The organism is Pseudoalteromonas arabiensis (assembly GCF_001550155.1).
GTDB lineage: Bacteria > Pseudomonadota > Gammaproteobacteria > Enterobacterales > Alteromonadaceae > Pseudoalteromonas > Pseudoalteromonas arabiensis.
The window spans coordinates 287,695-345,365 of the sequence record NZ_LRUF01000019.1; the positions used below are offsets into that span (position 1 = coordinate 287,695).

The window sequence follows — 57,671 nt, forward strand, 5'->3', positions numbered from 1 at the left end:
GGTTCAGTAAAACGCACAGCACAGCGCCCATTGGCTGCGGGGTTAGTTTCAAGTGGTGAGGCTCTGAGTTTATTTGTGCTGCTTATCACAGTGGCATTTGGCTTAGTGTTAATGCTCGGATGGTCAACGATATTGCTGTCGTTTGGCGCACTAGCCTTGGCATTTTGCTATCCGTTTATGAAGCGTTATACCCAGTTACCCCAAGTCGTGCTTGGGGCGGCATTTAGTTGGGCTATCCCAATGGCTTATATGGCCTCGATTGGTTCAGTTCCTGTAGAAGCATGGCTTTTATTTATTGCTAACCTTGTTTGGACTGTGGCTTATGACACCATGTATGCCATGGTTGATAGAGATGATGATTTGAAAATAGGTGTTAAATCAACGGCTATTTTGTTTGCGAGTTATGATAGGCACATTATCTTTTTACTTAATGCCTTGTTTATAGCGATTCTTGCTTATATAGGCCTTAGTAACCAACTCGGTCTGTATTATTGGCTTGGATTAGCTGCTGGAGTTGGTTTTTTACTTTATCAACAAAAACTGATTCATAATCGAGAGCGAGATCCTTGTTTTAAAGCTTTTTTAAATAATCACTATGTGGGTTTAGTGATATTTATAGGCTTAATAGCTTCCTTGCCATTGCCATTTTAACGGGGCATTATCTCGGCGGATCTATAATTCCGCTGATCGAGGCATTTTTTCTAAACCAGCCTGCAATCGAGTAGCGAACATCTTCTGCTGGTAATACTTCGTGCATGAAGCGTTCGCTTTCAAACATCACAAGTGTGCCTGCTTGTGGTTTTACAATGACCTCAATATCTTTGCTTTTAGGCTTATATATGATCAGTTCACCACCTGAATCGGGTGTATTTAAATAACAGACGGTTGTAAAAATACGGTTTGAACGACCCTTAAAGGCATCATAATGTTTTTTATAAAAGTCACCTTGTTGATATTTTGCATAATGACATTCATAGTCAAACAGCCCTAAGAAAAAACTGCGGTTTAACTGTGTCTTTATCGCTTCCATGGTCGCAAGATAAGTAATTTGTGCTTGGCTTGAACTATCAAACCAAAAGGTCTTATCTTTACGGATGGTTTTATCAACTTGTTGATCGTTCAAACGGCCAATCCCCGCAGTATGAAAATGCGGATTTATACGATAACAATCTGCAATTAAATCAGTTAGTAAGTTTTCATCAATTGCGTTTTCAACAATAGCATAACCGGTTTGTTCTATTGCGTCTAAATAAGTGTTTGAAATAAGTTGCGCGGTCATTCATGTGCACAATCAAAAAAAGGTGCGTAAGTGTATCTGAAAAAAAGAATCATGCACGCTTTTTATGCAGTATGTTGATGATTAAGTGAAGAAGGGAGCTAGCCTTTGTTTGCAAGACTAGCTTAAATGTATGCGTTAGTTGTGACTAGATAACGCTGTCTTTTCAATTAAATCTAATAAATGACTAATGTGCGAGTTTTCATTAACCTGCTCATTCGTTTGAATAACTAATTGTTCATGAGCGATCCCTTTATTCGTTTTCAATAAAAGTAGCTCAGGGTCAGAAGAAACACTGTTAGCATGCTCAATGCTTGCAATGGCAATATGATCTGACTTTTTAAGGCCATCCATCACTTGTTCAATACTACCAACTTTAATGCTTGATGATTTATTGAATGAGTCAACTGCTTCGGTAAGCATCGTCTGAACTTGCTTCGACTGTGCAAAACAACTGTACATTGGGTAGTCAGCCAAATCACGTTTACTAATATCGCTCTTATTAGCAAGCGGGTGATCTTTTGAAACAAATAAGATAAGTTGGTCTGGTAAGTGGATGTCGCTGCCAATACTATTCATTGCCTGCGAGCACACGCTTATGTCTATTTCACCCAGTTGCAATTTACGAATGAGTTCGCCTTGCTCTTGTAGTTGCATTTCAATTTTGACATGTGGGTACTGAGCTAAAAATTGCCCACAAGAAACAGGTACAACAGTACTCGCTTTAGTCGTGTAACCAATGACAAGCTTTTCGTTTACGCAGCCATTTAATGATTCAAATAAACGTTTCTTCGTTTCTTCTAAATTATTAAGCGTTTGTTGCGCGTATTCTAGGAAAAGCTCACCCTCTTTGGTTAGTTTAACCGAACGTGTAGAGCGGGTGACAAGCTCATAGCCGATTTCATCTTCGAGTGTTTGAATACTGCGAGTTAATGCTGAAGTACTAATTTGGGTTTTTTCTGCAGCTTGGCGGAAATGCCTGAGCACGCCTAGTGCAACGAATTGTTCAAGTTGTTCAAATCTCACTTTAAATAGTCCCTTGTTATAAGTAAGCCCTTACATCCAGGCAAAATAATTATACTTTACGATGGCATAGTAAATTATAGTACCTATTTTGGAAAGTGTTGTTTTACCGAAAAGTTACACTAATCAGGGTATCGGTCTTTAATCTCTAGGAAAAGTGTTAAATTTTCAAGTAATATATCGACTAAAGTTGGATCAAAATGTTTCCCGCGTTGTTCTTTTATTAATGTTAATGCGTCTTCTAATGACCACGCTTTTTTATAGCAGCGATCGCTGCATAGCGCATCGAATACATCGGCAATAGCGGTAATACGGCCGACAATATGAATATTACTCCCTGCTAAACCTTGAGGATAACCTGTACCATCCCACTTTTCATGATGTTGATGAGAGATTGTTGCACCACAATTTAAAATCTCATTACTTGAATTTTTTAGTATTTCATAGCCGATTTGAGCGTGACTTTTCATTATCTCCCATTCTTGCTCATCTAATTTGCCAGGTTTATTTAGGATATTGTCAGGAATGCTTATTTTTCCTATGTCGTGCAATGGGGAGGCAAGTTTAATAATTTCACACTGAAATGGATCTAACTGAGAGAGTTTTGCTAAGAGTTCACTGTAAAGTGCGACACGCTTTACGTGTGAGCCTGTTTCTTTTGAGCGTTTTTCAACTGCTTCACCCAAGATATACGATAACTCTTTTTGTGAATCTTTTACCATCTCGCGTAGTTTTAGGTTGTCATAAGCCAGTGCTATATTGTTTGCATAAAACTCAAGAAGCTGATGATCTGTTGGCTGAAGCTTTGTGCCTTTGTGCACGTATAGCATGGTTTCAAGGCCAGCTTTAGTTGGAAAATACCCTATATAGTCAGTACTTGTTTTTAATGAAGACTTACGATCATGGGCATCTATAAATAAGCTTTTTACTTCATCAGGAATTGTGCTTTGTTTTGGCGTTGGACCCACGCCAGATGCGGCGAGCAATTGGAAGTCAGTGGCGGGGGATGATTGCAAGTTGACGGCGGCAGCGCAGTATATTTGGGCATCATTTATACCCATCACGTTGGTGACATGACTTAAAATTGTTGATGCAAACTCACGAACACTCTCGCATTTTAAAAAGTTTGCCGAAGCATTAATTATTTGCTCAAGACCATGTTTATGACGGTCAATGATCTGAATGTCGCGATGCGCTCTCAGGGCAGAATAAAGTAATGTTTTGATTTTTATTGCAGTGAGCTCTGTTTTGTTCTTATAGTCGTTTATGTCGTAATCACGAATAATAGATTCCTCAGGTGCTTCACCAGGTTGTCCTGTTCTTAATATTAGGCGAATATCGTGATTATCGATGTCATCACGTATATATTGAATTAAATCAAGCCCTGCATGATTGGTTTCCATAACAACATCAACCAAAGCCACTGAGAAGGGGATGTCCTTTTTTAAAAACTCTTTGGCTTCGGCTGCCGAATAGGCATCGTAAAAGCGCAATCCTTTCCCTTCAAAGGTGAAACCTGCAAGCACAAGCTTAGTGACCTGATGGATATCTTCTTCGTCGTCAACAACAAGAATGTGCCAATATTCAGGCTCTTCAGTTTGTATATTACTTTCTTCTAATGGTTCATCAGAAAACAAAAAGTCATCCACGCACGTACCACTTATTGTTGTTTCTCGTAACAATAAGTATAGAAGCAGAAATTTACTCTGCCTTATCTGAAAGTGGTTTTTTTTCGATATTCTGAAGTTCGATTTCGATTGCATCGCACGAAATGTGGATTTCATACAAGGACGTTAATAACGATAAAGCGAGACTAGCAAGGCTTATCCCAAATAGCACAATGCCTGTGGTATTAAACTCAATAAATAAAGCAAACATAGAAAGTGTACACATAAAAAATGAAGCTACACCATATACTTGCATCACTCTAATTAATTTAATTCGCTTTCTAAGGTTTTCGATTTGTGCAACAACTAAAGGACGAATGCTGTCACCTTCACGTGCGTTAAGCTCACGAATTAACTGAGCAAGTACTAAAAAGCGATTCGTATATGCTAGCAACAAAAGAGAAATTGCAGGGAAGAGTAGTCCAGGGGTTGTAAGTGTCATTAAGCCGCCTTTAAATATGGGTTGCACAAAGGTCAATAGCTAGAGTAGCTTAGGTTTAAAGTCGTGCAAAGTAAAAGAGAATCAATTTGCAAAAAAATAATTTAAATCAAGATAATACTGGTGATTCATTTACTTGGGTGGGGATTTTTAGGGCTGAGAACGCCTTGCAAGCTAACATAATTAAAGGACTGTTAGAAAGCGCAGGAATTCAATGTGAGCTGCAAGGCGAAATGTTACAAGGCGCTCTCGGCGAGATCCCATTTGAGCAAACGGGAGTCGAAGTACGAGTTTATGCGATAAAAGAGCGCCAGGCGCGCGAAATATTGATAAACTACCAGCAAGTGAAACAATCTGCTCCTGACTGGGTTTGCCCAACATGTAGCGAGCTTAATGGGTCAACGTTTGAAATATGTTGGTCTTGTGGGACTGTAAAGAATGACGAAAGCGAATAATTTTCAACGTATTAGAGAATTAAACTATTTACAAAAGGCGGTTTTAGGTGGCGCATTGCTTGAGCGTATGTTGCCTAACTATGCCCTATTTAGCGAAGCCACGGGGTTTGGTGACGGATCCGTGTTTCGTAGTGCGTTAAGTGTGTGTTGGGAGAAAATTTTACTACCCAAAAGTAAAATTAGTCTTGAGAAGCAAATTGAGAAAATTGAGCCTAATGTACCTGAATTAAATGATTTTGATATGTTTGGCGTATACCCAGCGATTGATACGGCAACTGCATTGCTTGGAATGCTGCATGGTTTAATGGCAAAAGATGAACAAGAATTTCTAAACATCAGTAAAATTTCTCAGGCCTCAGTCGCACGTTATATTGAGTATCAACTGACCGTCGATGGTGAGTTGGCTGATAACAAGGCCGTACGTGAGCACCCTTTAATGCAATATGAAATTGATGTTCTTGCTGAACTTATTGATTTTGTAGAGCAAATGGGCCGAATTACCTCAGAAAACGTTAAAGAGCTTAAGCAGCTTGCAGTATCTGACGGCCAAACCAATATTGGTATTGCAATTTAATGTTCAGTAATGCGTATTTTCGCTGTAAAATGCGCGTTTGTTTTTTATTGGCGGAGTAATTGATGCGAATTTTAGGTATTGAATCATCATGTGATGAAACAGGTATTGCCATTTACGATGATGAACAAGGCTTATTAGCACATCAACTATACAGCCAAGTCAAAGTGCATGCAGACTATGGCGGTGTAGTGCCAGAACTTGCATCACGAGACCATGTACGCAAAACCTTACCGTTAATTGATGCGGCGTTTGCACAAGCGGGTTGCGGCCCAGAAGATTTAGATGGCATTGCTTATACGGCAGGCCCAGGCCTTGTGGGGGCTTTACTTGTGGGCACCTCGATTGGCCGTTCACTAGCCTATGGCTGGAACATCCCCGCTGTGGCTGTTCACCATATGGAGGGTCATTTACTTGCCCCTATGCTTGAAGAAGAGCAGCCTGAATTTCCGTTTATTGCGCTGCTTGTCTCGGGCGGTCATACTATGATGGTTAAAGTGTCAGGTATTGGTGAGTACGAAGTATTAGGTGAGTCGGTGGATGATGCGGCGGGTGAAGCGTTTGACAAAACCGCTAAATTATTAGGTCTTGATTACCCTGGCGGCCCTCGTCTAGCAAAACTTGCGGAGCAAGGTACACCAGAGCGATTTGTATTCCCACGCCCGATGACAGATAAACCAGGTTTAGACTTTAGCTTTAGTGGTTTGAAAACCGCAGCATCAATAGCGATTCGTGATAACGATGATGATGAGCAAACTAAAGCTGACATCGCACATGCATTCCAAACAGCCGTTATTGATACACTTATTATTAAATGTAAACGTGCATTAAAGCAAACAGGCATTAAGCGTTTAGTGATTGCAGGTGGTGTAAGTGCCAATGTTCAACTACGTTCGCAGCTAGAACGTGTAATGCAAGGTATGAAAGGGCGCGTGTATTACCCGCGCACAGAGTTTTGTACAGATAATGGCGCAATGATCGCTTATGCCGGTATGCAGCGCTTAAAAGCAGGGCAATTTGCAAGCCTTGATATGAAAACTAAGCCGCGCTGGCCAATCGATTCACTTGAGCCGTTATAAGGCTTATTCATTTTCTGGGGCTTTTTTCTTAGCCCCAACTTTTGGCTCATCACCACACATCAAACGTGTCATGTTCGCTCTGTGGCGAAAAATAATTAATACCGTTAAAAATGTGACTGGTAATGTATAAAGTGGCTTTATCCACCATGTGTAAAGAGGCGCAAGAGAGACGGTCACTAATGCCGCGAGTGATGAATAACGTGTAATTGCAATAATTAGTAGCCAAGTTGTGATTAGCATCCCACCTAAAGATAAGCCTATAGGAAGCAAGGTACCAAAAGCAGTGGCAACGGCTTTTCCGCCTTTAAAGCCAAAAAATAATGGATACATGTGACCTAGGCATGCTGCAACACCGATGAGACCGAGCATCAGAGGCTCTATGTTTAAAAAGTAAGCGCCCCAAACTGGGATCGTTCCTTTCAATATGTCAAACACAAGCACTAATGCAGCGGGTAACTTTCCACCGAGGCGGTAAACGTTGGTCGCTCCAGGGTTATTCGATCCATGACTGCGTGGGTCTGGTAGCCTAAATAGCCGAGAAACAAGGATAGCGGACGAAACCGATCCTAGTAAATAGGCTAAAACTAACATTAAAACTGCTAACACGCGCTTCCTTATTTTTTAATCGGCACTTTTGGGCTATCATTGGCGGCAAAACCGTCTGCCGCTATTTTTCGATTAGATTGTTACAAAAAAATACTAACAATCTATCCGTCATTGTAGGGGTAATTTCAATATATTAAAACATTATGACAGCTTATAAAGCGTATTATTAAGATCAATAGGCGCATAAGGTTGTTTTACCTTACATATTTATGTCATTTGGAGTCTTAATGGACAAGGTATATATATCACAACTGCACGTAGACACCATCATCGGTGTATATGATTTTGAAAAAGAAAGTAAACAAAGCTTATATTTTGACATTGAAATGCTTTGTGATATCTCAGCCGCTGCAGCAACCGATGATATAAACCTTGCGCTTGATTATGCAAAAGTGAGTGAGCGTGTCATTGAACATACAACGGCGAAGCCTGTTGAGTTGCTTGAAACCTTAGTTGAGCAATTAGCTGCACTTATTCTTACTGAATTTGCCACCAACCAAGTGACTATTCGTGTCAGTAAACCAGCCGCTGTGCCACAAGCGCAAACGGTGGGCGTTGAGATCACCCGCCGTAAGGTGAGCTAATAATGGCGCAAATATTTATTAGTCTAGGTTCTAATGTCAATAAAGAGCATTATCTTCGCCAAGCGCTCATAGCCTTGAAACCTTACTTCCCCGATTTTGTACACTCATCAGTTTATGAGAGTGAAGCGGTTGGTTTTGCAGGGAGTAATTTTTATAATTCAGTGGTTGCGGCCAAAACGGATATGCCTCTTGAGAAGTTGTGCAAATTATTGAAACAAATTGAGCTTGATAATGGTCGTACCCGTGCAGATAAAAAGTTTAGCCCGCGTACACTCGATTTAGACTTACTTTTTTATGATGATGTTATATGCGATTATCCTGCACAATTACCGCGAGATGAAATTACAAAAAATGCTTTTGTGCTTCAGCCTTTAGCAGAAATAGCTCCCGATTTTTTTCACCCCGTAGCGAAGCTAACCCTGTCTCAGCTATGGGATAATTATGATAACCCGCAACAAAAACTATGGAAGGTGGAGTTTACTAACCCATGAGTATTATTGAGATAATTGTTTTAGCTTTAATTCAAGGACTGACTGAGTTTTTACCTATTTCTAGCTCAGCGCATTTAATTCTTCCGTCGCAGATTCTCGGGTGGCAAGACCAAGGTTTAGCATTTGATGTGGCTGTTCACGTTGGAACCTTAGGTGCAGTTGTTTTGTACTTTAGAAAAGAAGTGGTCGATATTCTTGGTGCTTGGTTTAAATCGTTTGGCTCACAAGGTGCAACCGATGATAGTAAGCTAGGCTGGTGGATCATAGTAGGCACGATACCTGCCGCTATTCTTGGGCTTATTTTTAAAGATTTAATAGAGCTTTACCTACGTAGTGCATGGGTGATCGCGGTAACGACTATTTTATTTGGCTTATTACTTTGGTATGCCGATGCAAAAGGTAAGCAAACCAAAACGATTTACCAACTGAACTGGAAATCTGCACTGATGATCGGCATGGCACAGGCGATGGCTATGATCCCAGGCACATCACGGTCAGGTATTACTATGACCGCAGGTTTAATGCTGGGTATGAATAAGCAAAGTGCCGCGCGCTTCTCATTTTTATTGGCCATTCCTGTTATTTTAATGATGGGACTATATTACACAATAGAGTTGGCTTTAGGCGATCATATCGTTGAGTGGAATACCTTGATGCTTGGTGCTGGCTTATCTTTTATATCTGCGTATGCCTGTATTTTCTTTTTCTTAAAAGTGATTGAGCGTATGGGGATGATGCCATTTGTTATCTATCGTTTACTACTTGGTGTCGGTTTGTTTGCATTTTTAATGCTGTAAGTAGAGATTCAGCTTGATTAGAAAAGCACCTCAAATTGAGGTGTTTTTTTATGTTGGTTATTTGGCAAAAGTCTATTGCCGTGTAGTAATGGTAAGTAAAGCTTATATTTGGCATTATAACGGCTTATTTTATCTATCATTCATTTTGCTCAGGACAGTAGATGCATATTCATATTCTTGGAATTTGTGGCACCTTTATGGGTGGTATCGCCGCAATCGCTAAATCGTTAGGTCATACAGTGACAGGCTCTGATCAAAATGTGTACCCGCCGATGAGCACACAATTAGAAGAGCTGGGTATCACTCTAACTCAAGGTTATGACGTTGCACAACTTGAGCCAACCCCTGATATGGTGGTGATTGGTAATGCCATGAGCCGTGGCAATCCCTGTGTTGAATATGTGCTTGATAAAGGCTTGCCTTATACCTCAGGCCCAGAATGGTTAAAACATAATTTATTGCAGAATTCGTGGGTTTTAGCTGTTGCGGGTACGCATGGCAAAACAACTACAGCGAGTATGCTGGCATGGTTATTAGAGTATGCCAGTATGAAACCTGGGTTTTTAATTGGTGGCATAGTGCAAAATTTTGGCGTGTCTGCACGTGTTGGCGAAACCCCATTTTTTGTAATTGAAGCCGACGAATACGATACCGCTTTTTTTGATAAACGCAGTAAGTTTGTACATTACTTACCACGCACTTTGATTCTAAATAATCTTGAATTTGATCATGCGGATATTTTTGAAGATTTAAATGCAATAAAGAAACAATTTCACCACCTGATGCGTACACTACCTTGTAGTGGCAAAGTCATTTGGCCAAGCCAAGATGAAGCACTACAAGAGGTGATTGAAAGAGGTCTTTGGAGCGAGAGCGAAACACTGTCGGGTGACTGGGATTACCGTTTACTTAAAGCTGATGGCAGTGAATTTGAAGTGTTATTAGCTGGGGAAGTGCAGGGCGTTGTGTCATGGCAAGCGATGGGCGAGCACAATGTTAAAAATGCTATTATGGCCATTGCAGCCGCTCGTCATGTAGGGATTGCTGTGTCAGTGAGCATTGCTGGTTTAGCAGAGTTTATTTCTCCTAAGCGCCGCATGGAGCTAAAAGCCGATGTGAATGGTATTAAAGTGTATGACGATTTTGCACATCACCCAACGGCAATTAAAACAACTCTTGCAGGTTTACGTGCAAAAGTGGGCGATGAGAAGATTATTGCCATTTTAGAGCCGCGTTCAAACACCATGAAAATGGGTGTGCATCAACAAACCTTGATTGATTCTCTAAGAGCTGCCGATGACGTGTATTTATTTGAACCTGAAAACTTAAGCTGGTCATTAAAAGAATACGCAGATAAAGCAGGTATGCATTGTATGCCAAGCACTGAGGAAATCATTGCCGCAGTTGCTGAAGGAAGTGCGCCGTCACAACATATTTTAATAATGAGTAATGGTGGCTTTGAAGGTATTCATCAGCGTTTAATCAGCACACTTGAACAAAACTAACCAGTATACGGAGCATAACTGTATGCAATTTAAAGATAAAATAACCTTAGCTTTTAGCGGTGCCTCAGGTGCCCCTTATGGCTTACGGTTACTAGAGGTATTACTTGAGCAGCAGTTTCAGGTGTATGTACTGATCTCAAGTGCGGCAAGAGTGGTGCTTGATACTGAATCGAATATAAAACTGTCGGGCAACGAAGATAAAGCAACTGAACAGCTCAGTACACTCTTTAATGCCGCGCCAGAACAACTAAAAGTATTTGGTAAAGATAACTGGTTTAGTCCTGTTGCCTCTGGCTCAGCTGCGCCGAAGAAAATGGTGGTTTGCCCATGTAGTGCAGGCTCAGTGTCTGCCATTGCAGTTGGGGCATCAGATAACTTACTTGAGCGCGCCGCTGACGTGGTTATAAAAGAACGTGGGCAGCTGATTTTAGTCCCGCGTGAAACGCCATTTAGCGAGATTCATCTTGAAAACATGCTGAAACTAGCAAAGCTTGGCGTAACCATTATGCCTGCGGCACCTGGGTTTTATCACCAGCCTGAGCAGATTTCAGATCTGGTTGATTTTATGGTGGCGCGAATTTTAGATCATTTAAACATTGAACATACTTTGACGAAACGTTGGGGTTATGGAGAGGGCAAACAGTGAGCGAAAAAACGATCGCATTAAATATTGAAGGCCTGAAAAAGGTTTATAAAAATGGTGTTGAAGCTGTAAAAGGCATTGATTTACAAGTTCAGCAAGGCGACTTCTTTGCTTTGCTTGGCCCAAATGGGGCTGGTAAATCAACCACCATTGGTGTTATCTCATCGTTAGTGAACAAAAGCGCTGGTCGCGTAGAGGTATTTGGTCACGACATTGATACTCACCTTGAAGCCGCTAAATCTGAACTTGGTTTAGTGCCGCAAGAATTTAATTTCAGTCAGTTTGAAACGCTTAGCCAAATTTTGGTTAACCAAGCGGGTTATTATGGTGTACCCAGAAAGCTGGCGCATGAACGTGCTGAAAAGTATTTAAAGCAGCTCGGTTTATTTGAGAAAAAAGATAAGCAAGCGCGCACCCTTTCAGGTGGTATGAAACGCCGTTTAATGATTGCTCGTGCGCTGATGCATGAACCTAAATTACTTATTTTAGATGAGCCAACTGCAGGTGTGGATATTGAGCTACGCCGCTCTATGTGGGATTTTCTTCGTGAGATAAATAAACAAGGTGTCACCATTATCTTGACCACGCACTACCTCGAAGAAGCAGAGCTGCTATGTAAAAACATCGCGATTATCGACAGCGGCGTGATTGTTGAAAACACCACTATTAAAGCGTTACTTGCCAAGCTTGATAAAGAAACCTTTGTACTTGATTTAAAGCAGCCTGTGCAGCCAATTAGCATTGAAGGCTACAACTACACACAGACTGATGACCATACTTTAGAAGTTGAAGTGGCAAAGTCTCAGGGCTTAAATCACGTATTTAGTGCGCTAACCGAGCAAGGTAACACAGTGCTTAGTATGCGAAATAAAGCAAACCGTTTAGAAGAGCTGTTTGTTGGATTATTAGAACAGGGGCGAGGCGAATAATGTTTAAATATGGTGTAGCGCTAAAAAGTATTTGGATCAAAGAGTGTATTCGCTTTTTACGTATTTGGGTGCAAACCTTAGTACCGCCTGCAATCACGATGAGCCTGTATTTTGTGATTTTTGGTAACCTGATTGGTTCTCGTATCGGTGATATGGGCGGCTTTAGTTATATGGAGTTTATTGTACCAGGCCTGATTATGATGTCGGTGATCACCAACTCTTACTCGAATGTGGCCTCAAGCTTCTATTCAACTAAATTCCAAAAAAGCATAGAAGAGCTATTAGTTGCGCCAGTGCCAAATTACATTATTGTACTTGGCTACATGGGCGGTGGTATGACGCGTGGTATGTTAGTTGGTTTGATTGTTACCTGTGTATCTTTGTTGTTTGTTGATATTCAAATTCACAATATTTTTGTGATTATGGCAACGGTTATACTAACCTCGGCTGTGTTTGCGTTAGGCGGACTTATTAACGCAATTTATGCTAATAGCTTTGATGATATTAGTATTATCCCAACCTTCATTTTAACGCCGCTGACTTATCTTGGTGGGGTGTTTTACTCTATCACTTTATTGCCAGAATTTTGGCAAGGCGTATCGCAAGTAAACCCAATTATTTATATGGTAAATGCATTTCGGTATGGTTTCTTAGGTGTGTCTGATGTCGACTTATCGGTGGCATTTGGTGTACTTGGTTTATTTATTGTGGGTTTATTTACGTTAGCATTAACCCTAATCAAACGTGGTGTGGGGCTTAGACACTAATGACGGATGCAAATTCGAGAAGTATTGTATCGAATCAACCTAGCTTACATGAAAAGCTGGATGAAATTGTTTTAAAACACCTAAGTGCCGAATTTAAGAAGCCGATTGCAGAGCATACGCAAGCGGCTTTTGATCAGGTAAACGAAAAGGTGCAGACGTTTGCTGGGCCACTCATTCTTGATTCATGCTGTGGTGTAGGGGAAAGTACCGCTAACTTAGCAAAGCGTCACCCAGATGCGTTAGTGATTGGTATAGATAAATCATCTCATCGCTTGGATAAGCATGACATTGAGTACAAGCAAACCGATGCAGGACAGTACATTTTAGTGCAAGCTGATTTAAACGATTTTTGGCGTTTAGCGGTGGCTGCTAACTGGCAGCCCACGCACCATTACTTGTTGTATCCAAACCCTTGGCCAAAAGCCAAACACCTACAAAGGCGCTGGCACGGTGCTGCTATATTCCCATTTATTATTAAATTAGGTGGGCGTTTAGAGCTTAGAAGCAACTGGGACATTTACGTGAAGGAATTTGCTCGCTCGCTTGAGCTTGCAGGGCATAAGTGCGATGTTGAGTTGTATGAAAGCGATACCGCTATTACACCATTTGAGCGTAAATATTGGGCCAGTGGCCAACAGAGTCATCGCTTAGTAATAAACCTATAACACGCACTGTGTCTTTGCCATTATGACTGAGGCACATAAGGCGTGGGTGGCGCGAAGTGGTTTCCTTGCATTAATGTGATACCTGCTTTGGAAAGTGCTTCAGCCACTTGCTCGCTCTCGACTTGTTCGGCAACGACATCAAGGTTAAGTTGTTTGGCGTACTTCACTAAATGTTCAATAAACATATAGCTGTCATCATTGGTATGTGCTTGGCTAACTAAGCCACGGTCTAGCTTTAGACCATCAACTTCAAGCTTTAAGATATTTGAGAGGTTTGAATATCCTGCACCAAATTCGTTAATCATAACCTGCGCACCTTTATTTTTAAGTAAGCTAATAAATGCTTTTACTTCACTAAAGTAGGCAATTGCTTCTGTTTCATGAAACTCAAAAATAATATTGTTGGGTTGTGGGTAGCGTCTTAACTGCTGTTCTAAAAACTCACTTAAGCTGGGGTCCAGAATATCTTGCGCTGTAATATTAATGCTCCAGCTAATTGAGGTTTTTCGAAATTGCTCAATACAGCGAGTAAACATGGTACGTGTTAGTAATCCGTCCATTCGAGAGCGTTTCAAAACAGTTAGAAAGTAATCTGGTGTATAGATGCGCCCTTGTGCTGATGCCATTCTTGCTAAGCTTTCGTAATGAGTTACCTGCTTTGTTTGCGTATCATAAATGGGTTGGAAATAGGGAACGATACGATTGTTATCAAACGCTTCTTTTACTTTTTTAGCCAGCTTTACATTGTATCTAAACTGTTCTTCTACTTGTTTAAAGACATTCTCGTAACGAATAATACGTTGATTGTTTAACTTTGCTTGTTGAAGAGCAATATGTGCGTTTTCAATCAGCATTAGCTTATTACCAGAGGCAATGCCTGCATGCAAACTAACATAAATAAACGGCTCGTTAAGTACAGGGATTGATTGATTAAAGGCGTGAATAGTGTCATCAAAGTCTTGCTCTGCACCGCGTGTATGTAACAGTGCTATTTTATTGGTAGCAAGACGAAATACCAGCGCATCGTTGGGTAGGCGAGACTGAAAATAGTTCAATAAACTGGCCATTACCTTGTCGCTTACTTCTGTGCCATAAAAGCTACTAATATCCTCAACTTCATTAATTGTAATGACTGCAAGCTCCATGCGGTGCTTGGTGCTTTTTTTAAGGTAATATTCCAGCGCTACGTGGTTAGCAAAGCCTGTACGCGAATCCGTAGAAAGAGAGCGTTTAAGTTGTAAAAAGTAAAGCCCTGCAATTAAGGAGGCAATAAAAAAGAAGAAGCACCCTGTAATAGTCGCGCGTGTTACGCTTAGTTGTAACTGTTGGTTGAGGTCAGTAATTGTTATATCGGCACCAGTAAGATAGGTATGGCCATTCTCATCGATGAAAGTAACAAAAATGCTTTTAAAGTGTCCCCATTGATCTTTTGACACTTCGAAAACAGGCTCTGTAGAAAAAAAAGCGTCTTTATTTATTTTGGTTGCTTCGGTGTAGGGATCCATAAACTGCGTGATACGGCCGCCGTTTTGATCCTTTTGGGTATAACTCGATGCGCTAAAAAAAACGGTATCGTCCCGAAGTACCATAGAATACACATACGCTAAGTCCATTTGCTTGGCGTATTCTGAGAGGGCTCTCATTTTTTGCTTATAAACAGCCGAAGAGATTGGTATGCCAGCGTTGACTTGATTGTGGTAATCCTTACCTAAAATATGGTTAACACTCACAGCCGCATTGAGAAGCTTGGAATCAATGCCAGCCATTATCTCACTACGAGCGGTCTCATAGGTGTAGTAGATATAACCAAATAAGCTGATAAAAAAAGTGGCAAATCCATAAAGCAGCCAACCGGTCTTTTGCATTCCTTTGGACATAATTATTCCTTTATCAGTGGTGTGATGATTATACTTAAAAAATAACTGGCTGATAGTAGAAAATTAGCGCAAATTTCATTGATACATCATTTTTTTGTCACCGAATTCGTGGCTTTTTAGCTTTAAACGAGACATTTTTGTGATATTCCAGTAAAGTTAGCCAATTTCGTAGCAACAGTGCCGCTAAATTTAAACCTTATTGTTTCAGTATTAGGTGCATTTTAGCTGCTTATAATGGGTATTAAGATGGATCAAAAGCGTTGTGCCGTCGCCTCTAAAGAAAGTTTGATTCGTATTTTTACGGTGCCTGAAGCACCGGACTCAACCTTGAGTAGAATAGAATCAGAGATTTCAAGCAATCTTGCAGGATTCTTAAATGAGAATATTGCGGCAATTGAAAAGCCATTGCATGAGATAGAAAAAGATTTTCAGTCGGCAAATATCCCAGAAGAGCCCACTTTTGTCTCTGACTACGCGCAAGACATTATGGAGCAGTTAGTTGCACACTCAGTTCACACAGCTGCGCCAAGCTTTATTGGCCACATGACATCCGCTTTGCCACATTTTGTGTTACCGCTATCAAAATTGATGGTGGGTCTAAACCAAAACCTAGTAAAGATAGAAACGTCAAAAGCATTTACGCCACTAGAACGACAAGTTTTAGGGATGATGCACCATTTAGCCTATGGTGAAGAGGATGCGTTTTATAACAAGTGGATGCATAGTGCAAAAACCTCGTTAGGCGCATTTTGTTCTGGGGGAACCGTTGCCAACATTACCGCCTTATGGATTGCTCGCAACCGTTTATTAAAAGCGGATGGTGACTATAAAGGTATTGCTGCACAGGGTTTAATCGCTGGAATGCTGCACTATGGTTACAAAGGCTTAGCTGTACTTGTATCTGAGCGAGGCCATTACTCATTAGGTAAAACCGTTGATTTACTGGGTATCGGTCGCGATAACATCATTGCAATCGCAACTGGCGAAAATAATAAAGTTGATGTCGATGCGATGCGTAAAAAGGCTCATGAGCTTGAAGCGTCTGGTATTAAGGTAATGGCACTTGTGGGGGTTGCTGGGACAACTGAAACGGGTAGTATCGATCCACTAAACGAGATGGCTGATTTGAGCGAAGAGCTTGGCTGTCATTTTCATGTCGACGCTGCATGGGGCGGTGCTACCTTACTATCTTCAAATTACCGCCACCTTTTAAGCGGTATTGAGCGCGCTGATTCAATTACCATTGATGCACACAAACAAATGTATGTGCCAATGGGCGCAGGTCTTGTGTTATTTAAAGACCCTGCTGCCACAGATGCAATAGAGCATCATGCGGAATATATTCTTCGTAAAGGCTCTAAAGATTTAGGCAGTCATACTTTAGAGGGCAGTCGCCCAGGTATGGCAATGTTAGTGCATGCTTGCTTACGTGTTATTGGCCGTAAAGGCTACGAAATGTTGATTGACCGTAGTATCGTGAAAGCTCGTACTTTCGCCGACATGATTAAGCAGGATGAAGATTTTGAATTAATCTCAGAGCCTGAGCTTTGCCTATTAACCTATCGCTACGTACCAAAAGAAATCCAAGCTAAGCTTAAAGATGCTGACGAAGAAACGAAGTTAGATATTTACGCTTCGTTGAATCGTTTTACCGCAAGTATGCAAAAGCGTCAGCGTGAAGCAGGACGCTCTTTTGTATCGCGTACACGTTTAACACCTGCAAAATATGACCATCAACCAACGGTTGTGTTTAGGGTTGTATTGGCTAATCCATTAACCTCTAAAACAATTCTCAAAGATATTTTAGCAGAGCAAAAAGTCCTAGCGAAAACCGACCCTGTCTTTAAAAAGTACTTAAGTAAATATATGGATTAGTGAGTGAATTAGAAAAGGGAGCATCAAGCTCCCTTTTTACTCATTACGAAAGCAACTTGCTTTAATCATTTTGCTGATGATTTCTTGTGAAGGTTTGACTTTTTCCATCGCTAAAAACTCATCGGGCTGGTGGGCTTGATTTATTGAACCAGGCCCCATGACAATTGTTTCACAGCCAAGCTGTTGAATAAACGGTGCTTCAGTGCAGTAATTTACAGCAACGGCAGGCTGGCCTGATACTTGTTCGGCAAGTTTAACAAGCGCAGTATCTGTACTGCCACTAAATGCTGGAATAGGCTCGTGTAAGTCAATAACACTCACCGCATTAGGGTAGTGTGCATTAATCTCTTCAGCAGCAGTTAGCAAAATTGCTTGCAGTTCTTGCACACTTAAACCTGGTAAAGGTCGCATATCAATGTGCATTTCACAGCAGCCGCAAATACGGTTTGCGTTATCGCCACCATGAATATGGCCAAGGTTTAAAGTTGGGTACGGGATTTGAAAATGTTCAATTGAATATTTATTCTTTAATTCTTCTTTAATGATTAACAATTTTGCAATCATTTTATGCATCACTTCAATGGCGTTTAAACCACGTTCTGGATCTGAACTATGGCCTGAGCGACCAATCACACGAATCGCAGTGCTCATGTGGCCTTTGTGAGTGAACACTGGGGTCATATCTGTTGGTTCACCTATAATACAGCGTGCTGGTTTTAAATTAGGATGACGACAAATTTGTTGCGCCCCTGCCATTGTGGTTTCTTCATCAGCGGTGGCAAGAATTAGTAATGGCTCTGTTTGTTTGGATTCATCGAGTTCACTGATTGCTTGCAACACAAAGGCAAAAAAACCTTTCATATCAATACTGCCTAAGCCATAAAGTTTGTTGTCATGCTCACTGAGTTGAAAAGGGTTATAGTTCCAGCGGCTATCATCAAAAGGTACCGTGTCGGTATGACCTGCAAGCATTAAACCGCCATCACCCTCACCACGTTTCGCTAATAAGTTATAACGGCCTTTACCGTTTTCGAGCTCTGTTATTTCACATGTGAAACCAAGGCTTTCGCACCAAGTAGCGAGCAAGGTGATCACCTCTTTATTGCTCATGCACAGAGAGTCTTCAATCGAACTGATTGAGGGGGCAGCAATTAGCTGCTGATACATAGATAAAAAAGAGGGGAATGACATAAAAAATCCAAAAATAATTATTCAATCTAATTGCATAACAATATAAAAGTATTTATGATGAATATCAATTCACTTTTTAAGCATAAATATATTTTAAAACGGCACTATGAACACAAAACGACGATAACCTGATTTCATTACTTTAGACAGTGTTTTTATTCGCAATTAGGCGAGTAATTTTAGGCGTATCGATAAATAGATTTAATAGGTAAAAGTAAGCAATGAAAGTAGTGATTATTGGCGCAAGTGGTTATAGCGGCGCAGAGCTAGCAAGTTTAGTTGCAAAGCATCCAAAACTGACTCTACAAGCGTGTTATGTGTCTGAAGGGAGCTTAGATAAAGATAAATTATTAAGCGATTTATACCCCGAGCACTTAGGCTTGTTAGCGTACCCGCTGCAACCGCTAACAGCTGAGGCTTTTCAGGAAATAAATAACACTGCTGATTATGTGTGTCTATGTACTGATCACAAAGTGAGTGTTGATCTTGCGCCACAATTTTTAGCCATGGGCAAAAAAGTTTTTGATTTATCGGGCGGCTTCCGTTTAGCTGGGAATGAGGATTACCTAACTTATTATGGTTTCGCGCATGAACATCCTGAGCTTTTAGAGCAAGCGGCTTATGGTTTGGCTGAATGGAATAGCGATGCGATTAGTAAAGCAAACCTTGTTGCTGTAGCAGGGTGTTACCCAACAGCGGCACTTAATTCTTTAAAGCCACTTAAAGAAGCGGGTTTATTAGCTGAGCAAACCATCATTGTTAATGCTGTCTCTGGCGTAACCGGTGCGGGTAGGAAGGCCAGTGTGAATACGCACTTTTGCGAAGTGTCACTTGCTCCTTATGGCTTGTTTAACCACAGACACACACCTGAGATTGAGCAGTACCTTGGTCACCCTGTGTTATTTACCCCACATTTAGGTAATTTTCCTCGCGGAATTTTAGAAACTATTTATGTGCAATTAAAACCAGGTGTGACAGCAGAGCAAGTGAGCGCGGCATATCAAGTGCTAGCGAATGAGCCGTTAATTCGTTTACTCGGCAATAAAATTCCAAGCATCAAAGGCGTGGCTAAACAACCATTTGTTGATATTGCATGGCAACAAAAAGGTGAGCAACTGATTGTTATGTCGGCCATTGATAACTTATTAAAAGGGGCCGCAGGGCAAGCATTGCAATGTATTAATTTAGCGATGGGACTTCCTCATCATACCGGGTTAGTAGGAGCGTTATGATGAAAACATGGGTAATTAAAATAGGCGGTGCAGTATTAAATACAGCTGATGCCGCAAAAGCTTTATTTGACGTCCTTGTAGCACAGCAACAGGCCAACTTTGTGATTGTTCATGGTGGTGGTGCATTAGTTGATGCGTGGCTTAAAGACGCAGGGTTTGCCAGTGCGAAGCACCAAGGTTTACGTATCAGTCCAAAAGAACAAATGCCTTATATTGTTGGGGCACTGGCTGGCTGTGCGAATAAACAGCTAATGAGTCAAGCAATTGTTTCAGGGCATAAGCCTGTGGGGATGAGCCTCTATGAAGCGGGCGTTGTGGTTAAGCAAAAATTAAAAGCACTTGGGCAAGTTGGACAATGCGCTGATAGCACCGACAGTGTTTTACCAAGTTTAATTGCGCAAGGCCGCTTACCCTTAGTGAGCTCTATTGGCTTTGGCGAAGATGGGCTTTGGTACAACGTTAATGCCGATGAAGCAGCAGCAGCGATTGCAAAAGAGCTTGATGCAGAACTTATTTTTATGACTGATGTAGAAGCGGTGCTTGATGCAAACAAACAACCGCTACATCAACTTAATACGCAGCAAATAGATGCATTAATTCTTGAAGGAGTTATTCAGGGCGGGATGGAGGTCAAAGTTAAGACCAGCCTTCTTGCTGCCCAACATTTACGACGTGGTGTGTATATCTCAAGCTGGCTAAAGCCAGAAAACTTAGTCGCCTTATTACAAGGCGAGCACGTAGGAACGAAAATTACACCATAGGTATTACATGTTTACTCACTTTTTATCTGGTCTTGAGTTAGACCAAAAAGGCGCGCTTAAACTACTCGATTTAGCGCAAAAAATTAAAGCAAACCCAGTCGATTTTAGCCAAGCTTTAGCGGGCAAGTCAGTGGTTACCTTATTCGAAAAACCAAGCTTACGTACCCGTTTATCATTTGATATTGGTATTAATAAATTGGGTGGTCATGCTGTTTATTTAGATTCACAAAATGGCGCAATGGGTGCGCGTGAGTCAGTAAAAGATTTTGCTTTAAATATTTCAACTTGGGCTGATGGCATTGTTGCTCGCGTATTTGCACATAAAACATTAACCACCCTTGCTGAGTTTTCGTCAGTCCCTGTGGTAAATAGTCTGTGCGATTTATACCACCCATGCCAAGCACTCGCTGACTTTTTAACGCTACAAGAAGTGCATGGTGATGTCAGTAAACTAAAGCTTGCATACTTAGGTGAAGGTAACAACGTCACACACTCTCTAATGCTATTAGCTGCTACTTTAGGGACTGATTTTGTCGCTGTGTGCCCGAAAGGAAGCTCGCCAGATTCGCAAATTCTTAAGCAAGCAGAGCAAATTGCAGCGATGAATGGAGCGTCTGTCATGGTTAGCGACAGAATTGAAGCGGCAGTGGGTGCAAATGCAGTCTATGCTGATACGTGGGTATCGATGGGCGATAAAACACCGCTTGAGCAGGTGAAAGCTAAATATATGCCGTACCAGTTAAATCAAGCACTACTTGAGCAAACTGGTGCGCAAACTGTGTTGCATTGCCAGCCGGCTCATCGTGAGTTTGAAATTACCTCTGAGGTAATGGATGGCCCAGCATCAAAAATTATTCAACAAGCAGAGAACCGTATGCACGCGCAAAACGCACTGCTTGTCACATTATTAAATCCAAATTTTGTTTAAGGAACACCAATGAGTTCAATCAAAAAAGTCGTATTAGCCTATTCTGGTGGTCTAGATACATCGGCAATCGTGCCGTGGTTAAAAGAAAACTACGGCTGTGAAGTTATCGCATTCGTTGCTGATGTAGGTCAAGGCGCTGAAGAGCTTGAAGGCGTAGAAGAAAAAGCAATCGCTTCAGGCGCATCTGAATGTTATGTAGTTGACTTAAAAGACGAAATGGTCAGTGACTATATTTACCCAACCTTAAAAACGGGTTCTATTTACGAAGGCACTTATTTACTCGGTACGTCTATGGCGCGCCCAATCATTGCAAAAGCCCAAGTAGAGATTGCCCGTAAAGTAGGTGCTGATGCACTTTCGCATGGTTGTACTGGTAAAGGTAACGATCAGGTGCGTTTTGAGTCATGTTTCGCAGCCCTTGCACCAGATCTAAAAGTAATCGCACCGTGGCGTGAGTGGGATTTATCAAGCCGTGAATCACTACTTGATTACTTGGCTGAGCGTAATATTCCGTGTTCAGCGTCTGCTACAAAAATTTATAGCCGTGATGCTAATGCGTGGCATATTTCACACGAAGGTGGTGAGCTTGAAGATCCATGGTGCCAACCAAGTGAGCAAGTATGGACTTGGACTAACTCGCCAGAGCAAGCACCAAACGAACCTGAATATGTGACATTAAATGTTGTCGAAGGTGAAGTGGTTGCGGTAAATGGTGAGACGCTTAAACCTTATGACTGTTTAGTTAAATTAAATGACATTGCTGCGCCACACGGTGTGGGTCGTGTTGATATCGTCGAAAACCGTTTAGTCGGTATGAAGTCGCGTGGCTGTTATGAAACACCAGGGGGCACAGTGATCATGGCCGCATTACAAGCGGTTGATGAACTCGTGCTCGATAAATCAAGCCGTAAATGGAAAGAAGTACTGGGTGGTGAGTTTTCACACCTTGTCTACGACGGTCGTTGGTTTACACCATTGAAAGATTCGATTCTAGCTGGGGCTGAATCTCTGTCTAAACTCGCAACCGGTGAAGTGGTGCTTAAGCTTTATAAAGGTCAAGTCACTGCGGTACAGAAAAAATCACCGAATAGCTTATACAGTGAAGATTTCGCAACCTTCGGCGAAGATGATGTATATGACCAATCACATGCAGAAGGCTTCATTCGTTTATTCTCGCTATCTAGCAGAATCTCAGCACTAACGAAAAAGTAATTTAATTATTGCCTTGCAAAGCGGGGCAATCGCCGAGTTTGGAGGCAGTTCAATGGCATTATGGGGCGGACGTTTTTCTACGGGGCCAGATGAAGCGTTTAAGCTATTTAACGATTCACTTCCTTTTGATTATCAACTTGCAGAGCAAGACATTATTGGTTCGGTTGCTTGGGCGGGAGCGCTTAAGCAAGTTAATGTGTTAAATCAGCAAGAATATGATGACCTCGTTGCAGCACTGAATAAGCTGTTAGATGAAGTTAAAGCAAACCCACAAGCAGTGGCTGGAGCAGGGCATGAAGACATTCATTCTTATGTTGAGTCAGCACTGATTGATAAAGTGGGCGATCTTGCTAAAAAGCTTCATACGGGTCGTAGTCGTAATGACCAAGTAGCGACAGATTTCCGTTTATGGTGTCGTGATACTGCCGAGCATATTCTTGAAGCCATTGCAGAGCTTAAAGGTGAGTTTATTGCCTTAGCTGAGCGTGAGTTAGGCACTATTCTACCGGGTTATACACACTTACAGCGTGCACAACCTGTATTATTTAGCCATTGGTGTATGGCCTATGTTGAAATGCTTGAGCGTGATGAAAGCCGTTTAACCGATGCCAAAAATCGTATGAATTATTGTCCACTCGGTAGCGGTGCTTTAGCGGGTACGGCGTACCCAATAGATAGGCAAACTCTTGCCGAAGGGCTAGGTTTTACCGCAGCAACACGTAACAGTTTAGATGCTGTATCTGACCGTGACTTTGTGGTTGAGCTATTAAGCTGCGCGTCAATTTCAATGATTCATTTATCGCGTATGGCCGAAGACCTGATTTTTTATAACTCAGGCGAAGCGGGCTTTATAGAGCTGTCTGATGGGGTAACATCAGGCTCATCATTAATGCCGCAAAAGAAAAACCCAGATGCACTTGAGTTAATCCGTGGTAAAACGGGCCGTGTATTTGGTGCATTTAGCGCCATGATGATGACACTTAAAGCACTGCCGCTTGCTTATAATAAAGATATGCAAGAGGACAAAGAAGGCTTATTTGATGCGATGCCAACGTGGCTTGCGTGTATTCATATGGCGCAAGCGTGCATCAAAGGTATTAAAGTTAATGCAGATAAAACCCTTGCTGCTGCAAAAGGCGGTCACTCAAATGCGACTGAGCTTGCTGACTATTTAGTGGCTAAAGGCATCCCCTTTAGAGAAGGGCACCACATTGTTGGTACCTTAGTGCAAATGGCTATTTCTAAAGGGAATAACTTAGAAGATTTAAGTTTAGAACAATTTAAATCTGTACATAGCATTTTCGAGTCAGATGTCTATCCTGTATTAGAAATAGACGCATGTATAAAAGCACGTCAGGCATTAGGTGGTACCTCTGTTGAGCAAGTCTCTAATGCAATTGAATATGCAAAAAAAAACGGCAAATAAAAGTACGCGATGCAAATTTAAATGACGTTGAGAGCATTGCTCAGCTAATTCAATACTGGGCAATGAATGGGGAAAACCTACCTCGCGCTAAAAGTGACATGATTCATTCAATTAATGAATTTGTAGTCACGGAGGTTGCAGACCAGGTTGCTGGCTGCGCCTCATTGTATATTTACGATACAGGACTTGCAGAGATCCGATCTTTAGGGATTGATCCAAAGATGAGTATCAAAGGCCAAGGCAAACAATTAGTTGAGCACTTATTAGTTAAAGCCAAAAAGTTGGCGCTTAGCCGTGTCATTGTATTAACGCGTGTGCCTGATTTTTTTAAAAAACAAGGCTTCAGCTATTGCAGCAAAGATAGCTTACCGGAAAAAGTCATGAAAGATTGTGAGCTTTGCCTTCGCAAAGACAATTGCGATGAAGTCGCAATGGAATTTATTTTAAGGCCTCGTGAGAATGCGGTGATCCCGTGTAAAAACGTAGCTTAATTTCCCTGGATAGTAAAAACGTACGGTTACCCCTGTGCGTTTTTTTATGCCTGAAATTTGCTGAGTTGATCAAAAAGATCTGTTTAAGCGAAAAGTTGGATCGTTAGTTGCTTAGTTTGGTATGTAGCAAAAATGCTGCAAAAATGTACAAAAAGCGTCAATAAAACGAGAGCGCTGAGTACGTTTGTGATTCGTCACACGTTAACTACAATTTAAACTTAAAGGATTTAAATCATGCAAATTTCAAATAATAGTCAATTACAGATGCAAGCTTACAGCCAAATGCAACAAACAAAGCCTGCACTAGAACAAACTACTAGTAATAAAACCTTACAATCTGATACAGTAACTTTATCTAGTCAAGCACTGTCACTGTCGGGTGATGCAGAGCTTCAGCGCGGTGGTGGTGCTATGTTCCCACCAAGTAAGAAAGAGCAATAGGTACTGAATGTTTTTTACTGAGCAACTTGGTTTTTTCTCCCTTTCAGCTATGAGTGCTTGGGGATTTTTAATGGCATTTTTTTTTAATATTTTTGTCTACGCAGTAAATGAAAATAAACGAAAAACCACTTTGCTCTTAAGCTCATTTATAATGATGGTCTCCTATATCGCTGGAGATTATTTTTTTAGTTGGCTCTCTTATACTGCAGTAACCTTTCTTGAGTGGGCATTGTACGACATAGCCACTTTAGTCTTCTTAATTTTTGCATTCCTTGTAATAAAACGTACAACTTCTTCCTTTAGCTATTTAGTTTTTGGTTTAATCATTAATACTATTCTGTTTCTGTCTGTTTATTTAGATGTTCAAGTGTATAAAAATACAACACACTGGATCTTGTGGGATATCTATTCGCTAGGTGTTAATGTCGTAGACTTCACCATGATAGTGGCATTAATCGTCGACCGAGACATCCTTGGACTGAATAAGTTGAAAAAGTTAATTGGTCACTCTCTTAAAAATAAAAAATTAGTTTGAAAATAGCAGATGTATATAAATGCCTACCTAGGTAGTTTGATTGGTACGTTTATAGAGTGGGGCTTTTTAATGGCTTTTCTCTTCAACCTTGCTATGAGTATCAATAAGAATGATCGTCGTCCTTTAATTTTAGCTTTTATTATGATGCTCTCATACTTTTTGAGTGGTGTTCTAGAGTTATCTTCTTTTCATTATTTGAATTGGTTTTACTATGACTTGGTAACGATTATTATTATTGTGGCTTGGTTGAAGCTGAAACAGCATCCTATTTTTTATGCGGCAATTTATATTTTAATGGGTTTACTTCTGAATTCATTTCTCATGCTCTCAATCTACATTGATATTTTTGTATACGATAATACAACTCCATGGCTACTGTGGACAATATACTCTCTTGGCGTAAATAGTATCGATATTATGATGATCTTAGCTTTATTATTGAACAAAGATTTTTTAAAGCTTGGAGCACTTGTTAGTCATATTAAAGCCAAAGCCTGCTAGAGGTTTATTGTATGCTTGAATATCTCCAAGAATACTTAGGTGTGTATCTTGCCACTTTTATCATGTGGGGCTTTTTGATGGCCTTTTTGTACAACATGGTAAAAAAGTCTTCATCGGTAGGGGGTGGAGATAAAACAGTGATGTGGATAGCATTGGCAATGTTTTTATCTTATATGGTAAGTGATCCACTCCTTAACGTTACTTTAGGCTACAACATCCTCAATACGACACTTGCATATTTAATTTGGGCTGCGTCAGACTTAATTATGTTGTCTTTCATTTGCTTTGTTACCCGTAAAAAAAACCTAAATGAGGTCCCTGCAAAGTTATATATTTTTACAGGGCTCTCGGTGAATATTTTATTGTTTCTGGCAATGTACTACGACACCAACTATGCCCACTTTACTGGTCATTGGTGGTTTTGGGATGTGTACACCGTGACAGTTAATACGATGGATATAATGATGATAATTGCGCTGCTATGTAACAAAGACTTTCTAGGGCTTGTAAAGTTGTATAGATGGGGTCGGGGTCAAGCAAAGCTTACTTGACCCGTGATAGCGATCTAAAAACGAAATTCCCAGCTTGTTCTTAAGCCAGTATTTGTGTCAGAGTCATTGCCTATTTCGTCCCTTGATACAAGTCCGGTTACTTTCCAAAGACCACTAAATAAAGATTGTTGATAACCTAGTTCTAATTGTAATTGCGTCATATCTGCAGGTGTTTCTTCAACTTCAGCTACACTGTCAATCCAACGTAGTTTTGCATGACCTCCATAACCATCTAGAGTATGGTAATAAGCACCTAACACAGCCGATTTACTTTGCTTAGGCACAGAGCTGCCAATAAGTCTTTGTTTTTGTGTGTAGCTACCCGAGCCGTATACACAATCAGCTGTAAGGCTGCATTGTTGCTCTGTATTTGAGTATTCAAAATAGGTTTTCAGTAAACTGTCATTTGAACCAAAGTAGCTTTCAATACCCACAGTATAAAAAGGATCACTTGGTGCAAGGCCACTTTCATTACGCCCCATTACATCAGCATAAAATGCAACAGGTTGCTGTGCTATGGATGTTGAGTATTTAACATCGATACTTGTTAGGCGATGGGTCGATGTTTGGCTTTCGAGTGTAACTGAATCGATATATTCATCAGTAAGATAATCAGAACTTGCAGTATTTACTGCAATTTCAAGCCCTTTTAATGGTGTACTTGCAAACCTTAAAGCCCAATAATCGCCTTCTTCACTGCTATTTAAAAATGGTTTTTGTTTAGCGTAAATACCAGTTAACTGCCAATTACCAATAAATGATAACCAACTAGGGCCAACATATTGACTGTTTGCACGGGAAAAGCGCAGGCCTTTCATCGGAGCTGCGTTATTCGATAGTAACAAGGCGTTGTCGTTACTCGGGCCCCACCAATGACTTACTTGCTCTGCACTGATTGACCAGTTACCCATTAACACGGCTAGATAACTACCATGATAATTTGTGTATTTTCCGTCGAGTGACTCGTCAGCATAGTTCACACTTACTTTGGCACTTACTCGCTTATCGGTTATTGAACCATAGCTGTTAATACCACTTTTTTGCTGATCGCGTGTCGTAAAGCCCTGTTGTGTCTCGGGTTCACTATTGTAATTGAAGCGCACCCCAGAACTGTTTTTTCGTTTGGCGTTATTGAGAGCGTGCTTAACGTGCTGATACGCGAAAAAACTACGTTCCTGTAAATTATTAGGGTCGATAGCTGCTAGATCACCTGCAATACCTTGCCACATAAGCGGGTAACTATTGATAGGTTGTTTTATAATTCCTTGATTAAATAGCATCTCTATAGAAGCCCTTAACAAAGGGTCATCACTTTCTATCCATGGCTCAGCAAAGCTTGGTGCAGAGATCATTAGTAAAGCACTTAAGCTAATGAACTTTTTTAGTTTCATCCGTGTATTTTTTCCTGTAATGCGGTGGCGACAATAGGGTTAACAAATTCGCTCACATCACCATGATGACGGGCAACTTCTTTAACGAGCGTCGAGGAAATAAACGAGTTTTTTTCAGCGGGTGTTAAAAACACACTTTCTAAATCAGGGTTTAGGCGTCGGTTCATATTTGCTAGCTGAAACTCATAGTCGAAGTCAGATACAGCACGAATACCACGAATGAGTACTTCAGCCTTATGCTCACGGGCAAGGTCAGCTAATAAACCAGAAAAGCCGATCACGCTAACATTTTTAAGGTGGGCTAAAATTGTATTTGCTAACTCTACACGTTCTTCTAGTGTAAAACAGGGTTGTTTACTTGGATTATGAGCAATAGCCACAATGACTTTGTCGAACATTTTAGCTGCTCGATGGATGAGGTCTGTGTGCCCATTCGTTAGCGGGTCAAAGGTACCTGGGTAGATTGCAGTAACGTTCATATCTATCAGCTAGTTAAAAATTTGCTTGCTATAGTAACAGTGTTTTCACTCGTATGCAGCTTTGAAGTAAGAGCATCCTATTAGATTTTTTGGTTTTATATAAGGTACTAAGCCGATTGAAGTTAGAATTTTTCAAGGTAGTATTTTATTGCCACGCATTTGTTTATACTGCTTGGCTGAAAATGAACTTCAGATCGTAATAAATATAAAAATAGAGTAAGCAGCATATGAGCACAAAGGATAAAATCATACATACCAGCATTGAGCTATTTAATCTCCATGGAGAGCGTGCTATTACGACTAACCACATTGCTGCACACATGGGTATTAGCCCTGGCAATCTGTATTATCACTTTAAAAATAAAGAAGACATTATTCGTCACATTTTTGCTTTATACAGTGAACACCTCCATACGCACTTTAAGCCATTAAAACCAGAAGATAATGCGCTTGAAAACTTAGCAGGGTATTTAGACTCTTTGTTTGAACTGATGTGGCGATTTCAATTTTTTTACGATAATTTGGGTGATATTTTATCCCGTGATGAAGTATTAAAAAAAGACTATATTGAGTTTCAAGCTGCGCTGTTAGAGCAGGTAAAAGAGGTGTTATTTGCATTACGTTCAGGTGGTATTATTACTATTGATGACGCCGATGTAACAGAGCTTGCCCATATGCTTAAAATGACAGTGAGCTTCTGGACGCCTTACATTAAAGCCCGTCGCTTGAGCGGTGAGCTTGCCAGAGAAGATATTTATAACGGTATCTTAAAAGTACTATTGCTATTAAAAGCACATTGTACAGAGCAACATTTGGAACAAGTAAACAACTTAAGAGCAAAGTACTTAGCACTTGCTGCCACTGAGCAAAGCGAACAATAATCCTACAAAGCAGTTTATTTCCTAGACGCTATAATTTTTGTTATAATCGCGCGCCCTTGAGGTTGGTATGCCTCGGGCCGTGTGAATCCCACTGTCTAAGAGTGAACTATGCTTAAATTTATCGTCAAATTACATCCTGAAATCGCTATTAAGAGTAAGTCTGTTCGTAAGCGTTTCACCAAGTTATTAGAAAATAACATTAAGATCGTTTTACGTCGCGTTGACGAAAAAGTGCAGGTTAGAAATAACTGGGACAATATCTCAGTGGTAAGCCTCCTAGACTCTGAGCAAGTTCGCTTAGATATCATTGATGGCTTAAAACGCATTCCTGGTATCGTACAGTTTATTGAAGTAACAGAAACAGGCTTCGACTCAATTGACGATATTTACCAAAAAGCACTTGAGCTAATTGGCCATACGATTGCAGGCAAAACATTCTGCGTGCGTTGTAAGCGTTCAGGTAAGCATGACTTTACATCGAGCGATGTAGAGCGCTACGTAGGTGGTGGTTTAAACCAGCATGTTGAAGGGGCGCGCGTTAAATTATCTCACCCTGAAGTAACAGTACGTTTAGAAGTGCGTGATGATAAAGCCTATATAGTTACTGAAACTCACTTAGGTATGGCGGGCTTCCCGCTGCCAACACAAGAAGATGTATTATCGCTTATGTCGGGCGGTTTTGACTCTGGTGTTGCCAGTTATCAAATGATCCGTAAGGGGGCGCGTACTCACTTCTTGTTCTTTAACTTAGGTGGTGCAGCTCACGAAATCGGTGTTAAGCAGGCGAGCTATTACATCTGGAAGCAATTTAGCTCTACTCATAAAGTTAAGTTCGTGACGGTTGATTTTGAACCTGTTGTTGCTGAAATCCTTGAAAACGTAGAAAACAGCCAAATGGGTGTGGTTCTAAAACGTATGATGATGCGTGCCGGTAGTCAAGTTGCAGAAAAACTAGGTGTGCAAGCACTCGTAACAGGTGAAAGTATTGGGCAGGTTTCAAGTCAAACACTTGCGAATTTGAGTGTCATTGACCGTGTGACTGAAACTTTAATCATTCGTCCGTTAATCCAACACGACAAGCAAGATATTATTAATATTGCGCGTCAAATTGGTACCGCCGAAATGGCAGAAAGTATGCCTGAATACTGTGGTGTGATCTCTAAAAAGCCAACGGTTAAAGCTAAAATCAAAACGATTCTTGCCGAAGAAGCTAAGTTTGATTTCGACGTGCTAAATACGGTCGTTGAAAATGCGCGTGTGATGGATATCCGTGATATCGACACCGAAGCAAAAGAAGAAGTGAAAGAGGCTGAATCTGTATCTGACTTACCTGAGGGGGCGGTTGTTGTAGATATACGTTCACCTGAGGAAGAAGATGCCAATCCACTGGAGCTTGAAGGTATTGATGTTGTGCATTTACCTTTCTTCCGCTTAGCGACTAAATTTGGTGACTTACCAAAAGATAAAGAATATTACCTATATTGTGCGAAAGGGGTAATGAGCCAGTTGCAAGCGCTGATCCTGCACGAAGAAGGCTACAGTAACGTAAAAGTGTATCGCCCATAAGGGATACTGATAAAAGCGCGACACGTTCGCGCTTTTTTTATGGCTGGTGGAATGGCTTGTTTTGCGCAAAACACGTTTGACGCCTGCGCGCCGTTTACTTTTTCCCTCGAAGCGTGCTTACTTTTATGAAAACTCAGCTGATTTGGTTTTTATCAAACAGAGCATTGCTTGATTATGAGGGGTTTTTACACCCAGCTTAGCACCTTGCTCACATACATAACCACAGATAGCATCAATTTCAGACTCTCTATTATGGCTAATGTCTTGCTGCATAGATGAAAAGTTTTCAGCGGTTGCAGTCATCACACAATAGGCCTGATCCAGTGCCTCGTTGAGCTTTACTTTAATACCTTGTTTATTGGCCACAAGGCAGGCTTCGCTGAGCAAATTAATGATGCGGGTACTAAATTGCGGTGCACGTAACTGACCATTTTTAACGTTATGAATGGCTGTTAATGGGTTAATAGCAATATTCACTAACAGTTTTTGCCAGCGCAATGAGTGAATATCATCGCTTACAGAAAAGTGCGGTAGGCTGCTAAATAGGCGTTTAAGTTCATTAAGCTTTTCACTTGCAGCGATATTACATGCGCCCAGCACGCTTTCACCATTTCCAGTATGGTTTACACTATAAGGTGTTACTTTAAACCCAGCTAAACGCGTTGTTAAAAACGCTAATCCCTGAGTAGGTAACAGCTGGGCATTGATTTCATCGACATTACCCATGCCATTATGAGAAATAACGATCTGGCACTCTTTACTAAGGTAAGGTGTTATTTGCTTAAAAGCCGCTTGCACCTGAAATGCTTTAACAGTGATCACCACCAAGTCAAAGGGGGCTGACCCAGCAAGCTCTTGATGATTAATAAGGCGAGCTTTAATAGGGTGTGATTTACCATTACTCGTTTGATAGAAGCGGGTGGTCAGGGTTGGTTTTCGGGTAAGTAATGTGATGTCATGCTGCGTGGATAAAAAATAGCTAAATAATAAGCCAATTGCGCCATCACCAACAATGAGAGTCTTAGCCATTGCGTTGCTTATTACCTAAATGAAAACCAAGCTTTATAACAAAGTAGCTTACAGCACCAATAAAGTCAGCAACAAAATCACCAACAGAAGCTTGTCGGTAAGGCAGCATATCTTGCATAAATTCAATAGCAGCACCATAGCCTGCAAGTAGCAGAATTTGCACTACAAGAGGGAGTTTAAATGCTTTATCCATTACCATAGCGAGCACGAAGAAAATGCCAAAATGTGCGACTTTATCTATATGTGGAAAAAGGTTACCCACGCCTTTAATTTCTTTGGCGAATAAGAAAGTGAAGCCGATAATGCTTATTAAAAAAAGAACTTGGTAAACGCGCCTTGTCACGAAAAAATCCTAAAAGTCGTTTAAAAATGAACCCGCAGTATATCAAACATAATTATTATCGCACCTGAACGGCGTGCAGAAATATGTAAAGATTTATAAAATTGACGTTATAATCCTTGCCATATTAATTTTGAAAATTTGTTAGGAGAACCCCATGCCTTCATTTGATATTGTTTCTGAAGTAGAAATGAACGAAGCGCAAAATGCAGTAGACAACGCTAAGCGTGAGCTTGAGACGCGTTTTGATTTTCGTGGTGTTGATGCATCAATCGAATTAAGTGATAAAGTAATCAAGCTAAAAGCTGAAGCACCACAACAAGTTATGCAGCTTTTTGATATTCTCGCTGCGAAAATTTCAAAGCGTGGTTTAGATGTATCTAGCCTTGAGCTTAAAGATGAGTCGCGCAGTGGTAAGTACGTTATGCGTGATGTTGCACTTAAGCAAGGTATTGAAAAAGACGTAGCGAAGAAAATCGTTAAGTTAATCAAAGATTCAAAAATCAAAGTGCAAGCAGCCATTCAAGGTGAAGAATTACGTGTTACGGGTAAAAAGCGTGATGATTTACAAGAAGCGATGCAAGTTGTGCGTACTGCTGATTTAGGTCAGCCATTTCAATTTAAGAACTTCCGCGATTAATTCGCTGTTTGCACTATATACATAATCTAGTGCATGAAAAATGAATTAAATTTCACTAAAAAGCCAAGCGGTCTATTCGTTTGGCTTTTTTGTTGATAAAAAAGCCTTTAGCAGTATAGCCGTCCATTGACTTTTATCCCTAAAATCATCACAATAGCGGCCTATTTTCAAGGTGCTTGCTGTACCTTCTAAGGTACCTATACTTCAAAGGTTGAAGTAGCAGCAAGATAATCGGGAAGCTGGTGCGTTTTCATGGAGAAAACAATGCCAACACTGCCCCCGCAACGGTAATGTGTGTGCCCTGCATGCGCAAAGTCCGGAGACCGGCCTTGGAGTAACTTACTATTTGCGTGTGCGGTGGGCACAGGCGAGGGGATATCATGCTAAATAAATCTACCTTAGGCGTAGCGGTTGCTGCTGCGTTGTCTTTTTCTGTGTCTGCGGATGAGCAGTCAATCGAGCATATTACAGTCACGGCGAATAAATTCGAACAATCAATTAATGATGTATTGGCCAGCGTAACTGTCATTAACCGCACTGATATTGAAGCTAGCTATGCGCGAGACCTACCAAGTTTACTTGCCACCCGCGCAGGCTTTCAAATCAATGCCAATGGTGGCTTTGGTCAAAACGCAGGTGTTTCACTGCGTGGTTCAGGCACACGTCATACACTTATCTTAATTGATGGTGTGCGCACAGGGTCTGCAACGCTTGGCTATAAAGGCATTAGCAATATTCCTTTAAACAGTATTGAACGTGTTGAGGTTATTAAAGGTTCTCGCGCTGCTGTGTATGGTTCTGATGCATTAGCGGGTGTGATTAATATTATTACTCGCAAAGCACAAAACACGACCTTAGATGTTACATTTGGTTCTGATTCTTATCAAGAGTACCAAGTGGCTACTGGTGGTCAGTTTGCTGGTGTTGATATTGCTGTTAATGCTGGTTATGAAAAAACAGATGGCTTTGATGTATTGCAAGGCGTAGCACCCGATGAAGATGGCTATGAAAATAAAAACCTTGGCTTTAACCTAGGCTATCAAAATGAGCAACTAGGGGAGCTTTTATTACAAGGTCAGTACTCAGAAGGTGAAGCGCAGTACGATAGTTCTTTTAGTCCTGCGGATAGCAGGGTAGAAAAAGGTGAATTCGAAAATTATCAAGCTTCATTAGGTTGGAAAAAGGCCTTTGAAAAACACAGCCATGCGATTGATATTGCAATCTCAAGCGACAGCTCAGACGATTCACGTATCGACTATACAGGTGCTGCTGTGGTCGATAAGTTTGAAACTGAACGTAAGCAAATCGATTACAACGGTCAATACTTTTTCAATCAAGCGCTGACACTAAGCGGTGGTTTAAATTGGTATAAAGATAAAGTAAATACTAACTCTGGTACTTACTTAAAAGATAGCCGCGAAGTGTTTGCAGCATTTATTGGTGCTTATTATGATGATGAACAAGTACTTGCTAATTTAACGCTACGCCAAGATGATGACCAACAGTTCGGCGACGAAACAACTTATACTGCTGCTGTGGGTTATCACTTAAACGACATCGCAACATTCCGTGTAAGCCAAAGCACTGGCTTTAAATCGCCCACATTTAATGATTTATATTTCCCTGAACCAAGCCCAGGAAATCCCAATTTATTGCCTGAAACATCTGATAACCAAGAGTTAGGCTTATCATTAAATGTGAATGACATTAGCCTGGATATTGCTATTTTCCGTAATGAAATAGATAACAAAATTGCGTGGGCACCAAATGCATCAGGTAATTGGCAGCCAACAAATATCAATGAAGCTCGCCACGAAGGGATAGAGTTTAGTTTCGAAAACCAAGTATTTGGTTTTGATCATAGTGTTAACTTTACTTATCTATCAGCAGAAGATACTGAAACAGGTGAAGCGCTGACTTATGTATCAAAACAAAGCGTGAACTGGTCACTACATAAAGCATGGGGCGACTTTGATGCGGGTATTGATATGCAGTACCGAGGAGACCGCGATGGTAAACTCACGCACTTGCCTTCATATACTCTGTGGAATTTTGTAGGTCACTACCAAGCCACTGATAATTTAACCTTATCACTTCGCGTAGAAAATTTGTTCGATAAACAGTACAACGCCGTTGATGCCTATGGCACTGACTTAGATGGTGACTTCATCAACGACGAGCTTTATTACTACAACACGGCTGAGCGTCGCTTGTTTGTAGGTGCCCGTTATCAGTTCTAATAAAGAAAATTATTAGTTCTGCGTCTAAAAGCTCGCTACCTACTTAGCGGGCTTTTTTTATTTTAGTTTATCTGCGTAATGCTGAGCGAATTTTTCAAGTTTAGGTGCAATAAGAATACTGCAATAGCCTTGGTTAGGGTTTTCGGTATAGTAGTCTTGATGGTATTGCTCCGCAGGGTAAAAGTTAGTGAGTGGGCTTATTTCAGTGACTATTGGCTCGCGAATTTGCTTTTGTAAATCAGCAATCATTGTCTCAGCCGCCACTTTTTGTTGTTCATCGTGGTAATAAATAACACTGCGATACTGGGTGCCAACATCATTACCTTGACGGTTTAGTTGCGTGGCATCGTGCAAAGTAAAAAACATTTCAAGTAAGCTGTGGTAACTAATAATACTGCTGTCAAAATCAAGCTGAACGACTTCGGCGTGACCGGTTAAGCCAGTACAAATTTGCTGATAACTCGGGTTTTCAATGTCACCACCAGCATAACCAGAGCTGACGTTTAGCACACCTTTAACACGTCTAAATGCGGCATCAATACACCAGAAGCAACCACCGCCAAAAGTGGCTATTTGTATGTTGTTTTCCATTTTAATTTCCTCACCTTTTTGCTGACTATAGCTGAAAAAACAAAACGCCGTAAAGACGGCGTTTTATTATCGCTAAAGACTCGTTAAATGTCTTCCAGCGGTTTGTCTTTCGCTTGCTGTTCAAGTTTACCTTGTAAGTATTCGGGTGACTGAGTATTACGGGCAAGCGCTGTGTACGCTGCGGGAACTACATATAATGTTAGTAGCGTAGCTACAATAACACCGGTAAATACCACAACACCAATAACCATTCGGCTCTCTGCACCTGGGCCACTTGCAAGTACAAGCGGGACAGAGCTCATCACAGTGGTGAGTGACGTCATGATGATAGGGCGTAAGCGTTGTGTTGCCGCTTGGGTAATGGCTTCGTTAAATTCAACGCCTTTGTCACGTAGTTGGTTAGCAAATTCAACAATTAAGATACCGTTCTTGGCGCTCAAACCAATCAACATCACGATACCTATTTGGCTGTAAATATTTAACGTCAGATCTGTAAACCATAAACCAAAGAGCGCGCCAACTAGGCCAAGTGGCACGGTTAGCATGATCACAAAGGGATGTACAAAGCTTTCAAATTGGGCTGCAAGTACCAAGAAGGTCACTGTGAGCGCAAGAATGAACACATAGGTCATCGCTGATGCACCTTCGTAAAACAACTGCGATTCACCTTTGTAATCAATGGCTCCATCAATGTCATTTTCTTCAGCGGCTACTTGGTTTAAGAAATTAAGTGCTTCTTCTAGTGTGTAGCCATCAGCTAAGTTTGCACTTAACGTGATTGCACGCATACGGTTGTAACGGTTTAATCGCGATGCGGTTGCTTCTTCTTTTAAGGTAATAAGGCTGTCCAGTGGAACGAGTTCACCACTGCGCGATTTCAAGTAGATATTCGAGATATCTGTTGGGTTAGCAAAGTCTTCCTTGGTCCCTTTGAGAATTATGTCATACTCTTCACCACGGTCGATAAAGGTTGTGACACGTCGTTGCCCTAACATGGTCTCTAAAGTGCGGCCTACATCGGAAACGGATACGCCTAAATCTGCGGCTTTATTCTTGTTTATATTGATTAAAAACTGTGGAAACGTTTCTTTATAATCATGGTCAATACGCACAAGGCCAGGGTTTTTCTCTGCACGCTCTATGATGCGGTCTCGCCAATCGGCAAGTTGGTCATAATCGTTACCTTGCAACACAAACTCAATTGGGCGCGATGAACCACCGCCACCAATACCGCGGCGCATAATTGCAAATGCTCTAATATCTGTCACTTCGGTCATTTTACCGCTAATTTCGTCCATCACTTCCCATGTTGAACGCTTACGTTTATCCCAATCGGCCATACCAACGATTGCTACACCACCTTGGCCGCCCCAACCTGGTACACGAATAAGTACGCGGCTTAATTCTCCTGACTCAGAGTAAGGCATTAAACGCTCTTCAATTTTGGCCATGTTTGCCGCATTATTCTCATAACTTGCGCCTTCAGGGCCGCTCATCATGATAAAGAAAGTGCCGCGGTCTTCCTTTGGAGTGAGCTCAGATGGTACCTGCTTAAATAGCATAAAGCTGACAACACCCATTAAGATCATGGTAAATAATAGACCCCATTTACGGCTCATGTTCGATTGCAGTGAGTTGCGATAGGCATTCTCTATTTTGCTAAACGAGCGATCCATCCATTGGCTAAATTTACTTTCTTTCTCCGAGGCTTTAAGTACTTTTGAGCATAAAGCGGGAGACAGTGTCAGTGCTGTGATACTTGAAAAGAACACCGCAGCACTCACCGCCATAGCAAACTCGGTAAATAACGCACCAATTCGGCCATCCATAAATACCAGCGGTACGAATACAGAAATAAGCACAAGTGTGGTGGCAATAATAGCAAACCCCACTTCTCGGGCACCACGAAAAGCCGCAAGTAAAGGCGGCTCGCCAAGCTCAATTCGGCGGTGGATATTTTCAAGCATCACAATGGCGTCATCTACCACTAGGCCGATAGCTAGCACTAAAGCGAGCAGGGTAAGTAAGTTGATTGAGTAGCCCATTGCAAGTAAGAACATAAAGCTACCAACAAGAGCCACAGGTACTGTTACTGCCGGCACTAAGGTTGCGCGAATATTGCCAAGGAATAAGTAAATAACTAAGACAACGAGTGCCATTGAAATTGCGAGGGTACGGTACACCTCATCAATCGATTCTTTGATGAAAACAGACGAGTCATAACTGTCTTCAATGGTGGTACCTTCAGGTAAGTTGCGTTTGATTTTTTCAAGCTCAGCGCGAGCGTTATCAACCACAGTTAAGGTATTCGCTTTGGCTTGCTTTACGATACCCAAACCAATCATATTTCGACCATTACCACGAAATAGGCTTTCGTCGTCGGCCGCTTCTAAGTGAACATCTGCAACTTCGCCAAGGCGAACTAAGTAGCCGTCATCACCACGCTTAATTACAAGGTTTCTAAAATCACGCTGGTCTTTATAACTACGGGCAGTACGAACGGTAAAATCACGGTCAATCGATTCAATTTCACCCGCAGGAAGTTCTACGTTTTCTGTACGAAGGGTATTTTCGATGTCACTGCTGGTGATACCTCGAGCAGCCATGGCTTTGCGGTTTAGCCAAATTTTCATTGCGTATTTACGCTCACCACCTACACGAACGTTTGAAACACCGTCAACAACGGCTAAACGGTCGACAATAAAACGCTGTGCGTAGTCAGATAGCTGTAATGAGTCCATCGTTGTACTGTTTAGCACGAACCAAGCAATCGGACTCTCATCACTATTCGATTTTGATACTTCGGGTGGGCGAACTTGTTCCGGTAGGCTATCAAGTGCTCTCGCTACACGCTCACGAACATCGTTTGATGCGGCATCAATATCACGACTGATATTAAACTCAATGGTGATGTTAGAGCGGCCATTTCGGCTTGATGAGTTAATACTTTTTATGCCTTCAATACCCGATATACGGTTTTCGAGTACTTGGGTTATTTTGGTTTCGATAATCTCTGCGCTGGCCCCTGTGTACTCAGTGCTTACACTCACAATTGGCGTTTCAATATCAGGGTATTCACGCAGTGGTAGCATTGAAAATGCAACGAGACCAAAGGTAAGCAGCAATAAGTTTATTACGATCGCAAAGACCGGACGTTTAACGCTAGTATCTGTAATTTTCATGCTTTAGCCCTTGATACTAACTTTACTGCCGGTACGGATTTTAATGATCCCTTCGGTGACAACTTGTTGGCCATTCTCAAGGCCCTTATCAATAGCAACCCAGCCATTGTGACGGCCAGCAACGTGTACTTCAACCTTGTTCACCACGCCGTCTTCAATTTGGAAAACATAGTGTTTATCCTGCTGAGGAATAACCGCTTTTTCTGGCACCATAAGCGCTTGGTTTGAACTAAGCTGCAAGGCGGTATTTAGTAGCATACCTGGGCGTAGTAAACGGCTACTATTTACAAAGCTAGCTGTTACTTCAACACTGCGTGTTACAGAATCAATACGTGAGCTAATATGAGTCACTTTGCCATTAAAGGTTTTTTCTGGGTAGGCATCGTTTTGAGTCATGACTTTCATACCAAGCTGTAATTGTGCTAGGTATTTTTCAGGCACTTTAAAATCAACTTTAATAATGCTGATGTCATCCAAGGTGGTAATATTTGTGGTGCTACTTACATAGGTACCAATAGATATTTCACGTTTACCTAACAATCCCGAGAATGGCGCTGTAATTGTCATTTCGGCTAGTTTTGTTTTTGCACTTTCAAGCTGAGCTTCGGTTGCATCTACACGTGATAATTGCTCTTCAAGTAATGATTTAGCTGTTGCTTGTGAGCGTGAAAGCTCGGTTAAACGCTCTAGTTGGCGTTTTTCTTCTCTTAGGTTAATACTGAGTTCTTTAACGGTCAGTTGTTCTTCTTGTGACTGAAGTTGTACGAGTTTTTGACCTTTACTGACCAAGTCGCCATCATTAAAGTAGATATCAGTCACATAATCACTTTGGGCACTACGAATATAAATGGCTTGGTTAGCGCGAGCACTACCTATTGCTTCGATAAGTACCGCATTTTCTTCTGAGGTAACGGTGTGTGCGCTGACCTGAGTTGCAGTATCACCAAAGCCAGTTTGTTCACCTTGGCTTGAAGGTAAGTACAAATAAACACATAACCCTAATAACAGGGTAATAATAAAAGGAAAAAGCGCTTTGCCAGATTGTGTAGAATACATCATTGTGTTACCAGAGAATTAGTTGAGTGTAGTGTACAAAATTAGTACGTGTCGAGTATGTCAGGTATCCCGTAAATTTGTGCATTTGGCGTAAAAGTAAAAAAATGGCTGAGTTTGTTCCTGAAATGTAACTAAAAGTGAGTGTTTGCTATGAGTAAAGAGTCAAAATGTAACTACTGCCTGATGTTACGAAAAGTCGTGTTAGTGGGCATTGTTATGTTCGTATTTTATTTTTCTGTGTATGGTTAATATGTCTGATATTTTGAATATTCGTGCTCACGCATCCCGTCATGGTATCGAGTTTTTGCTAGTGGGTGGGATTGGGCTAACATTTATTATGTTATTTAATTTGCTAAGGCCTGGCGAAATTAGCATTATCGAGATTTTTCTCGCGAGTAGCTGTATTGCAGCGATATTCATTGGTTATTTAAAAACGCAGGAACCCTACTTTAGTTTCACATTCTGCGAAGATGCGCTCATTTATCGTCATAAAGTCGGATATTGGCAGTTAAATAGAGAGAATTTTCATCATAGTGGTATACCAAAAGTGGAACAAGGCTTAGAATACCTTGAGTTAAATGCAGTTGGTATTAAACTCAATAACATAGATGAGTTTTTGATGCAGATACAGCCAAGAATCGCAGGGCGATTATTGATTGAGCAGCGTCACCTGTTTATGCAAGTAGTTCAAAAACATTGCAAAAATGGGGATTGCCCATCAGAATGGTTAATTGAGGATACGCAATACACGGCTCCAAGCGGGCAGCGTTACAAAGGATTGATAGCTATGTTTGCCAATCGAACACGGCATCTTGGTCAATTGACAGGGTATGATCTACTGTTACCTGCCAATGTACTCGATACTGATATTTGGCAATTTAGTGCATATTTAAATCGTTGGAAATTAAACCCTAATGAGTTTATAAATACTCAATTACACAAAAATGTGAATCGTTAGGTGGTAGTAAGCAGGATAAGGCTATGAGTCAAGAACGTTCTTTTATTAAAAGTGGTCGAAACACGATAATTCATAAAGATAGAAAGCTCGATCTAGTTATCGTGAATGGCGAAAACCACCCACGAATTAAGGTGACCCAAAACGGGCTTGAACCTTTTAAAGAAGAACTGCCAAAAAATCGTCGTGAAGCGAAAGAGCGCTACCTTGAAATGGTTTATATTACGAGTGCAGATGTTTTCGCAGAAGAAAAGCGGTTGCTCTTTATTCAATCCTTAGATGGACGTGAATATAAGGTGGATTACAGTAAAATAGGCACTAAGCTATTTGTGCGTATTCATCAGGATAGCTATCTCTAAGCCCTTCTTTAATTTGGCACTTTACTTGCTTGCTATTCACTAATTTGACGGCTGGAAATGACTCTGGCTTTGTTTTCTAAGGTGATTAACATGAGACGAGTGCCCCTTCTTGCTATTGTTATAACAACACTAACAGCATGTGGCGGTGGTGGTAGTGATAGCGACAATACCCCTACTGCTGCGACAGTTAACGCAGGCGCAGATCAACAAATAATAGAAAAAAGTGAATTTACTGTCGTGGCAAAAGGCTCGCCAGCGGATGGTACCTTTACTTGGCAGCGGGTGAGTGGCCCCGCTATAGAAGGGTTTCCTGCTGATGGTGCTGAGCAATCTTTAACTGCGCCTGATATTAAGCTCGATTCAGAACTGGTACTTCGTGTGGATTACCAAACAGCTGATGGTCAGTTAGTGAGTGATGAAGTGAGCATTTTTATCAGCTCTAATAATCAGCTTCCACAACCTGTGATCACACAAATCGCCCCTGAAGAACTCCCTTCTCAGTATAATGATGAAATTATTTTAAGTGGTGAAGAGTCGTTCGATCTTGACGAAAATGGTTCAATAAACGGTTATCTTTGGTCACAACTGTCAGGCCCAGATCTCGTTATCAATAGCTATACAGATAAAACAATCAGCTTTAATCATCCTCTGCTTGAAGCGAATACACAAATGACATGGCAGTTGACTGTCACTGATGACGAAGGGGGCTCAGCAAGTATCGAACAAACGTTTACGTTAAATAAAACGAACGAGATTATTGTTGCAAATGCAGGGCAAGATCAGCAGGTTATTGAGTTTGACACCGTAACACTTGATGCGACTAATAGTGAGGTTGTTACCACAACCAAGCAATGTTTTTGGCAGCAGGTAACGGGTGAGGTTGTGACACTTGCAAATCAAAATCAATGTATCACTTCATTCACTGCCCCAGATGTTGATTCAGACACGGAACTCAGTTTTGAAGTCACTGTAACGGATAGTAAGTCACGTAGTGATACCGATACAGTGGTTATTGATATTCGCCCTAAACCACTTGGTTACATTAACGATACGGGCATGAATGATTGTTATAACAATTCGCAAAAAATTAATTGCAACAGTGACGATTTCCCAAATCAAGATGCTGATTTAGGCAGAGACAGTGTTGCTAATCAGCTTGATAAGGTGGGGCAAGGCGACTTGGCATTTGATTTCACAAAATTAAACCAATTTGCAGATGAGTTGCCCGATGATGCCACAAACTTTAGCTGCGTTCGAGATAATGTGACGGGGTTAATTTGGGAAGTAAAAGCGGCAAGTTCAGCTCTACCACCGGCAACGACTGTCCGTGCCTCAACAAATCACTACACTTGGTATTTAGATGAGGGAAATGGAGCACAAACAGGAAGTGTACAAGGTGCGCCAAATTCAACATGTCCAAGTAATACCGCCTGTGGTTTACAAACTTATGTAGAAGAAGTTAATGCCACTGATTTTTGCGGGGGCACAAACTGGCGAGTGCCTACTTATACTGAGTTGCAAGGCTTGCTCGATTACTCTAAACAAGGTGAAGCAAGCTTACTGAGTAGTGAGTTTTTCCCAAATCAACCTGATGCGACCCAGTTAAGCAGTAATAGTGACGCATTTATGCCGTACTGGACATCACAAACTGCTGCTGATGGTACGAGTCTATCGCAGGCCTATATTATTGATATGAGTAGCGCGAACGATTTAGCGTATCCAAAAAACAATACAGCGTTTGTTCGCTTAGTCAGAACACCAGGAGAGTAAAATGCGTCAATTATCTTTGCTAGTATCGGTTGGATTATTTGCAGCATCAGCCGGTGTTGCTCAAGCACAAGTGTGTTACGACGGTGTCGCAGAAACGACGCCAACAACGCGGTTTGTTATTAATGACGATGGCACGGTAAGCGATAGCAAAACAGGGTTAATGTGGCAACGCTGTAGCTTTGGTCAAAGCTATAATACAGAAACATTAAACTGTGAAGGAACGAGCCAACAATTATCATGGGGTGAGGCATTACGCGGCGCAACGATGAGTGATTATGCTCAGTATAGCGACTGGCATGTGCCAAACATAAAAGAATTGGCAAGCATTTTAGAACATCAATGTGTTCAACCGAGCATTAATGAACAAGTTTTCTATGCCACCAAATTACAAAACTACTGGAGCAGTACCTCAGGTAAAGAACGAACTGATCTTGCTTGGGTTTATCAATTTGATAAAGGCGTAAATAGCTTACATGCGAAAACGTCGGATCTGTATTTACGCCTAGTTCGTTACGAAAAGTAACGTTGAATTATTTTTAACCGCGCTTTTTCAAGCGCGGTTTTTATATCAGCCCCTTTTATACCTTGAGCAATAAACTGCTGAGGATTGACAGCGCGTGCTTGCTTGGCTGCTTGTTCAAGTTCATTAGCAAAGTTAAGTGGTTTTTGTTCACTGATCTCAAGCGCTTCTAAAACTTGCTCGAAGCGCTCTGGGCGTCGCCACAAATCAAGCTGATTAAAGCAGCTAAGAACTGCATTGCTATCTAATTGATTAGCACACAGTGTTTGCCTGTGCGCTTGCGCGTTTAATGCTAAATCTCGTACTTCATTGGGTAAACGAATTTTCTGAGCGAGCGTTTTAATTGCCTCTTCACTGAGCGAAAGTGTTACTTGGCTAAACAGTAATGCAGTATTGGTAATTCCACGTTGCTGTGCATAATTAAAGCGGGCTTGTAAGGTGCGATATAAGTCACTGTCCCACTGCTTTTCAAGGAAAGGGCTGATTACGTGTAAGCCTTTTATATCGAATAATACATTTAAAAATTCCGCGAAGGCTCCATCACTTAATGACTTTTCGCATTCTAGCCAAATACGTTCTGCGGTGAGCGTTTCAAGCTCGCCATTCGCCACCATAGACATAAGCAAACGGTTAGTTTCAGGTGCAATGGTAAAGCCTAAGTAATGATAGCGTGCTGCAAAGCGAGCAACACGGAGAATGCGTAAAGGATCTTCACTAAAGGCATCAGACACATGGCGTAAGATACGGTTTTTAATATCATCTTGGCCGTTGAATGGATCGAACAATGTGCCGTCTTTCGCTTGAGCAATGGCATTAACGGTCAGATCACGGCGTATTAAATCTTCTTCTAAGGTGACATCAGGGGCGAAGTCGCAAATAAAGCCAGTATACCCTTCCCCTTGCTTTCGCTCTGTGCGAGCGAGTGCATATTCTTCTTTTGTTTTTGGATGTAAAAAAACAGGAAAATCTTTACCAACTTGTTGATAGCCTTGCTTAAGTAGTTCTTCTGGTGTCGCACCAACCACAACGTAATCACGCTCTTTTATCTCACGACCCAGTAGGGCATCCCTGACTGCGCCACCCACTAAATAAACCTGCATAGTTCACCTGCTATTTTGCCTTTTTGGTATTTTACGTTATTTATTCATTAAAATGCGAACAAGGTTTTAAGTGGCGTTTTTTTTTGCCATTATAGGCCGTGATTTTAAACGCAAGGAATATCACGGTGTATTTAAGCTATTTTGGCTTGTCAGAAAAACCTTTTTCGATTGCTCCGAACCCTGAATATTTATTTCTCAGTGAACGCCACAAAGAAGCGTTAGCGCATCTAACTTACGGCCTAGGAGAAGCGGGAGGGTTTGTATTGCTGACAGGTGAGGTGGGGACAGGGAAAACAACATTAACAAGAAGCCTGCAAGAACAGCTTCCAGAAAATACACAAGTTGCACAAATTCATAATCCTGCCTTATCGCAACTTGAATTGTTGGCCAGTATTTGTGATGAATTAAATATTACTTACGACAGCAATAATGCGACGTTGAAAACATTAACCGATGTGATCAAAAAGCATTTGGAGTCAAATAATAGCGCGGGTGGCCACACCATTTTAATTATTGATGAAGCGCAATTACTTGCTCCTGATGTACTTGAGCAATTGCGTTTATTGACCAATATAGAAACGGATCATAAAAAGCTATTACAAATCGTTTTAGTGGGACAACCAGAGCTACAAGCATTACTTAAACGCACAGAACTTAGGCAATTGGCACAGCGTATAACAGCACGCTATCACCTATTACCGCTAACAGAAGGGCAAGTATTTGCGTATGTTAAACATCGTTTGTCTAAAGCAGGAACCGAACAAGCGTTGTTCTCCAGGGATGCTCTAAAGGCTATCTATCAAGTGACGCAGGGCGTCCCGAGATTGATTAACCTATTGTGTGAACGCTGTTTAGTGGGTGCTTTTTCTCAACAAAAGTTGAGCATAGATAGTGAACTGGTGATGCGTTCTGCCGAGGAAGCTTTGCCACCAAGTAGCACAGTCATTACAGCAACCGCCAATACACAATCCAATTATGTTTGGCTTTACCCTGTTTCATTTTTAGTCGTCTTAGGTGTGGGTATTGGTTTATCCTACTTAATATAAAGAGTGCTCATTTATGTCATTACTTTTAGATGCAATTAAACAATCTGGTCAGCATGAGCAAACCGCCGCTGAGCATGACCAAGCTGCATTACAATTAAAACAGCAGCAGGAATTAACTCGTTACAGACGCCTTGCCCTGTCATTTGGGCTTTTATTAGCTGCGATTTTGACGCTGATGGCAGGGTTTTCAATTGGCAAATGGCTACAAAATAATAAGTCATTGGATAGCGCAGTTGTTACAAGCACGCAGCAAACGCTTGATAAAAAAGAGACAGTGGAGAATACGGAACAAGCTGCCACTGACGCTGCGCAAACGGCTGCTCAGCCACACGCAATAAATGCGGCTGTAACGTCAACACAACTCCCGCAACCTTCAATGCAGCAAATGCCTGTGCAAGGGCAACAATATCAATGGGTTCAGGTGCCAGTAAATTCAGTTCCTGTGTATGTCAATCAGGGGCAGCCTGTTTATCAACAGCCAATTTATCAAGGTCAACCGGTTTATCAAACACAGCCGCAGTTTTCACAGCCTGTGCAAGTGACGCAAAATAATAGCTCGCGACAGGTAAGCGACCAAGGTCTTGATTTAAGTAAATATAAGGTATTGGGTAAGCCGCTAAATAGCGAGCCATCAGCCCCCCCTCAGCAAACCCTCGACAATGACGAGCTTAAAGATGTGCCCGATACGTTGAAAGATGCATTTGCTAAAGCGGTGCAGGATGTTGATAGTCAGCATTTTTCAGAAGTCACTCACAGTACGAAAAACTCATCCTATGCCGAGCCCATTGAGCTATTACCTGTATCGTTACAAAACCAGTTACCTACGATTAAGTATCAGGCACATATTTATGCGTCAGAAACATCAAAACGTTGGATTAAGCTAAATGGCCGTGAATTATATGAAGGTGACAGTATAGGTGTGCTGTCAGTGGTCGAGATTACGCCAGAGCAAAGTTTGCTCAGTTACGATGGTTACGAGTTTACTTTGAAAGCACTACAAGATTGGCCTGAATAGGTTTTACTAAAACTGATAGCTTAGGGCGACTTTTATATTACGACCAAATATAGGTCGCCCATAAAATAGGGGATCTTGGTGGTTTAAATCATCTCTGGGATTGCCTTCTGTTAAACCAAGCGTGTTGGTGAGGTTTTTAATTTCTAGCTGTAAGCTTAACTGCTCATTCATTGTGAACTCACTGAAAAAATCCCATGTTTGATAAGCTGGCAATGCGAATTGATTGGCGGTATCGGAGTATCGCTCGCCGATGTAAGCCCATGTGATCGCAGCTTGAAAATTGTCTGACTTATACTCAGGTGTCAGTCGAAACTGTAGCTCAGGTGTACGGGTTATTTGGTTACCATTAAACTCGCTTTGAGGAAGGGATGATGGGATCCCGTAGAACCCTGCATCTTGCCATACCCCAACGCCTTTGAATTGCCAAGATGCGTTGTATTGGTAGCTGAATTCAAATTCTAACCCTTGCGTTTGTGTGTTAATTAAAATTGCCTTTTGTGGTCCCGTTGCACCTCTATAAACAGTAAAAGGAAGCGGGTCAAAATTAGTATCAAATAAAGCCCCACTAAATTGCCAGTGTGATGTTTGCAGTCGTAAGCCGATTTCACCCAAGGTTAAACGTATTGGTTTGCCAAAGTTTTGCAGGTCTCGCTCAATATTGTTGGAAGCCCAACCACGCGCATTACCAAAATTAATTAATCGAGGCATTTCAAAAGCGTCTGAATAGCGAGCAAATACGGCAAGGTGTTGCTGTATCTGATAATTCGCGCCAACACTAAACGCTGTTTGGTTAAATGTGTCATGTAGTGAACTTGGGGCAAGGTAATGCGAGTAATAAGGCTTTAGCGAATCGGTTGGTGATATTGCGCCTTCAAATAGGGTGCTGTCTAAGTTGAGATTTTCATTACGAAGCGCAAGGTCAAACCTAAGGCTGTCTGTGATTTGCCAATCAAAATTAGCATAAAAAGAATGGGACTCAGATAAACCGACTCCTTTTAAATACACAGGACCCGCATACGATAAAAAGCCTTGTTCATTGAAGTTACCAACAACTTCTCCTTGATTATTTATCAGTACAATTTCTAAACGATCAGGTTGATGCTTTACATCAGTGAGTAATTCACCAAGCCATTGGTCAAGGGGTAATGAGCTAAAGTCGCTACGCGCATAAATATGCCCTAAGCTGAGTGACCAGTGATCATCAAGGTAATTGATTCGAAAGTGGTTAATCAACTGTTGTTGTTTGTAGTGTGAGTGCAGTGGGAAACTGGAGGTGACTAAGCCATTTTCATTGAGGCGGCTAGGGTCATCGATTAATTTGTGGTCGCTTACCCGTCGGTACTGTGCGGTTAAATCTTTATCTGCAAAAGAGTGTTTAAAATCGGTTATATCTTGTTGTTGTAAACGGCTTTGGGCATCAACAATGGTTTGGTTGCCTAAGTTCATAAGCGTGTAAAGTTCATTGTTTAGCTTAGCGTAACGAGTGCGGTTAGTGATATTTACTTTGTCACTCAGTGGTGCTTTAAATACTAACGTGTAGCTATTCATTTGTGTGTGCTGAGCATCACCCAAATCATGAACAAGCGGGCCTTCAGGAGTGCGAAACGCTAACAATTTTAAATCGTCACTCAATAACGTGCCATCGTCATAGGCAAGACTATCGAGTTGTTGAATTTTTTGTTTATTTTCTAAAATTAGCGGAGCATAAAAGCTGGTTTTATCATTTAGGTGTTTGTAGCTAAAGTCAAACTCAAAACTGTCAGTTAACCAACTGATTTTTGCACTTAATTGGCCTCCTTTATCCGCTTTATAGCCAGGTTCACGAATACCATCTGAGGTACGGTAAAATCCACCGATTGTATAAAACAGTTCATCAGTTAAAGGGCCCGTAAAGACACCGTCAAAGCGTGTGTAATCATAGCTGATGCCATGACTTAATTTGATTAGGTTAAATGGTATTGCAGAGCCTTGCCTTGTTATATAGTTCACCATAGCCGCAGGGCCATTAAGGGTAAAAATACCGCTGCTACCACCACGTACAGCTTCGATGGTTTGGTGGGTCAGATCGGGTCGTAAGAAAAAATCCCCCCATATTCCATCGTACGTAATGGGTAAGCCATCTTCCATCAAACTAATAAAGCGAAACCCTTCACCGCCTCTTAAGCCTCTTGGTGAGACATTATTGTTTGTTTCGCCGCCTGAGTCTTCAACCCAAAAACCGGTGACATTTTTAAGCACCTCAGCGCTTGAATAAGGTGTTTGTTGCTCAAGCTTAGAGCTGGATAGTTGTGTAATAGAAATGGAAGAATTTAAGATATTACGACTTTTACCACTGACGCCTGTCACGATGATGCGTTCAAAATCATCAGTGGGCGTTTGCTTTGATAGCGTGACAAAGATGCGCTGCTCAGTTAAAGCGAGTGTGAACTGATAGCGAGAGCCTTGCAGGACGTCAGTGAGTATTTCACTCAACGTGAAGTCCCCTTGTAAAGGTGGAAGCACGCTATGCTCAGTGATTGAGGCAGCATTGAGCTGCCAGCCACTTTGCGCTGCAATATCAAGCAAGCGCTGTTGCAAGGTTGCTTCAGCTAAATCGAATGCATAGTCAGTGCTAGCATGTGCTTTGCTAGTAAATAATATTAACCATATTAGTGTTGTGGCTAATAGTCTTAACAACATAGTTTAATTAGATATTTTTATTATTGTTTAAACTTTGTACCACTTTTAACTTATTTTCGCTATGACACTTTTAGCTAATCTGCTGTCAATGTAAAAACACGGCCTTTTTGAGTGACTGTAATAGGGTAAATTTTTTCTAAACTACTTAACCAACCTTCGATTTCAGTTGTTAAGAATGTGCCGTTGTAGGTGAGTTCTGTTAGTTTTTTATCGCTTAAGTTAACCTGAACTTCACTGTACCTTGCAACATCATTAAGCACATCACCCAAGCGCGCGTTTTGGTAGACTAAATAGCCTTTTTGCCAGCCCATAGTCAGCGAGTCACCTTGTGCTTTAGTGTGTGTGACTTTACCCGCCTTTGTCATTTCGACAGCTTGTCCTTGAGTGAGTGTGACAGCGTCTTGTTGAGCTACAGAGACACTGCCTTCTAGTACATCAACACGAATAGAGGCTGGATTTGCTCGTACATTAAATACAGTGCCTAACGCTGTTACTTCACTGTTTTGATAACGTACAACAAAGGGTCTTTGTTTATCTTTACTGACGTTAAATAGTGCTTCGCCTTGGTATAAAATTAGTTCGCGAGATGCGCTGCTATAACGAACGGCAAGTTGAGTATTCGCACCTAAATCTATTTGACTGCCATCGTCTAAAGTAAAAGAGCGATGTTCATTAATTGTGGTATGAAAAAATTCATTTGATACTTTGTCATTTGCACTTGCTTGGGGGCTCACAGTGCTCATTGTTTTTAAAGGCGACTCTTGATTTACTAAAAAAATAAAACCAAATAGCAAGCAGCTTGCTGCTATGGCTAAATAGCTTGTGATAGAGCGATATTTAGAATTTGTTTTGTTAGAGGTAACAGCATCAAGCTCAGCCAATTGTTGTGTCACAAAGTCATCACTTAATGTGGTTGATGCCGTCCAAAGCGACTGCATTTTTTCAAACACTTCACGATGGACTGTGCTTTGAGCTAGCCAATCGTTAAGCTCGTCAGGGTAGCGGTTTGTTTCGCTTTCAGTAAACTTTTCATCTAATACAAGTAACCACTCAGCAGCTTGCTCTTCGATATTTGCTAAGTCGTTCGGTGATGGGTTCATGCTAAGATCCTTAAAACTCATGACTAAAGCTCATGTTGCAATTGCTGGTAGCAATGACGAACTGCACGTAAAACATATTTTCTTACCATACTGGGTGAAATCTGTAAGGTTAAAGCTATTTCTTCGTAGCTTTGTCCTCGTATTTTATATAACAAGAATGCTAGTCTGCATTTATCTGGCAAACTAATGAGAGATTTTTCCATTTCTTTTAGCAACTCATTATTATGATGTGTTTTCTCTGGGTTTATAGAGCTGACAGGTTGCGTGCTGTTATCTGTATCAGAGATAAACTCATCAAATGGGCTGCGTGCTTTACGTCTCAATTTATCTATTGCTAAATTTGTTGCTATTTTATACAGGTAAGCAGCGATGTAATTGCTTATTTTTTCTTGCTCTAACCCTAGCAGCTTAACAAAGGCTTCTTGCGCAACATCTTCTGCTTCACGTTTGTCTAGTCCTTTACTCATGATATGACGTATCAGTTTTTGCTGTTGCTTTAAAAACAACTGCTCAACTTGCTGGCGGCGACTACGCTGACAGTCTGATTCGGTATCGACTGAATCAATGGATTTGCGTCTAAAAGATAATAACGGTGGCATGAATCCGCATCCTACTCTTCCATTTGTATTGCATGTAGCGAGCCGAACATAGTCGGCTCGTCAGTGTTGACTATTAATTCAAGGTGGCCACTCGGCTCACTTTGCCTGAATCACTCACTGTTCTTAGTTGAACAGCAGCTGATGTTGTTAATGTTACGGGTCCTGTATAGTCATGCCATGTCATTCCATTGTCTAATGAGTACTGGGTCTGCATGCCAACAAATCGTGTATTAACGATTAACTGGCCATTATCTATCGTCGCCCCAGGAAGTGGGATACGATAATTTACTCCAAACTGTTTAGGCATTTGAGCATTAATATCGACAACTTGGTAGTAGTCCAATAGTGGTAAGGCATGTTGCCCTAATGTGTTTGTAAATGTATGCCATGCTTGTTCAATGGCTAAACCTTCGGCTGGCATATCTTGCACCCAAGCTCGCTCTGCTGCGCCGAGTAACTTAGGAAATGTCATGTAGTCTAATATTTCGGGTGATTTTTGGTTTTCACCAAATAGCTGTGCCTGAATACCTTGCACGTTTTGTTTACCCGTTTCACTGAGTAAAACCCACTTAGGATCCCATGGTACAGGGTTGCCAAGTTTGTCTTTTACCGCGTTGGCATAAATATTAAATGGGCGGTACTCAAATGTCTTTTTCGTGTCTGTATAGCCTGCCCAATGATAACCAATTTCATCAGGGTGCTTGTTGTAAGCTAAATCAAGATACAAGTTAGTTGCATGAGCAAGTACTACTTTTTTACCTTGGTTTGCGAACTTATAAGCTTGATGTTCATTTCCCCAGCCCCAGACATTATTCCAAAACACAGGGTAGATATCGCCGTAGTCAACATTGCCTGTGCCGTTGTGAGACAACACGTCTCCCCAACTTGCCATATCGAAGCCGTGTTGATTAATTATTTGCTTCCAACGAAGAAAGAAGTAATCAAAAATTTCAGCATCTGTTTTCCCTGCTGTGGCAGGGTTTTGTTGTATTGCAGGAGATTGTGCCCACCATTCATTTGGACCTAAGTGAGGCAATTCATCGCCCCCGCCGTGCAGGCGTGTGATGGTTGCATCAGGTACTGCATCATAAATTGCACGTGTTTGTTCAATAACATGATTTAAGAAAGTAAACGTGCTCTCTAGGGATGGATTGATAAAGTTGTCAGTGTAAAACTGTGGTGTGTAATATTGAGACTGGTCGAGTGGGTCGATTAATCTATATTTAGACGCTTCGATTGGGTCTGTATTTTTGTACTTATTGTAGCGATATTCCATCGCTTTAATTGCTGCGCGGGCATGAGCAGGAAAATCATATTCAATAATAACATCAATATGACGGTCGGCTGCGTATTGCAAAATTTCTTTAAAGTCTTCAACAGTGTAAAAACCCCAGCCCTTACCTAGGTAGTTTTGCTGCGCGATTTCGAACCCTTGAAAACTGGGCGGGGTACCTAAATTCGCAGCTGTTTTATCACTTGGTTTATTGTCAATGCCATCACCTTGAGCAAATTCATTGGCTGCGCCCATAAATGTATGCAGCATAGATGTTTCATTGAGGTCATAGCCACGCTTAGCACCAAATTCAGTTAACTCAGGAATACCAGGAATTTCTAATCGCCAGCCTTCGTCGTTGGCGACATTAATCTCAAACTTATTTAGTTTGTAAAAAGCCATTAAATCTAACAACTTAAACACAGTTTCCTTAGACTGAAAGTTACGAGAAACATCAAGCATCATGCCGCGGTACTCAAATCGAGGAGCGTCTAAAATCGTCGTGGCAGGTAGAATGGTGTTGTCGGATAAGGTGCTTGAGTTTTTTGCATTTTTATACACTGATGTGGGGATCATCTGGCGTAGTGTTTGTATTGCGTAAAATACACCTTGCTCATCGCTGCCTGTAATTGTAATACCTGTAAATGGATCTATTTCTAGTTTGTAGGCACTTTTATCAGCTTGATTATCTTGGTTAGTATCTAAATGTGGATCAAGTTGTAACTTGATATGATTTGGGCCATTTTGAGTGGTTGTATTAACTGCAAATGTGCCACTTAATATGTCGCTTAAAGCAGTTTGTAAAAAAGCCGCTTCTTTATTAAGTGATGCTGGTGCAGAAATCGTTGTTAGCTGACTCATCAATGTTAAAAACTCATTGTCGATTGTAACGACTGAATGAGGTTGTGGAACCAGCTGGTTTTTTAATGGCAATGAGAGAATCGATGCATTATTTTCAGCATATCTTAATGCGGTGGTTTGCACGGGCATCACATCATTTGTGGCCTGTGTCGTTTGTTTAGGATCGCTAGGGTCCATAAACACATCAACAAGTACAGCTTGAGGCGTTTGTCCGTTATAGCTGATATGAAAGCCAGAAGGAGAGTCATTTTTCAGCATTTGCCAGTATTGAGCAATGATCTCAATTTCACGCGACTCTCCAGGTTGAATAGGTGTAAAACCAGCAATAGGTTTTAAAACAAAGTAGTCACCGCTTTTGGCGGCATCTGCATTTTCTAGACTTAGTTTTTGTGCGGCAATATGTTGGCGTGCGTATTGTCCATTTGGGTCAGAGTCTGGCAGAACACTGGCTGGTGGTCTTACTGAGCTAAAAAATAACGACCAGCCCGATTCACCTAATGGTTCTAAGCCATTGTTGGTGATTGTTAAACTACCAAGAAAAATATTCTCACCAATCCCATGGTCAATGACCTGCCAACTTAAAGCAAGGTTATCGGGGTGAGGTTGTGCAATGCTAAATTGGCTTGCTGTGAGTAGTGCTAAGCTCGATAGTGTTGTTGTAATTGTGTGCTTCTTTGCAAACATGGTGGCTCCTAAGACATTGTTATTGTATAGATAGAGCTGGTACCGCAAGTTGACTCTAATGTTATAAACGTCTTAAGAAGAATATTTGGGAATTAAAATTTTAAAAAGAGCCCTAAATACTGCTTTTGTATTAGGGCTAAGCGCATTAATGAACTGCAATTTCATCAATATATAAAGGAAGTTTAGGGATCTGAATATCTTGAGATTTCTTGCTATTGATAGCGATCACTTTTAAAAAGCGTAATCTTGTTGGCTGAAAAGATAATACCGACATAGGACCCTGCGGTGAGGTTACTTTTGCCAGTGTTGTCCATTGCTGCTTATCATCAGAGCCGAGAATGACTATTTCTGTTGGCGGATGCAGCTGGCGGTGACGACCACTGTTATAGCCTAATTGCACTTGTTTAACTAAAGTCGGTGATTCAAAATCAATAATGGCCTCAAGATCGGTGTCATAAAAAATAGCGTAATCTTCGACACTATAAAACTGATCAAATGCAAACTGACCATCTTGCAATTTATGCGCTGATTGCTCAGCTGCAGGGTAAGTTAGGGTGATGCTTTTACCCAGTGCTAGGTGAGGGCTAAGTGTAAGGCGTGCATCGCCAATAAGTTGCCCTTGTGATTTTACATAGCTGCGAGCACGGACTTGGGTGTATGATTTAATCGTGATAGGTGCTTGATACTTATTAGACGCTAAAGTGGGTTCGCTGCCATCAAGCGTATAATAAATAGCGGTACCTTCGATATCAGTGGTTATTGTGACAAGCAGTTTATTGTCTTGAACTGTACTACTGATAATCGGTTTATAGCTACTTTTAGCGGTATTGATATGCATTTTTTGATAGCGTTTTAATAAGCTAGGTAAGCGGTTCTGACTATAATCATGCCATGATTTACTTTCTTTATTTGACCATAAGGTTTCACTTAGCGCACTGAGTCTAGGGAATAGCATGTATTCAGCATGACGCGGTGTTTTAATATACTCAGTCCAGAGTGCGCCTTGAGCACCTATAATATATTCGCGCTGTTGAGAGGTTAAATGGCTAGGCTCAGGGTCGTATTGATACACATTTTTTAAACGCGATAATCCGTGAATTGCCTTGGGTTCATCAAGGTTACGAGATTGATAGGCATCAAAATAGATATACTGGTACGGACTCATAATGACTTGATGCCCCATTTTTGCTGCTTGCACGCCTCCTTCGGTTCCTCGCCAAGACATGATGACAGCATCATCAGCAACTCCACCTTCTAATATTTCATCCCAGCCAATGACTGTTTTATCAAGATCCTGCACTATTTTAGCAACTCGCTTAATAAAGTAGCTTTGTACTTGCTCTGGCGTAGTGAGGTCATGTTGCTGCATTAATTTTTTCACAATGGGGCTTTCTAACCATTGTTTTTTTATTACTTCATCACCCCCTATATGAATGTATTTACTAGGGAAAAGTGCTGCGACTTCTTTGTAAACAACAGATAAAAACTCAAACACATCCTCGCGAGGGCATAGCACGTCTTCAAAAATACCAAATTGTGCTTGTACGTTGACTGCCTGCTGGTGGCAAGACAGCTCAGGATAAGCAGCCAGTAATGCCGTGCTGTGTCCTGGAATATCTATCTCAGGGATCACCTCGATGTGACGTGCTTTAGCATACTCTACGACTTCTTTGATTTGTGCTTTTGTATAGAAGCCTGAAACGCTTTGGTTATCAAACAAAGGTTTGTAATCATAAGTATGACCAACGACTGTATGAGGGCGTGTAGCGCCTATTTCAGTAAGTTTAGGGTATGCATCAATGGCGATACGCCAGCCTTGATCATCGGTTAGATGCCATTGAAAAACATTAAACTTATGCATTGCGAGCCAATCAATATATTGTTTTACAAAACTCACATCAAAGAAATGGCGGCTGACATCTAAATGCATGCCACGATAGGTAAATCGAGGTTCGTCGAGTATTTCTGCACTGGTAATTAGCCAGCTTCGTTGGTTTATTGGCATACGAGATTCTATTTCAATAGGGAGCAGTTGCCTAAGTGATTGCATCGCCCAAAATAACCCCTTTGCTGTGCTGGCTTTTATTTCAATAAAACCACTTCTCACTATTAATTGATAACCTTCCTTAGCCACTACTGAGTCGGTAATGTTAAAAGCGATGGTGTTTTTCATCGTATTTTTTGCGTGTAATACAGGTAATTCATAGCCGGTTGGTGGGCGTAGAAACTCAGCAAGTTGCAGAGCCACTTGTTTTGCATCTTGGTGGTTATAGCTAATTTGTGTGTTGTGCATTAAGTGAAAGTGATCTTCACCATATTGGCTGCTTGTTGGCTTTGGTGTGATGTTAGCGCTGACATAATAAGGAGCTAATAGCAGAATGAATAACACAAAGCTGCTTCGCAAGTACTGGTAAAAAGCATTTTTAATCATTGTTATTTCCTAAGAAAAGCCCGCATTTGCGGGCTTGGATAAACTAATCAGCACTGGGCATAGTGCAAATTAGCAAGGGGTAGGTTAAAAATTAAGGGTTAACGAAGCACTAATGGTTCGGCCTAAAATAGGGCGCGCGTAGTAATAGTCGAAACCAGCTTGGACATCGTTAATAGCACGCGGATTACCTTCAGTTAAGCCTAACTCGTCAGTTAGGTTGGTTGCTTTTAAATGAACGGCAGCGCTGTCATTAAAGCGATAATTAACGCCCATATCGACGGTTGTGTATGCAGGGAGTTCAAACTTATTCTCGCCGTCTGAATAACGTTCACCTAAGTGGTGTACGGTTAAATAAACATCACCATCATCAAAATAATAGGTGGGCGTTAAACGTAGCTGAATTTTAGGTGTACGTTTAACTTGCTTGCCTTCCCAATGTTTAAAAGCACCGGTGAAGCCTTCCATCTTAGGATCTTGTAACACACCCGTTAAATCCAGTTGAATGTTTTCGTGTGCTTGCCAAACGGCTTCAAATTCAATACCGTCGGTGACGGTATCGATAGTTTGATTAGCTACTTCACCATTACTACCGGTAAAGTTACGCTCTACTAGGTCATTGAACTTTGTTCTAAATAAAGTCACTGATGCGCCGAGTGTGTCGCCAGAATAACGTCCACCAAACTCACTGAAGGTAAGGTTTACACTGTCATTAAAGTCTGCATCAATTCCGGCATGTATATTTTGTCCATAGCTCATCAAGCGTGGCATCTCAAACGCATCTGCATAGCGGCCAAACATTGAAACACTGTCAGAGAATTTATAGTTAAAACCAATCGTCCATGCTGTTTCCGTTTCATCGCGGGTTTTTGATAAGTAGTTGTTCGAGGGGGTATCAACATAGTTATTGGCAAGGTTGTTGTCAATGTCATTGCCATTGGCATCGAAAGCACCATCCACTGGCACAGCAAACTGGGTTGCTGATGCGGTACTATCCAATTCTAACCACTCAATACGAATGCCTCCGTCAATACGAAGACTATCTGTGGCTTGAAATTGCTCATTGATAAACAGTGAGTGTGATGTGCTTGTACCAAATGCAGTGGCTTGGCCCCAGCCAGGTGCATAGCCTGTTGAACCGTTGTCGGTTAATTGACCGACTACTTGCTGGTTGTCATCCAGAGCAACAATATCAAGAAGCCGTGCATTATCTTTTACTTCTGTTAAGAACTGTGATTCCCATTTATCAACGGGTAGCGAGTTTGCATCAACGTATGCGAATAGCCAGCCCATTGTGAGCGTGTGGCGATCACCTTCGTAAGTAAAATTGAGTTTATTGACGAATTGCTCGGCATCATATCGTGAATAA

The 57,671-nt window shown here is 41.3% G+C and carries 52 protein-coding genes, 1 pseudogene and 1 riboswitch (2 of these 54 only partly in view); of the genes and pseudogenes, 32 read left to right on the forward strand and 21 right to left on the reverse strand.

Annotated features, from left to right (window positions below; translation table 11 throughout):
• On the forward strand, nucleotides 1–651 hold the 3' portion of the coding sequence (ubiA, locus tag PAARA_RS09130; protein WP_062568723.1) for a 4-hydroxybenzoate octaprenyltransferase. Its footprint begins 228 nt before the window's first position; 651 of the gene's 879 nt are visible here — the last part of the coding sequence; its start codon lies off the left edge, out of view; its stop codon occupies nucleotides 649–651.
• A gap of 7 nt (nucleotides 652–658) precedes the next feature.
• Here ubiA and PAARA_RS09135 read toward each other — a convergent pair whose 3' ends face one another.
• The 4 genes from PAARA_RS09135 to PAARA_RS09150 form a co-directional block, all read right to left on the reverse strand.
• Nucleotides 659–1,279 (reverse strand): 2OG-Fe(II) oxygenase, encoded by a 621-nt coding sequence (locus PAARA_RS09135; protein ID WP_062568724.1) that lies wholly within the window; start codon nucleotides 1,277–1,279, stop codon nucleotides 659–661.
• A gap of 135 nt (nucleotides 1,280–1,414) precedes the next feature.
• A complete protein-coding gene (locus tag PAARA_RS09140) occupies nucleotides 1,415–2,302 on the reverse strand; it encodes a LysR family transcriptional regulator (protein WP_062568725.1) in 888 nt (295 codons plus the stop codon).
• A gap of 119 nt (nucleotides 2,303–2,421) precedes the next feature.
• The gene (locus tag PAARA_RS09145; RefSeq protein WP_062568726.1) at nucleotides 2,422–3,948 is read right to left on the reverse strand and encodes a DUF3369 domain-containing protein; all 1,527 of its coding nucleotides are present in this window, start codon (nucleotides 3,946–3,948) and stop codon (nucleotides 2,422–2,424) included.
• Nucleotides 3,949–4,000: 52 nt separating this feature from the next.
• The gene (locus PAARA_RS09150; protein ID WP_062568727.1) at nucleotides 4,001–4,408 is read right to left on the reverse strand and encodes a DUF2721 domain-containing protein; all 408 of its coding nucleotides are present in this window, start codon (nucleotides 4,406–4,408) and stop codon (nucleotides 4,001–4,003) included.
• A gap of 86 nt (nucleotides 4,409–4,494) precedes the next feature.
• Here PAARA_RS09150 and PAARA_RS09155 point away from each other — a divergent pair, with 86 nt between their 5' ends.
• From PAARA_RS09155 to tsaD, 3 genes are all read left to right on the forward strand, one after another.
• Nucleotides 4,495–4,860, forward strand: coding sequence for a putative signal transducing protein (locus tag PAARA_RS09155; protein WP_062568728.1), 366 nt, complete (start codon nucleotides 4,495–4,497; stop codon nucleotides 4,858–4,860).
• Entirely contained in the window at nucleotides 4,844–5,434 is a 591-nt protein-coding gene (locus PAARA_RS09160) for a YjaG family protein (protein ID WP_062568729.1), read from the forward strand. The genes PAARA_RS09155 and PAARA_RS09160 overlap by 17 nt, the downstream gene beginning before the upstream one ends.
• 62 nt (nucleotides 5,435–5,496) lie before the next feature.
• Complete coding sequence (gene tsaD / locus PAARA_RS09165) at nucleotides 5,497–6,510, forward strand: tRNA (adenosine(37)-N6)-threonylcarbamoyltransferase complex transferase subunit TsaD (RefSeq protein WP_062568730.1); 1,014 nt, start codon at nucleotides 5,497–5,499, stop codon at nucleotides 6,508–6,510.
• Nucleotides 6,511–6,513: 3 nt separating this feature from the next.
• On the opposite strand, the gene plsY is transcribed toward tsaD, so the two are convergent.
• Complete coding sequence (gene plsY, locus PAARA_RS09170) at nucleotides 6,514–7,116, reverse strand: glycerol-3-phosphate 1-O-acyltransferase PlsY (protein WP_062568731.1); 603 nt, start codon at nucleotides 7,114–7,116, stop codon at nucleotides 6,514–6,516.
• A gap of 227 nt (nucleotides 7,117–7,343) precedes the next feature.
• Here plsY and folB point away from each other — a divergent pair, with 227 nt between their 5' ends.
• The 8 genes from folB to trmB all read left to right on the forward strand — a co-directional run bounded on the left by folB (nucleotide 7,344) and on the right by trmB (nucleotide 13,497).
• A complete protein-coding gene (gene folB, locus PAARA_RS09175) occupies nucleotides 7,344–7,700 on the forward strand; it encodes a dihydroneopterin aldolase (RefSeq protein ID WP_062568732.1) in 357 nt (118 codons plus the stop codon).
• Nucleotides 7,701–7,702: 2 nt separating this feature from the next.
• Nucleotides 7,703–8,191: a 2-amino-4-hydroxy-6-hydroxymethyldihydropteridine diphosphokinase gene (gene folK / locus PAARA_RS09180; protein WP_062568733.1), complete on the forward strand. Its 489-nt coding sequence runs from the start codon at nucleotides 7,703–7,705 to the stop codon at nucleotides 8,189–8,191.
• On the forward strand, nucleotides 8,188–8,988 hold the full coding sequence (locus PAARA_RS09185) for an undecaprenyl-diphosphate phosphatase (protein WP_062568734.1): 801 nt from the start codon (nucleotides 8,188–8,190) through the stop codon (nucleotides 8,986–8,988). Before folK ends, PAARA_RS09185 begins: the two co-directional genes overlap by 4 nt.
• A gap of 161 nt (nucleotides 8,989–9,149) precedes the next feature.
• Complete coding sequence (gene mpl / locus PAARA_RS09190) at nucleotides 9,150–10,493, forward strand: UDP-N-acetylmuramate:L-alanyl-gamma-D-glutamyl-meso-diaminopimelate ligase (protein ID WP_062568735.1); 1,344 nt, start codon at nucleotides 9,150–9,152, stop codon at nucleotides 10,491–10,493.
• A 22-nt stretch (nucleotides 10,494–10,515) separates the two neighbouring features.
• Nucleotides 10,516–11,139, forward strand: coding sequence for a flavin prenyltransferase UbiX (locus PAARA_RS09195; RefSeq protein WP_062568736.1), 624 nt, complete (start codon nucleotides 10,516–10,518; stop codon nucleotides 11,137–11,139).
• A complete protein-coding gene (locus PAARA_RS09200) occupies nucleotides 11,136–12,065 on the forward strand; it encodes an ABC transporter ATP-binding protein (RefSeq protein WP_062568737.1) in 930 nt (309 codons plus the stop codon). Before PAARA_RS09195 ends, PAARA_RS09200 begins: the two co-directional genes overlap by 4 nt.
• On the forward strand, nucleotides 12,065–12,832 hold the full coding sequence (locus tag PAARA_RS09205) for an ABC transporter permease (RefSeq protein ID WP_036970898.1): 768 nt from the start codon (nucleotides 12,065–12,067) through the stop codon (nucleotides 12,830–12,832). Before PAARA_RS09200 ends, PAARA_RS09205 begins: the two co-directional genes overlap by 1 nt.
• Entirely contained in the window at nucleotides 12,832–13,497 is a 666-nt protein-coding gene (gene trmB / locus PAARA_RS09210; RefSeq protein ID WP_062568738.1) for a tRNA (guanine(46)-N(7))-methyltransferase TrmB, read from the forward strand. Before PAARA_RS09205 ends, trmB begins: the two co-directional genes overlap by 1 nt.
• Nucleotides 13,498–13,517: 20 nt before the next feature.
• On the opposite strand, the gene PAARA_RS09215 is transcribed toward trmB, so the two are convergent.
• The gene (locus PAARA_RS09215) at nucleotides 13,518–15,374 is read right to left on the reverse strand and encodes a bifunctional diguanylate cyclase/phosphodiesterase (protein WP_062568739.1); all 1,857 of its coding nucleotides are present in this window, start codon (nucleotides 15,372–15,374) and stop codon (nucleotides 13,518–13,520) included.
• Between the two features lie 246 nt (nucleotides 15,375–15,620).
• Between PAARA_RS09215 and panP the strand changes: the two genes are divergently transcribed.
• Complete coding sequence (panP, locus tag PAARA_RS09220; protein WP_062568828.1) at nucleotides 15,621–17,249, forward strand: pyridoxal-dependent aspartate 1-decarboxylase PanP; 1,629 nt, start codon at nucleotides 15,621–15,623, stop codon at nucleotides 17,247–17,249.
• A gap of 36 nt (nucleotides 17,250–17,285) precedes the next feature.
• Here the strand turns inward: panP and argE are convergent, their stop codons facing one another.
• Nucleotides 17,286–18,440 carry an acetylornithine deacetylase gene (gene argE, locus PAARA_RS09225; RefSeq protein ID WP_062568740.1) on the reverse strand — a complete coding sequence of 385 codons (1,155 nt, stop codon included), beginning with the start codon at nucleotides 18,438–18,440 and terminating at the stop codon, nucleotides 17,286–17,288.
• Nucleotides 18,441–18,661: 221 nt separating this feature from the next.
• On the opposite strand from argE, the gene argC reads away from it, so the two are divergent.
• The 9 genes and pseudogenes from argC to PAARA_RS09275 all read left to right on the forward strand — a co-directional run bounded on the left by argC (nucleotide 18,662) and on the right by PAARA_RS09275 (nucleotide 26,518).
• A complete protein-coding gene (gene argC, locus PAARA_RS09230) occupies nucleotides 18,662–19,672 on the forward strand; it encodes an N-acetyl-gamma-glutamyl-phosphate reductase (protein ID WP_062568741.1) in 1,011 nt (336 codons plus the stop codon).
• Nucleotides 19,672–20,433 carry an acetylglutamate kinase gene (gene argB, locus PAARA_RS09235; RefSeq protein WP_062568742.1) on the forward strand — a complete coding sequence of 254 codons (762 nt, stop codon included), beginning with the start codon at nucleotides 19,672–19,674 and terminating at the stop codon, nucleotides 20,431–20,433. Before argC ends, argB begins: the two co-directional genes overlap by 1 nt.
• Nucleotides 20,434–20,440: 7 nt before the next feature.
• Nucleotides 20,441–21,361, forward strand: a complete 921-nt coding sequence (locus tag PAARA_RS09240; protein WP_062568743.1) for an ornithine carbamoyltransferase — start codon at nucleotides 20,441–20,443, stop codon at nucleotides 21,359–21,361.
• 9 nt (nucleotides 21,362–21,370) lie between these two features.
• Nucleotides 21,371–22,573, forward strand: a complete 1,203-nt coding sequence (locus tag PAARA_RS09245) for an argininosuccinate synthase (protein ID WP_062568744.1) — start codon at nucleotides 21,371–21,373, stop codon at nucleotides 22,571–22,573.
• Nucleotides 22,574–22,625: 52 nt separating this feature from the next.
• Nucleotides 22,626–24,490, forward strand: a pseudogene (gene argH, locus PAARA_RS09250) (argininosuccinate lyase).
• A gap of 234 nt (nucleotides 24,491–24,724) precedes the next feature.
• The gene (locus PAARA_RS09260; RefSeq protein ID WP_062568746.1) at nucleotides 24,725–24,931 is read left to right on the forward strand and encodes a hypothetical protein; all 207 of its coding nucleotides are present in this window, start codon (nucleotides 24,725–24,727) and stop codon (nucleotides 24,929–24,931) included.
• Between the two features lie 7 nt (nucleotides 24,932–24,938).
• Nucleotides 24,939–25,466, forward strand: coding sequence for a hypothetical protein (locus tag PAARA_RS09265; RefSeq protein ID WP_062568747.1), 528 nt, complete (start codon nucleotides 24,939–24,941; stop codon nucleotides 25,464–25,466).
• A 69-nt stretch (nucleotides 25,467–25,535) separates the two neighbouring features.
• Nucleotides 25,536–25,967 (forward strand): hypothetical protein, encoded by a 432-nt coding sequence (locus PAARA_RS09270; RefSeq protein ID WP_157066185.1) that lies wholly within the window; start codon nucleotides 25,536–25,538, stop codon nucleotides 25,965–25,967.
• An 11-nt stretch (nucleotides 25,968–25,978) separates the two neighbouring features.
• Nucleotides 25,979–26,518 carry a hypothetical protein gene (locus PAARA_RS09275; protein WP_062568749.1) on the forward strand — a complete coding sequence of 180 codons (540 nt, stop codon included), beginning with the start codon at nucleotides 25,979–25,981 and terminating at the stop codon, nucleotides 26,516–26,518.
• Nucleotides 26,519–26,532: 14 nt separating this feature from the next.
• On the opposite strand, the gene PAARA_RS09280 is transcribed toward PAARA_RS09275, so the two are convergent.
• Nucleotides 26,533–27,909 (reverse strand): capsule assembly Wzi family protein, encoded by a 1,377-nt coding sequence (locus tag PAARA_RS09280; protein ID WP_062568750.1) that lies wholly within the window; start codon nucleotides 27,907–27,909, stop codon nucleotides 26,533–26,535.
• Nucleotides 27,906–28,388 carry a pantetheine-phosphate adenylyltransferase gene (coaD, locus tag PAARA_RS09285; protein ID WP_062568751.1) on the reverse strand — a complete coding sequence of 161 codons (483 nt, stop codon included), beginning with the start codon at nucleotides 28,386–28,388 and terminating at the stop codon, nucleotides 27,906–27,908. Before coaD ends, PAARA_RS09280 begins: the two co-directional genes overlap by 4 nt.
• A gap of 227 nt (nucleotides 28,389–28,615) precedes the next feature.
• Between coaD and PAARA_RS09290 the strand changes: the two genes are divergently transcribed.
• On the forward strand, nucleotides 28,616–29,269 hold the full coding sequence (locus tag PAARA_RS09290) for a TetR/AcrR family transcriptional regulator (protein ID WP_062568752.1): 654 nt from the start codon (nucleotides 28,616–28,618) through the stop codon (nucleotides 29,267–29,269).
• A 108-nt stretch (nucleotides 29,270–29,377) separates the two neighbouring features.
• A complete protein-coding gene (gene thiI, locus PAARA_RS09295) occupies nucleotides 29,378–30,835 on the forward strand; it encodes a tRNA uracil 4-sulfurtransferase ThiI (protein ID WP_062568753.1) in 1,458 nt (485 codons plus the stop codon).
• Nucleotides 30,836–30,958: 123 nt separating this feature from the next.
• On the opposite strand, the gene PAARA_RS09300 is transcribed toward thiI, so the two are convergent.
• Nucleotides 30,959–31,864 carry a ketopantoate reductase family protein gene (locus PAARA_RS09300; RefSeq protein ID WP_062568754.1) on the reverse strand — a complete coding sequence of 302 codons (906 nt, stop codon included), beginning with the start codon at nucleotides 31,862–31,864 and terminating at the stop codon, nucleotides 30,959–30,961.
• On the reverse strand, nucleotides 31,857–32,207 hold the full coding sequence (locus PAARA_RS09305) for a VanZ family protein (RefSeq protein WP_062568755.1): 351 nt from the start codon (nucleotides 32,205–32,207) through the stop codon (nucleotides 31,857–31,859). Before PAARA_RS09305 ends, PAARA_RS09300 begins: the two co-directional genes overlap by 8 nt.
• A gap of 154 nt (nucleotides 32,208–32,361) precedes the next feature.
• Between PAARA_RS09305 and PAARA_RS09310 the strand changes: the two genes are divergently transcribed.
• Nucleotides 32,362–32,844: a YajQ family cyclic di-GMP-binding protein gene (locus PAARA_RS09310; protein WP_054551104.1), complete on the forward strand. Its 483-nt coding sequence runs from the start codon at nucleotides 32,362–32,364 to the stop codon at nucleotides 32,842–32,844.
• Between the two features lie 174 nt (nucleotides 32,845–33,018).
• Nucleotides 33,019–33,190: riboswitch (cobalamin riboswitch) on the forward strand.
• Nucleotides 33,191–33,224: 34 nt separating this feature from the next.
• Nucleotides 33,225–35,084 (forward strand): TonB-dependent receptor plug domain-containing protein, encoded by a 1,860-nt coding sequence (locus tag PAARA_RS09315; protein WP_062568756.1) that lies wholly within the window; start codon nucleotides 33,225–33,227, stop codon nucleotides 35,082–35,084.
• A gap of 57 nt (nucleotides 35,085–35,141) precedes the next feature.
• On the opposite strand, the gene msrA is transcribed toward PAARA_RS09315, so the two are convergent.
• From msrA to PAARA_RS09330, 3 genes are all read right to left on the reverse strand, one after another.
• Nucleotides 35,142–35,675 (reverse strand): peptide-methionine (S)-S-oxide reductase MsrA, encoded by a 534-nt coding sequence (gene msrA / locus PAARA_RS09320; protein ID WP_062568757.1) that lies wholly within the window; start codon nucleotides 35,673–35,675, stop codon nucleotides 35,142–35,144.
• Between the two features lie 83 nt (nucleotides 35,676–35,758).
• The gene (locus PAARA_RS09325; protein WP_062568758.1) at nucleotides 35,759–38,857 is read right to left on the reverse strand and encodes an efflux RND transporter permease subunit; all 3,099 of its coding nucleotides are present in this window, start codon (nucleotides 38,855–38,857) and stop codon (nucleotides 35,759–35,761) included.
• 3 nt (nucleotides 38,858–38,860) lie between these two features.
• Nucleotides 38,861–39,913: an efflux RND transporter periplasmic adaptor subunit gene (locus PAARA_RS09330; RefSeq protein ID WP_062568830.1), complete on the reverse strand. Its 1,053-nt coding sequence runs from the start codon at nucleotides 39,911–39,913 to the stop codon at nucleotides 38,861–38,863.
• Between the two features lie 241 nt (nucleotides 39,914–40,154).
• On the opposite strand from PAARA_RS09330, the gene PAARA_RS09335 reads away from it, so the two are divergent.
• From PAARA_RS09335 to PAARA_RS09350, 4 genes are all read left to right on the forward strand, one after another.
• Nucleotides 40,155–40,871: a DUF2982 domain-containing protein gene (locus tag PAARA_RS09335; RefSeq protein ID WP_062568759.1), complete on the forward strand. Its 717-nt coding sequence runs from the start codon at nucleotides 40,155–40,157 to the stop codon at nucleotides 40,869–40,871.
• A gap of 23 nt (nucleotides 40,872–40,894) precedes the next feature.
• Nucleotides 40,895–41,227: a hypothetical protein gene (locus PAARA_RS09340; RefSeq protein WP_062568760.1), complete on the forward strand. Its 333-nt coding sequence runs from the start codon at nucleotides 40,895–40,897 to the stop codon at nucleotides 41,225–41,227.
• Nucleotides 41,228–41,317: 90 nt separating this feature from the next.
• Complete coding sequence (locus PAARA_RS09345; RefSeq protein ID WP_062568761.1) at nucleotides 41,318–42,997, forward strand: Lcl C-terminal domain-containing protein; 1,680 nt, start codon at nucleotides 41,318–41,320, stop codon at nucleotides 42,995–42,997.
• Nucleotide 42,998: 1 nt separating this feature from the next.
• A complete protein-coding gene (locus PAARA_RS09350) occupies nucleotides 42,999–43,520 on the forward strand; it encodes an Lcl C-terminal domain-containing protein (RefSeq protein ID WP_062568762.1) in 522 nt (173 codons plus the stop codon).
• On the opposite strand, the gene PAARA_RS09355 is transcribed toward PAARA_RS09350, so the two are convergent.
• The gene (locus tag PAARA_RS09355) at nucleotides 43,508–44,617 is read right to left on the reverse strand and encodes a tRNA nucleotidyltransferase/poly(A) polymerase-related protein (protein ID WP_062568763.1); all 1,110 of its coding nucleotides are present in this window, start codon (nucleotides 44,615–44,617) and stop codon (nucleotides 43,508–43,510) included. The two genes, PAARA_RS09350 and PAARA_RS09355, sit on opposite strands and share 13 nt — an antisense overlap.
• Nucleotides 44,618–44,742: 125 nt before the next feature.
• Here PAARA_RS09355 and PAARA_RS09360 point away from each other — a divergent pair, with 125 nt between their 5' ends.
• Nucleotides 44,743–45,663: an ExeA family protein gene (locus tag PAARA_RS09360; protein ID WP_062568764.1), complete on the forward strand. Its 921-nt coding sequence runs from the start codon at nucleotides 44,743–44,745 to the stop codon at nucleotides 45,661–45,663.
• Between the two features lie 13 nt (nucleotides 45,664–45,676).
• Nucleotides 45,677–46,678 (forward strand): general secretion pathway protein GspB, encoded by a 1,002-nt coding sequence (locus PAARA_RS09365; protein ID WP_062568765.1) that lies wholly within the window; start codon nucleotides 45,677–45,679, stop codon nucleotides 46,676–46,678.
• Nucleotides 46,679–46,684: 6 nt separating this feature from the next.
• Here PAARA_RS09365 and PAARA_RS09370 read toward each other — a convergent pair whose 3' ends face one another.
• The 6 genes from PAARA_RS09370 to PAARA_RS09395 form a co-directional block, all read right to left on the reverse strand.
• Nucleotides 46,685–49,357 carry a TonB-dependent receptor gene (locus PAARA_RS09370; protein ID WP_062568766.1) on the reverse strand — a complete coding sequence of 891 codons (2,673 nt, stop codon included), beginning with the start codon at nucleotides 49,355–49,357 and terminating at the stop codon, nucleotides 46,685–46,687.
• 74 nt (nucleotides 49,358–49,431) lie between these two features.
• Nucleotides 49,432–50,457 (reverse strand): FecR family protein, encoded by a 1,026-nt coding sequence (locus PAARA_RS09375; protein WP_062568767.1) that lies wholly within the window; start codon nucleotides 50,455–50,457, stop codon nucleotides 49,432–49,434.
• 23 nt (nucleotides 50,458–50,480) lie between these two features.
• Complete coding sequence (locus PAARA_RS09380; protein ID WP_062568768.1) at nucleotides 50,481–51,056, reverse strand: RNA polymerase sigma factor; 576 nt, start codon at nucleotides 51,054–51,056, stop codon at nucleotides 50,481–50,483.
• Between the two features lie 73 nt (nucleotides 51,057–51,129).
• Nucleotides 51,130–53,874, reverse strand: a complete 2,745-nt coding sequence (locus tag PAARA_RS09385) for a family 20 glycosylhydrolase (RefSeq protein ID WP_062568769.1) — start codon at nucleotides 53,872–53,874, stop codon at nucleotides 51,130–51,132.
• Between the two features lie 145 nt (nucleotides 53,875–54,019).
• Nucleotides 54,020–56,305, reverse strand: coding sequence for a beta-N-acetylhexosaminidase (locus PAARA_RS09390; RefSeq protein WP_062568770.1), 2,286 nt, complete (start codon nucleotides 56,303–56,305; stop codon nucleotides 54,020–54,022).
• A gap of 84 nt (nucleotides 56,306–56,389) precedes the next feature.
• Nucleotides 56,390–57,671 carry the 3' portion of a TonB-dependent receptor gene (locus PAARA_RS09395; RefSeq protein ID WP_062568771.1) on the reverse strand. It continues 1,247 nt past the right edge of the window, so the window shows 1,282 of its 2,529 coding nt (coding positions 1,248–2,529); its start codon lies off the right edge, out of view; the stop codon is at nucleotides 56,390–56,392.

Bases quoted from the DNA above. Each gene is read 5' to 3' on its own strand.
- PAARA_RS09380 (WP_062568768.1), bottom strand. From the start codon at position 51,056: ATGCCACCGTTATTATCTTTTAGACGCAAATCCATTGATTCAGTCGAT.
- PAARA_RS09195 (WP_062568736.1), top strand. From the start codon at position 10,516: ATGCAATTTAAAGATAAAATAACCTTAGCTTTTAGCGGTGCCTCAGGT.
- coaD (WP_062568751.1), bottom strand. From the start codon at position 28,388: ATGAACGTTACTGCAATCTACCCAGGTACCTTTGACCCGCTAACGAAT.
- argC (WP_062568741.1), top strand. From the start codon at position 18,662: ATGAAAGTAGTGATTATTGGCGCAAGTGGTTATAGCGGCGCAGAGCTA.
- PAARA_RS09290 (WP_062568752.1), top strand. From the start codon at position 28,616: ATGAGCACAAAGGATAAAATCATACATACCAGCATTGAGCTATTTAAT.
- panP (WP_062568828.1), top strand. From the start codon at position 15,621: ATGGATCAAAAGCGTTGTGCCGTCGCCTCTAAAGAAAGTTTGATTCGT.
- folK (WP_062568733.1), top strand. From the start codon at position 7,703: ATGGCGCAAATATTTATTAGTCTAGGTTCTAATGTCAATAAAGAGCAT.
- PAARA_RS09345 (WP_062568761.1), top strand. From the start codon at position 41,318: ATGAGACGAGTGCCCCTTCTTGCTATTGTTATAACAACACTAACAGCA.
- PAARA_RS09270 (WP_157066185.1), top strand. From the start codon at position 25,536: ATGGCTTTTCTCTTCAACCTTGCTATGAGTATCAATAAGAATGATCGT.
- tsaD (WP_062568730.1), top strand. From the start codon at position 5,497: ATGCGAATTTTAGGTATTGAATCATCATGTGATGAAACAGGTATTGCC.
- PAARA_RS09160 (WP_062568729.1), top strand. From the start codon at position 4,844: ATGACGAAAGCGAATAATTTTCAACGTATTAGAGAATTAAACTATTTA.
- PAARA_RS09375 (WP_062568767.1), bottom strand. From the start codon at position 50,457: ATGAACCCATCACCGAACGACTTAGCAAATATCGAAGAGCAAGCTGCT.
- PAARA_RS09370 (WP_062568766.1), bottom strand. From the start codon at position 49,357: ATGTTGTTAAGACTATTAGCCACAACACTAATATGGTTAATATTATTT.
- PAARA_RS09150 (WP_062568727.1), bottom strand. From the start codon at position 4,408: ATGACACTTACAACCCCTGGACTACTCTTCCCTGCAATTTCTCTTTTG.
- PAARA_RS09260 (WP_062568746.1), top strand. From the start codon at position 24,725: ATGCAAATTTCAAATAATAGTCAATTACAGATGCAAGCTTACAGCCAA.
- PAARA_RS09135 (WP_062568724.1), bottom strand. From the start codon at position 1,279: ATGACCGCGCAACTTATTTCAAACACTTATTTAGACGCAATAGAACAA.
- argE (WP_062568740.1), bottom strand. From the start codon at position 18,440: ATGTCATTCCCCTCTTTTTTATCTATGTATCAGCAGCTAATTGCTGCC.
- PAARA_RS09355 (WP_062568763.1), bottom strand. From the start codon at position 44,617: ATGCAGGTTTATTTAGTGGGTGGCGCAGTCAGGGATGCCCTACTGGGT.
- PAARA_RS09215 (WP_062568739.1), bottom strand. From the start codon at position 15,374: ATGTCCAAAGGAATGCAAAAGACCGGTTGGCTGCTTTATGGATTTGCC.
- PAARA_RS09240 (WP_062568743.1), top strand. From the start codon at position 20,441: ATGTTTACTCACTTTTTATCTGGTCTTGAGTTAGACCAAAAAGGCGCG.
- thiI (WP_062568753.1), top strand. From the start codon at position 29,378: ATGCTTAAATTTATCGTCAAATTACATCCTGAAATCGCTATTAAGAGT.
- PAARA_RS09315 (WP_062568756.1), top strand. From the start codon at position 33,225: ATGCTAAATAAATCTACCTTAGGCGTAGCGGTTGCTGCTGCGTTGTCT.
- folB (WP_062568732.1), top strand. From the start codon at position 7,344: ATGGACAAGGTATATATATCACAACTGCACGTAGACACCATCATCGGT.
- PAARA_RS09265 (WP_062568747.1), top strand. From the start codon at position 24,939: ATGTTTTTTACTGAGCAACTTGGTTTTTTCTCCCTTTCAGCTATGAGT.
- PAARA_RS09365 (WP_062568765.1), top strand. From the start codon at position 45,677: ATGTCATTACTTTTAGATGCAATTAAACAATCTGGTCAGCATGAGCAA.
- PAARA_RS09330 (WP_062568830.1), bottom strand. From the start codon at position 39,913: ATGTATTCTACACAATCTGGCAAAGCGCTTTTTCCTTTTATTATTACC.
- argB (WP_062568742.1), top strand. From the start codon at position 19,672: ATGAAAACATGGGTAATTAAAATAGGCGGTGCAGTATTAAATACAGCT.
- PAARA_RS09300 (WP_062568754.1), bottom strand. From the start codon at position 31,864: ATGGCTAAGACTCTCATTGTTGGTGATGGCGCAATTGGCTTATTATTT.
- trmB (WP_062568738.1), top strand. From the start codon at position 12,832: ATGACGGATGCAAATTCGAGAAGTATTGTATCGAATCAACCTAGCTTA.
- PAARA_RS09280 (WP_062568750.1), bottom strand. From the start codon at position 27,909: ATGAAACTAAAAAAGTTCATTAGCTTAAGTGCTTTACTAATGATCTCT.
- PAARA_RS09275 (WP_062568749.1), top strand. From the start codon at position 25,979: ATGCTTGAATATCTCCAAGAATACTTAGGTGTGTATCTTGCCACTTTT.
- PAARA_RS09385 (WP_062568769.1), bottom strand. From the start codon at position 53,874: ATGTTTGCAAAGAAGCACACAATTACAACAACACTATCGAGCTTAGCA.
- PAARA_RS09245 (WP_062568744.1), top strand. From the start codon at position 21,371: ATGAGTTCAATCAAAAAAGTCGTATTAGCCTATTCTGGTGGTCTAGAT.
- PAARA_RS09205 (WP_036970898.1), top strand. From the start codon at position 12,065: ATGTTTAAATATGGTGTAGCGCTAAAAAGTATTTGGATCAAAGAGTGT.
- mpl (WP_062568735.1), top strand. From the start codon at position 9,150: ATGCATATTCATATTCTTGGAATTTGTGGCACCTTTATGGGTGGTATC.
- PAARA_RS09340 (WP_062568760.1), top strand. From the start codon at position 40,895: ATGAGTCAAGAACGTTCTTTTATTAAAAGTGGTCGAAACACGATAATT.
- PAARA_RS09350 (WP_062568762.1), top strand. From the start codon at position 42,999: ATGCGTCAATTATCTTTGCTAGTATCGGTTGGATTATTTGCAGCATCA.
- PAARA_RS09185 (WP_062568734.1), top strand. From the start codon at position 8,188: ATGAGTATTATTGAGATAATTGTTTTAGCTTTAATTCAAGGACTGACT.
- PAARA_RS09390 (WP_062568770.1), bottom strand. From the start codon at position 56,305: ATGATTAAAAATGCTTTTTACCAGTACTTGCGAAGCAGCTTTGTGTTA.
- msrA (WP_062568757.1), bottom strand. From the start codon at position 35,675: ATGGAAAACAACATACAAATAGCCACTTTTGGCGGTGGTTGCTTCTGG.
- PAARA_RS09310 (WP_054551104.1), top strand. From the start codon at position 32,362: ATGCCTTCATTTGATATTGTTTCTGAAGTAGAAATGAACGAAGCGCAA.
- PAARA_RS09325 (WP_062568758.1), bottom strand. From the start codon at position 38,857: ATGAAAATTACAGATACTAGCGTTAAACGTCCGGTCTTTGCGATCGTA.
- PAARA_RS09335 (WP_062568759.1), top strand. From the start codon at position 40,155: ATGGTTAATATGTCTGATATTTTGAATATTCGTGCTCACGCATCCCGT.